Annotated in this window: 53 protein-coding genes (1 of these 53 cut by a window edge); 23 read left to right on the forward strand and 30 right to left on the reverse strand. The window is 68.0% G+C overall.

Annotated features, from left to right (window positions below):
- The 6 genes from ACYVN4_RS39435 to ACYVN4_RS39460 form a co-directional block, all read left to right on the forward strand.
- Nucleotides 1-9299, forward strand: a 9299-nt coding sequence (locus ACYVN4_RS39435; protein ID WP_460728391.1) for an amino acid adenylation domain-containing protein, incomplete at its 5' end; no start/stop codon positions are given.
- 155 nt (nucleotides 9300-9454) lie between these two features.
- Nucleotides 9455-10240 carry a MerR family transcriptional regulator gene (locus ACYVN4_RS39440; protein ID WP_460728393.1) on the forward strand — a complete coding sequence of 262 codons (786 nt, stop codon included), beginning with the start codon at nucleotides 9455-9457 and terminating at the stop codon, nucleotides 10238-10240.
- Nucleotides 10241-10472: 232 nt separating this feature from the next.
- Complete coding sequence (locus tag ACYVN4_RS39445) at nucleotides 10473-10943, forward strand: hypothetical protein (protein ID WP_460728395.1); 471 nt, start codon at nucleotides 10473-10475, stop codon at nucleotides 10941-10943.
- Between the two features lie 426 nt (nucleotides 10944-11369).
- Entirely contained in the window at nucleotides 11370-11858 is a 489-nt protein-coding gene (locus ACYVN4_RS39450) for a DUF6301 family protein (protein WP_460728397.1), read from the forward strand.
- Between the two features lie 120 nt (nucleotides 11859-11978).
- A complete protein-coding gene (locus tag ACYVN4_RS39455) occupies nucleotides 11979-12350 on the forward strand; it encodes a hypothetical protein (RefSeq protein ID WP_460728399.1) in 372 nt (123 codons plus the stop codon).
- Nucleotides 12351-12549: 199 nt separating this feature from the next.
- Nucleotides 12550-12828, forward strand: a complete 279-nt coding sequence (locus ACYVN4_RS39460) for a hypothetical protein (protein ID WP_460728401.1) — start codon at nucleotides 12550-12552, stop codon at nucleotides 12826-12828.
- 168 nt (nucleotides 12829-12996) lie between these two features.
- On the opposite strand, the gene ACYVN4_RS39465 is transcribed toward ACYVN4_RS39460, so the two are convergent.
- Nucleotides 12997-13215 carry a hypothetical protein gene (locus ACYVN4_RS39465; RefSeq protein WP_460728403.1) on the reverse strand — a complete coding sequence of 73 codons (219 nt, stop codon included), beginning with the start codon at nucleotides 13213-13215 and terminating at the stop codon, nucleotides 12997-12999.
- Between the two features lie 158 nt (nucleotides 13216-13373).
- Here ACYVN4_RS39465 and ACYVN4_RS39470 point away from each other — a divergent pair, with 158 nt between their 5' ends.
- Complete coding sequence (locus ACYVN4_RS39470; protein ID WP_460728405.1) at nucleotides 13374-13823, forward strand: nuclear transport factor 2 family protein; 450 nt, start codon at nucleotides 13374-13376, stop codon at nucleotides 13821-13823.
- Here the strand turns inward: ACYVN4_RS39470 and ACYVN4_RS39475 are convergent.
- Nucleotides 13820-14278, reverse strand: coding sequence for a winged helix-turn-helix transcriptional regulator (locus ACYVN4_RS39475; protein WP_460728407.1), 459 nt, complete (start codon nucleotides 14276-14278; stop codon nucleotides 13820-13822). The two genes, ACYVN4_RS39470 and ACYVN4_RS39475, sit on opposite strands and share 4 nt — an antisense overlap.
- A gap of 100 nt (nucleotides 14279-14378) precedes the next feature.
- On the opposite strand from ACYVN4_RS39475, the gene ACYVN4_RS39480 reads away from it, so the two are divergent.
- A complete protein-coding gene (locus ACYVN4_RS39480; RefSeq protein WP_460728409.1) occupies nucleotides 14379-15548 on the forward strand; it encodes an MFS transporter in 1170 nt (389 codons plus the stop codon).
- On the opposite strand, the gene ACYVN4_RS39485 is transcribed toward ACYVN4_RS39480, so the two are convergent.
- Together ACYVN4_RS39485 and ACYVN4_RS39490 are read right to left on the reverse strand one after the other, a co-directional pair.
- Entirely contained in the window at nucleotides 15536-17089 is a 1554-nt protein-coding gene (locus ACYVN4_RS39485) for an acyl-CoA carboxylase subunit beta (protein ID WP_460728411.1), read from the reverse strand. The genes ACYVN4_RS39480 and ACYVN4_RS39485 overlap by 13 nt on opposite strands.
- Nucleotides 17090-17183: 94 nt before the next feature.
- A complete protein-coding gene (locus ACYVN4_RS39490; RefSeq protein WP_460728413.1) occupies nucleotides 17184-18002 on the reverse strand; it encodes an enoyl-CoA hydratase/isomerase family protein in 819 nt (272 codons plus the stop codon).
- A gap of 111 nt (nucleotides 18003-18113) precedes the next feature.
- On the opposite strand from ACYVN4_RS39490, the gene ACYVN4_RS39495 reads away from it, so the two are divergent.
- From ACYVN4_RS39495 to ACYVN4_RS39510, 4 genes are all read left to right on the forward strand, one after another.
- A complete protein-coding gene (locus ACYVN4_RS39495) occupies nucleotides 18114-19124 on the forward strand; it encodes a TIGR03617 family F420-dependent LLM class oxidoreductase (RefSeq protein ID WP_460728415.1) in 1011 nt (336 codons plus the stop codon).
- 149 nt (nucleotides 19125-19273) lie between these two features.
- Nucleotides 19274-20041, forward strand: a complete 768-nt coding sequence (locus ACYVN4_RS39500) for an ABC transporter ATP-binding protein (protein WP_460728417.1) — start codon at nucleotides 19274-19276, stop codon at nucleotides 20039-20041.
- Nucleotides 20026-21594 (forward strand): hypothetical protein, encoded by a 1569-nt coding sequence (locus ACYVN4_RS39505; protein WP_460728419.1) that lies wholly within the window; start codon nucleotides 20026-20028, stop codon nucleotides 21592-21594. The genes ACYVN4_RS39500 and ACYVN4_RS39505 overlap by 16 nt, the downstream gene beginning before the upstream one ends.
- Nucleotides 21595-21767: 173 nt before the next feature.
- Entirely contained in the window at nucleotides 21768-23186 is a 1419-nt protein-coding gene (locus ACYVN4_RS39510) for a vanadium-dependent haloperoxidase (protein ID WP_460728421.1), read from the forward strand.
- 19 nt (nucleotides 23187-23205) lie between these two features.
- On the opposite strand, the gene ACYVN4_RS39515 is transcribed toward ACYVN4_RS39510, so the two are convergent.
- The gene (locus tag ACYVN4_RS39515) at nucleotides 23206-24354 is read right to left on the reverse strand and encodes a GDSL-type esterase/lipase family protein (RefSeq protein ID WP_460728423.1); all 1149 of its coding nucleotides are present in this window, start codon (nucleotides 24352-24354) and stop codon (nucleotides 23206-23208) included.
- Nucleotides 24355-24464: 110 nt separating this feature from the next.
- Between ACYVN4_RS39515 and ACYVN4_RS39520 the strand changes: the two genes are divergently transcribed.
- Together ACYVN4_RS39520 and ACYVN4_RS39525 are read left to right on the forward strand one after the other, a co-directional pair.
- The gene (locus ACYVN4_RS39520) at nucleotides 24465-24938 is read left to right on the forward strand and encodes a MarR family winged helix-turn-helix transcriptional regulator (protein ID WP_460728425.1); all 474 of its coding nucleotides are present in this window, start codon (nucleotides 24465-24467) and stop codon (nucleotides 24936-24938) included.
- Nucleotides 24939-25046: 108 nt separating this feature from the next.
- A complete protein-coding gene (locus ACYVN4_RS39525) occupies nucleotides 25047-25889 on the forward strand; it encodes a patatin-like phospholipase family protein (protein ID WP_460728427.1) in 843 nt (280 codons plus the stop codon).
- A 19-nt stretch (nucleotides 25890-25908) separates the two neighbouring features.
- Here the strand turns inward: ACYVN4_RS39525 and atzF are convergent, their stop codons facing one another.
- The 6 genes from atzF to ACYVN4_RS39555 form a co-directional block, all read right to left on the reverse strand.
- A complete protein-coding gene (gene atzF / locus ACYVN4_RS39530) occupies nucleotides 25909-27570 on the reverse strand; it encodes an allophanate hydrolase (RefSeq protein ID WP_460728429.1) in 1662 nt (553 codons plus the stop codon).
- Nucleotides 27571-27580: 10 nt separating this feature from the next.
- A complete protein-coding gene (locus ACYVN4_RS39535; RefSeq protein ID WP_460728678.1) occupies nucleotides 27581-29521 on the reverse strand; it encodes a 5-oxoprolinase/urea amidolyase family protein in 1941 nt (646 codons plus the stop codon).
- 74 nt (nucleotides 29522-29595) lie between these two features.
- A complete protein-coding gene (locus ACYVN4_RS39540) occupies nucleotides 29596-30210 on the reverse strand; it encodes an urea amidolyase associated protein UAAP2 (RefSeq protein WP_460728431.1) in 615 nt (204 codons plus the stop codon).
- Complete coding sequence (locus tag ACYVN4_RS39545) at nucleotides 30207-30953, reverse strand: DUF1989 domain-containing protein (RefSeq protein WP_460728433.1); 747 nt, start codon at nucleotides 30951-30953, stop codon at nucleotides 30207-30209. Before ACYVN4_RS39545 ends, ACYVN4_RS39540 begins: the two co-directional genes overlap by 4 nt.
- 2 nt (nucleotides 30954-30955) lie before the next feature.
- Nucleotides 30956-31114, reverse strand: a complete 159-nt coding sequence (locus tag ACYVN4_RS39550) for a hypothetical protein (protein ID WP_460728435.1) — start codon at nucleotides 31112-31114, stop codon at nucleotides 30956-30958.
- A 16-nt stretch (nucleotides 31115-31130) separates the two neighbouring features.
- Entirely contained in the window at nucleotides 31131-32699 is a 1569-nt protein-coding gene (locus ACYVN4_RS39555; RefSeq protein ID WP_460728437.1) for an amino acid permease, read from the reverse strand.
- Nucleotides 32700-32884: 185 nt separating this feature from the next.
- On the opposite strand from ACYVN4_RS39555, the gene ACYVN4_RS39560 reads away from it, so the two are divergent.
- Nucleotides 32885-33559: a TetR/AcrR family transcriptional regulator gene (locus ACYVN4_RS39560; RefSeq protein WP_460728439.1), complete on the forward strand. Its 675-nt coding sequence runs from the start codon at nucleotides 32885-32887 to the stop codon at nucleotides 33557-33559.
- 17 nt (nucleotides 33560-33576) lie between these two features.
- Here the strand turns inward: ACYVN4_RS39560 and ACYVN4_RS39565 are convergent, their stop codons facing one another.
- Nucleotides 33577-34842: a TerD family protein gene (locus tag ACYVN4_RS39565; protein ID WP_460728441.1), complete on the reverse strand. Its 1266-nt coding sequence runs from the start codon at nucleotides 34840-34842 to the stop codon at nucleotides 33577-33579.
- A gap of 172 nt (nucleotides 34843-35014) precedes the next feature.
- Between ACYVN4_RS39565 and ACYVN4_RS39570 the strand changes: the two genes are divergently transcribed.
- A complete protein-coding gene (locus ACYVN4_RS39570) occupies nucleotides 35015-36646 on the forward strand; it encodes an MFS transporter (RefSeq protein WP_460728443.1) in 1632 nt (543 codons plus the stop codon).
- Here ACYVN4_RS39570 and ACYVN4_RS39575 read toward each other — a convergent pair.
- The 5 genes from ACYVN4_RS39575 to ACYVN4_RS39595 form a co-directional block, all read right to left on the reverse strand.
- The gene (locus ACYVN4_RS39575) at nucleotides 36634-37128 is read right to left on the reverse strand and encodes a hypothetical protein (protein ID WP_460728444.1); all 495 of its coding nucleotides are present in this window, start codon (nucleotides 37126-37128) and stop codon (nucleotides 36634-36636) included. The two genes, ACYVN4_RS39570 and ACYVN4_RS39575, sit on opposite strands and share 13 nt — an antisense overlap.
- Nucleotides 37129-37243: 115 nt before the next feature.
- Nucleotides 37244-37639, reverse strand: coding sequence for an NUDIX hydrolase (locus tag ACYVN4_RS39580; protein ID WP_460728445.1), 396 nt, complete (start codon nucleotides 37637-37639; stop codon nucleotides 37244-37246).
- A 44-nt stretch (nucleotides 37640-37683) separates the two neighbouring features.
- Nucleotides 37684-38130 (reverse strand): hypothetical protein, encoded by a 447-nt coding sequence (locus ACYVN4_RS39585; RefSeq protein ID WP_460728447.1) that lies wholly within the window; start codon nucleotides 38128-38130, stop codon nucleotides 37684-37686.
- Between the two features lie 162 nt (nucleotides 38131-38292).
- A complete protein-coding gene (locus ACYVN4_RS39590) occupies nucleotides 38293-38817 on the reverse strand; it encodes a hypothetical protein (RefSeq protein ID WP_460728449.1) in 525 nt (174 codons plus the stop codon).
- 56 nt (nucleotides 38818-38873) lie between these two features.
- A complete protein-coding gene (locus tag ACYVN4_RS39595) occupies nucleotides 38874-39488 on the reverse strand; it encodes a TetR/AcrR family transcriptional regulator (RefSeq protein WP_460728451.1) in 615 nt (204 codons plus the stop codon).
- 111 nt (nucleotides 39489-39599) lie between these two features.
- Between ACYVN4_RS39595 and ACYVN4_RS39600 the strand changes: the two genes are divergently transcribed.
- Nucleotides 39600-40598, forward strand: coding sequence for an NADPH:quinone oxidoreductase family protein (locus tag ACYVN4_RS39600; RefSeq protein WP_460728453.1), 999 nt, complete (start codon nucleotides 39600-39602; stop codon nucleotides 40596-40598).
- A 4-nt stretch (nucleotides 40599-40602) separates the two neighbouring features.
- Here the strand turns inward: ACYVN4_RS39600 and ACYVN4_RS39605 are convergent, their stop codons facing one another.
- Nucleotides 40603-41094: a hypothetical protein gene (locus ACYVN4_RS39605; protein WP_460728455.1), complete on the reverse strand. Its 492-nt coding sequence runs from the start codon at nucleotides 41092-41094 to the stop codon at nucleotides 40603-40605.
- 156 nt (nucleotides 41095-41250) lie between these two features.
- Between ACYVN4_RS39605 and ACYVN4_RS39610 the strand changes: the two genes are divergently transcribed.
- A complete protein-coding gene (locus tag ACYVN4_RS39610) occupies nucleotides 41251-42636 on the forward strand; it encodes a serine hydrolase domain-containing protein (RefSeq protein WP_460728457.1) in 1386 nt (461 codons plus the stop codon).
- A 19-nt stretch (nucleotides 42637-42655) separates the two neighbouring features.
- Here the strand turns inward: ACYVN4_RS39610 and ACYVN4_RS39615 are convergent, their stop codons facing one another.
- On the reverse strand, nucleotides 42656-43246 hold the full coding sequence (locus tag ACYVN4_RS39615; protein WP_460728459.1) for an isochorismatase family protein: 591 nt from the start codon (nucleotides 43244-43246) through the stop codon (nucleotides 42656-42658).
- Between the two features lie 137 nt (nucleotides 43247-43383).
- On the opposite strand from ACYVN4_RS39615, the gene ACYVN4_RS39620 reads away from it, so the two are divergent.
- A complete protein-coding gene (locus ACYVN4_RS39620) occupies nucleotides 43384-44370 on the forward strand; it encodes a GlxA family transcriptional regulator (RefSeq protein ID WP_460728461.1) in 987 nt (328 codons plus the stop codon).
- Here ACYVN4_RS39620 and ACYVN4_RS39625 read toward each other — a convergent pair whose 3' ends face one another.
- The 5 genes from ACYVN4_RS39625 to ACYVN4_RS39645 all read right to left on the reverse strand — a co-directional run bounded on the left by ACYVN4_RS39625 (nucleotide 44371) and on the right by ACYVN4_RS39645 (nucleotide 47990).
- The gene (locus tag ACYVN4_RS39625) at nucleotides 44371-45168 is read right to left on the reverse strand and encodes a family 1 encapsulin nanocompartment shell protein (protein ID WP_460728463.1); all 798 of its coding nucleotides are present in this window, start codon (nucleotides 45166-45168) and stop codon (nucleotides 44371-44373) included.
- A gap of 18 nt (nucleotides 45169-45186) precedes the next feature.
- Nucleotides 45187-46197, reverse strand: coding sequence for a Dyp-type peroxidase (locus ACYVN4_RS39630; RefSeq protein ID WP_460728465.1), 1011 nt, complete (start codon nucleotides 46195-46197; stop codon nucleotides 45187-45189).
- Nucleotides 46198-46260: 63 nt separating this feature from the next.
- Complete coding sequence (locus ACYVN4_RS39635; protein WP_379360019.1) at nucleotides 46261-46587, reverse strand: cupin domain-containing protein; 327 nt, start codon at nucleotides 46585-46587, stop codon at nucleotides 46261-46263.
- Between the two features lie 114 nt (nucleotides 46588-46701).
- Nucleotides 46702-47187 carry a dihydrofolate reductase gene (locus ACYVN4_RS39640; protein ID WP_460728468.1) on the reverse strand — a complete coding sequence of 162 codons (486 nt, stop codon included), beginning with the start codon at nucleotides 47185-47187 and terminating at the stop codon, nucleotides 46702-46704.
- Nucleotides 47184-47990 (reverse strand): thymidylate synthase, encoded by an 807-nt coding sequence (locus tag ACYVN4_RS39645; protein WP_460728470.1) that lies wholly within the window; start codon nucleotides 47988-47990, stop codon nucleotides 47184-47186. The genes ACYVN4_RS39640 and ACYVN4_RS39645 overlap by 4 nt, the downstream gene beginning before the upstream one ends.
- Before the next feature lie 44 nt (nucleotides 47991-48034).
- Here ACYVN4_RS39645 and cobF point away from each other — a divergent pair, with 44 nt between their 5' ends.
- Together cobF and ACYVN4_RS39655 are read left to right on the forward strand one after the other, a co-directional pair.
- Nucleotides 48035-48799 carry a precorrin-6A synthase (deacetylating) gene (gene cobF / locus ACYVN4_RS39650; RefSeq protein ID WP_460728472.1) on the forward strand — a complete coding sequence of 255 codons (765 nt, stop codon included), beginning with the start codon at nucleotides 48035-48037 and terminating at the stop codon, nucleotides 48797-48799.
- A gap of 199 nt (nucleotides 48800-48998) precedes the next feature.
- Nucleotides 48999-50294: a lipase family protein gene (locus ACYVN4_RS39655; RefSeq protein WP_460728680.1), complete on the forward strand. Its 1296-nt coding sequence runs from the start codon at nucleotides 48999-49001 to the stop codon at nucleotides 50292-50294.
- A gap of 41 nt (nucleotides 50295-50335) precedes the next feature.
- Here ACYVN4_RS39655 and ACYVN4_RS39660 read toward each other — a convergent pair whose 3' ends face one another.
- Nucleotides 50336-50710: a winged helix-turn-helix transcriptional regulator gene (locus ACYVN4_RS39660; RefSeq protein WP_460728474.1), complete on the reverse strand. Its 375-nt coding sequence runs from the start codon at nucleotides 50708-50710 to the stop codon at nucleotides 50336-50338.
- Between the two features lie 69 nt (nucleotides 50711-50779).
- On the opposite strand from ACYVN4_RS39660, the gene ACYVN4_RS39665 reads away from it, so the two are divergent.
- Complete coding sequence (locus ACYVN4_RS39665) at nucleotides 50780-51442, forward strand: nitroreductase family protein (protein WP_460728476.1); 663 nt, start codon at nucleotides 50780-50782, stop codon at nucleotides 51440-51442.
- A 54-nt stretch (nucleotides 51443-51496) separates the two neighbouring features.
- Complete coding sequence (locus ACYVN4_RS39670) at nucleotides 51497-52363, forward strand: Fpg/Nei family DNA glycosylase (RefSeq protein WP_460728478.1); 867 nt, start codon at nucleotides 51497-51499, stop codon at nucleotides 52361-52363.
- A 1-nt stretch (nucleotide 52364) separates the two neighbouring features.
- Here the strand turns inward: ACYVN4_RS39670 and ACYVN4_RS39675 are convergent, their stop codons facing one another.
- From ACYVN4_RS39675 to ACYVN4_RS39695, 5 genes are all read right to left on the reverse strand, one after another.
- Nucleotides 52365-53978, reverse strand: a complete 1614-nt coding sequence (locus ACYVN4_RS39675; RefSeq protein ID WP_460728480.1) for a carboxylesterase/lipase family protein — start codon at nucleotides 53976-53978, stop codon at nucleotides 52365-52367.
- 82 nt (nucleotides 53979-54060) lie between these two features.
- Nucleotides 54061-54306, reverse strand: coding sequence for a DUF2630 family protein (locus ACYVN4_RS39680; protein WP_460728482.1), 246 nt, complete (start codon nucleotides 54304-54306; stop codon nucleotides 54061-54063).
- The gene (gene pdxR / locus ACYVN4_RS39685) at nucleotides 54303-55703 is read right to left on the reverse strand and encodes a MocR-like pyridoxine biosynthesis transcription factor PdxR (RefSeq protein WP_460728484.1); all 1401 of its coding nucleotides are present in this window, start codon (nucleotides 55701-55703) and stop codon (nucleotides 54303-54305) included. The genes ACYVN4_RS39680 and pdxR overlap by 4 nt, the downstream gene beginning before the upstream one ends.
- 47 nt (nucleotides 55704-55750) lie before the next feature.
- Nucleotides 55751-56917: an alpha/beta hydrolase family protein gene (locus tag ACYVN4_RS39690; protein WP_460728486.1), complete on the reverse strand. Its 1167-nt coding sequence runs from the start codon at nucleotides 56915-56917 to the stop codon at nucleotides 55751-55753.
- On the reverse strand, nucleotides 56914-57415 hold the 3' portion of the coding sequence (locus ACYVN4_RS39695; protein ID WP_460728488.1) for a DUF4184 family protein. Its footprint extends 194 nt past the window's final position; only the last 502 of its 696 coding nucleotides appear in the window; the start codon falls outside the window, past its right edge; it ends in the stop codon at nucleotides 56914-56916. The genes ACYVN4_RS39690 and ACYVN4_RS39695 overlap by 4 nt, the downstream gene beginning before the upstream one ends.

Here is a 57415-nt window from a genome sequence, read left to right on the forward strand (position 1 = left end):
TCGAATTGGCGCGCGCCGAGGGCGCGACGCTGTTCATGGTCGTGCACACTGCGCTCGCGGTCCTGCTCTCGCGCCTGTCGGGCTCCGACGACATCGCCATCGGCACCCCGATGGCCGGTCGTGGCGAGGCCGTACTGGACGACCTGATCGGCATGTTCGTCAACACACTGGTGTTCCGCACCCAGGTCGACGGCGGGGAACCGTTCAACATTCTGCTGGCGCGCCAGCGCGAGACCGACATCCAGGCCTACGCCAACGCCGACGTGCCGTTCGAGCGCCTGGTCGAGGTGCTCAACCCGGCCCGCTCCACCGCGCGCCACCCGCTGTTCCAGGTGGGTCTGTCCTTCCAGAACCTGACCCGCTCCACCCTGGAACTGCCGGGGCTGAGCGTGTCCGGCCTGGACGTGGACACCGAGCTGTCGCAGTTCGACCTGCACCTCATCGTCTCCGACATCTACGGTGAAGACGGTGCGGCACAGGGCATCACGGGCATCCTGACCTACGCCACCGATATCTTCGACCGCGACACCGTGGACGGCTTCGCGCAACGATTCGTGCACCTGCTGCGCGCCATCGTCGCCGCACCGCGCACCACGGTCGGGGCGATCGAGCTACTGGCCCCGGCCGAGCGGACCGAGATCCTCGAGGCGCGCAATGCGACCGCGCACCAGGTGGATTCGAGCGCGACGCTGGTCTCGATGCTCAATGCGACCGTGGCGGCCAAGCCGACCGCGATCGCGCTCATCGGGCCCGACGGGCAGACGCTGACCTACGCCGAACTCGGCGCACGGGTCAACGGACTTGCCCGGCACCTGATCTCGCTGGGCGTGGGCCCGGAGGCACGGGTGGCGCTGGCGCTGCGGCGCTCGGTGGATCTGGTCGTGGCGATGTACGCGGTGTCGGTCGCCGGTGGTGCGTATGTGCCGGTGGATCCGGATCAGCCTGCCGAGCGGACCGGGTACATCCTGGAAACCGCCGCGCCGGTGTGTGTGCTGACCAATGCCGACGCCGAGTTCTCGACCGATGTCGCGCCGCTGGTGCGGATGGACGAGATCGCGGCCGGCGCCAACCTCGGCCCGGTCACCGATTTCGAGCGGGTCGCCCCGCTGCGGCCCGAGCACACGGCCTACGTCATCTTCACTTCCGGCTCGACCGGTCGGCCGAAGGGTGTGGCGCTGCCGCATGCGGCGATCGCCAACCAGTTGCAGTGGAAGACGTCGGAATTCGGGCTCGGCGCGGATGATGCGGTGCTGCTCAAGACGGCCGCGACGTTCGACTTGTCGGTGTGGGAGTTCTGGTCGGCCGCCGTGTCCGGTGGTCGTCTGGTCATCGCTTCCGCTGACGGACACCGTGATCCGGCGTACCTCAACGAGCTGATGGCTCGCGAACGGGTCACCACGCTGCACGTGGTGCCGTCCATGCTGGACTCGCTGCTCACCGAAGCCGAAGGGACGCTGACGGATTCGCTGCGTCGCGTGCTGGCCATCGGCGAGGCGTTGCCCGCATCCGTGGCGCAGCGCTTTCGCACCGGGAACCCGGACGCTGGGCTGTTCAACCTCTACGGTCCGACCGAAGCCGCAGTGTCCATCACCAGCCACCGGGTTACCGACGCCGACTCCGGCGCGGTGTCCATCGGTGTGCCGGAATGGAATTCGCAGGTCTACGTCCTCGATGCACGTCTGAACCTGGTGCCCGACGGTGTCGCCGGTGAGCTGTATCTTGCCGGTGCGCAGCTGGCACGCGGCTACTTCGCGCGTCCGGATCTGACGGCGGATCGGTTCGTGGCCAACCCGTTCGCGGTGGGCGAGCGCATGTACCGCACCGGCGACCTTGTCGCCTGGAATGACGGCGAGCTCGATTACCGGGGTCGTACCGACTTCCAGGTGAAGATCCGTGGCTTCCGTATCGAGCTGGGTGAGATCGAGGCTGCGCTGCTCGCGCTGCCGGAGATCGCGCAGACCGCCGTGATCGCCAAGCAGGATGCCCGCACGGGTGACCGTCTGGTCGCCTACCTGGTGCCGACCGGCTCGGGTGTGGATGTGCCGCTGGTGAAGTCGGCGCTGAGCTCGGCGCTGCCGTCCTACATGGTGCCGTCGGCGTTCGTGGTCCTCGAGGCGCTGCCGCTCAATGTGAACGGCAAGCTGGACCGCAAGGCACTGCCCGAGCCCGAGTTCGAGACCACGGCCTTCCGTGCCCCGTCCACGCCGATCGAAGAGATCGTGGCGGGCGTCATCGCGGACGTGCTCGGTGTCGAGCGGGTCGGTGCGGATGACGACTTCTTCGCCCTCGGCGGCAACTCGCTGCTCGCCACCCAGGTCGCCGCGCGTATCGGCGCGGCCCTGGATGCGCGGGTGCCGGTGCGTGCCGTGTTCGAGGCGTCGACCGTCTCCGGGCTGGCCGCCAAGGTCGAGCAGCATGCCGGAGCGGGAGATCGCAAGGCGCTGACCGCCGGACCGCGTCCGGAGAATGTGCCGCTGTCGCTGGCACAGCAGCGCATGTGGTTCCTCAACCAGTTCGACACCGCCTCGGCCGCGTACAACGTGCCCGTCGCGGTGCGGTTGACCGGTGCGCTGGATGTGGAGGCGCTGCAGCAGGCCGTCGCCGATGTGATCGGACGCCACGAGACGCTGCGCACCATCTACCCGCAGGTGAACGGTGCGGCGACGCAGGCGATCGTGCCTGCCGCGCAGGCGGTTCCGGATCTGACGCCGATCGTGGTGTCGGTGGACTCGGTGACCGAGCGGATCGCCGCGGTCATCGGTACCGGGTTCGACGTGACCGTCGAGGTTCCGGTGCACGCCAAGCTGTTCCGCGTCGACGGCAGCACGGAGTCCATGGGCGGCTCCGCCGCCGCGGTCGAGCACGTGCTCGTCTTCGTCACCCATCACATCGCCGCCGACGGCTGGTCCATGGGCCCGCTCACTCGCGACGTCATGGTGGCCTACGCCTCCCGCGCCGCCGGTGTCGCGCCCGCCTGGGCTCCGCTGCCGGTGCAGTACGCCGACTTCTCCATCTGGCAGCGCGAGCTGCTCGGTGCCGAGGACGACGCCACCAGTCTCATTGCCTCGCAGGCCGATTACTGGCGCACCGCGCTGGCCGACCTGCCCGACGAGCTGAACCTGCCCTCGGATCGGCCGCGCCCCAATGCGCAGTCCTTCCGCGGCGGCCGGGTGTTGTTCCCGATCGGCAACGATCTGCACCGCGGGCTGCAGCAGATCGCGCGCACCAATAACGCGACCATGTTCATGGTCGTGCACACGGCGCTCGCGGCCTTCCTGGCTCGACTGTCCGGTACCACCGACATCGCCATCGGCGCGCCCATCGCGGGCCGTGGCGAGGCCGAGCTGGACGACCTGATCGGCATGTTCGTCAACACCCTGGTGCTGCGCACCGAGGTGACGGGACGCGAGAGCTTCACCGAGCTGCTGGCGCGCGCCAAGGACAGTGACCTGCAGGCGTTCGCGCACGCCGACATTCCGTTCGAGCGGCTCGTCGAGCTGCTCAACCCGGAACGCTCCACCGCGCGGCACCCGCTGTTCCAGGTGGCGCTGTCGTTCGAGAACCTGCCCGACAGCTCCTTCGAGCTGCCCGCGCTGCGGGTCGCGGCGGTCGAGTTCGAGAACGAGGTCGCCAAGTTCGACCTGCAGCTCACGCTGACCGAGGCCGAGCCGGGTCAGGGCATGTATGCCGAATTCGGTTACGCCCGTGACCTGTTCGATCAGGAGACCGTGGAGGGCTTCGCGGAGCGGTTCACCCGACTGCTCGGCGAGATCGTCGCCGCGCCGCGCGTCCCGGTCGGCGACCTGTCGATCCTCGCCGAGGACGAGCGCGCGGATCTGATCTCGCGCACCGGCGGACCGGCCATCGCGCCGCGCACGCTGCCCGAGCTGCTGGCCGATGCTGTCGCCAACAACCCGGTCGGCGAGGCGGTCGTCTTCGACGGGCAGGGTCTCGGCTACGCCGAACTCGACGCGGCCTCCTCGCGCCTGGCGCGCGTGCTCATGGAGCGCGGGGCCGGGCCGGAAACCCGTGTGGCCGTGGCCATCCGGCGTTCGTTCGAATCGGTGCTGGCCATCTGGGCCGTCGCCAAGTCGGGTGCGGCGTTCGTGCCGGTCGATCCGTCCTACCCGGGCGATCGCATCGCGCACATGGTCGACGACTCCGGCGCGGTGCTGGGTCTGACCGTCGACGCCGAGCTCGAGGGGCTGCCGCCGGTCAAGAGCCTGGCGGGCTGGATCTCGCTCGACGATCCGATGGTGCAGGCCGAAATCGCCTCGCACTCGGCCGAACCCGTCACCGACACCGAGCGGTGGGCTCCGGTCCGGCCGGAACATGTTGCCTACGTGATCTACACGTCGGGCACCACGGGTGTGCCGAAGGGCGTCGTGGTCACCCACGCCGGTCTGGCCAACTTCGCGGTCGAGCAGGTGGTCCGCTACGGGCTCGACTCCGGTTCGCGGACACTGCATTTCGCGTCGCCGTCGTTCGACGCTTCCATCCTGGAATTCCTGCTCGCCGTGGGCGCGGGCGGCACCATGGTGGTCGTCGCGCCGGGCGTCTTCGGTGGTGCGGAACTGTCGGAGCTGATGCAGCGCGAGCGGGTCACGCACGCGTTCATCACCCCGGCGGCGCTGTCGACCTTCGATCCCAAGGGGCTGGATTCGCTGCGGGTGCTGGTCGCCGGTGGTGAAGCGGTGTCGCCGGATGTGGTCGCCAAGTGGGCGGTTCCGATTCCCGACGGGACCCTGCGGGACGGCGCGACCCGCGCGTTCCACAATGCCTACGGCCCGACCGAGGCCACCGTCGCCACCAATATCAGTGGCGCGCTGGCGGCGGGTGAGCCGGTCACCATCGGTGGACCGATTCGCGGCATGCGGGCCATGGTGCTGGATGCGCGGTTGCGTCCGGTGCCGGTCGGCGTCGCGGGTGAGCTGTACGTGGCTGGTATTCAGCTGGCGCGTGGCTACCACGAGCGGCCCGGCTTGAGTGCCGAGCGGTTCGTCGCCGACCCGTACGCGGCCGGTGAGCGCATGTACCGCACCGGTGACGTCGTGCGGTGGACCGCAGACGGCACCGTGGAGTACGTGGGCCGCAATGACTTCCAGGTCAAGGTGCGTGGTTTCCGCATCGAACTGGGGGAGATCGACGCGGCGCTGGTCTCGCACGAGTCCGTGGACTTCGCGGTCACCGTGGGACACAAGACTGCTGCCGGTGCGACCGTGCTCGCGGCCTATGTGTTGCCGGTGCCGGGTCAGACCATCGACACCGCTGCTCTGACCGAGCATGTCGCCGGTCGACTGCCGGAATACATGGTGCCGACGGCGATCACGGTTCTCGACGCGATCCCGTTGACCCCCGCGGGCAAGCTCGATCGCCGGGCGCTGCCCGAACCGGTGTTCACCGCGCGCGACTTCCGCGCTCCGGTCACCGAAATGGAAGCGGCCATCGCGGAGGTCTTCGCGGAGCTGCTCGGGGCCGAGCAGGTCGGCGCGGACGACTCGTTCTTCGCGCTCGGCGGTGACTCGATCCTGTCGATTCAGCTGGTCTCGGCGGCCAAGGCGCGCGGCATCGTGTTCTCGCCGCGCGACGTATTCGACAAGCGGACCCCGGCCGGGCTGGCCGAGGTCGCGACGCTGCGCGGGGAGACCGAGCAGGTCAAGCTGGCCGAGCTGCCGGGCGGCGGGGTCGGCGAGATTCCGCTGACGCCGATCATGCACGCGACGCTGTCGAGTGGGTCGTCGTTCGAACGGTTCTCGCAGACCATGCCGCTGCGACTGCCCGACGGCATCGACCGGCAGACGCTGGTCGGGGCGCTGTCCGCGGTGTTCGATCACCACGATGTGCTGCGGTCGCGACTGCGCGGGAACGCCACGGACGGCTTCGAATTCGAGGTGCTGCCGCGGGGTGACGTCGATGTCGACGCGCTGGTGCATCGAGTCGAGCTGGCCGGGGATGTCTCCGACGAGGAGCTGACCCGGGTCGGCAGCATCGAATTCGATGCCGCGCTCGGCCGCCTGGATCCGGCGAATGCCGTGATGGCGCAGTTCGTTTGGTTCGCCTTCGGCGGCCCCGACGAGACGCGCGTGCGTCGCGATGTGCTGCTGATCATCGCCCACCACCTGGTGGTCGACGGTGTCTCCTGGCGCATCCTGATTCCGGACCTGGGTCTGGCGTGGTCGCAGATCGCGTTCGATCAGCCGCTGGCGCTGCCCGAGACCGGGACGTCGCTGCGGCGCTGGGCGCACGCCCTCGTCGAGGAGTCGCGCAATCCGGAGCGGGTCGCGGAAATGCCGTTCTGGCAGCGGGTTACCGAGACGCCGGATCCGCTGCTGGGTTCACGGGCGTTCGATCCGAAGGTCGACACGTTCTCGACGCTCGAGCGCATCGAGGTCAGCGTGCCGGCCTCGGTCACCGAAGCTGTTTTGACCGCTGTCCCGGGCCTGTACCGCGGTGGCGTCAACGACGGTCTGCTGACGGCGCTGGCCATGGCGGTCACCCGCTGGCGTGGCCAGACCGCGGGCGGCTCCGCGCTGATCAAGCTCGAAGGCCACGGCCGCGAAGAGGAAATCGTTGCGGGCGCGGATCTTTCGCGCACGGTCGGCTGGTTCACCGCCGCCTTCCCGGTGCGACTGGATCTGCACGACGCCGACCTCACCGAAGCGTTCGCGGGCGGAAAAGCCCTGGGCGACATCGTGAAATCGGTCAAGGAACAGTTGCTGGCGCTGCCCGACAAGGGTCTGGGCTGGGGTCTGCTGCGCTACCTCAACCCCGAAACCGGCTCGCAGCTGCGGGATGTCGGCCAGATCAGCTTCAACTACCTGGGCCGCATGTCGGCGGGCGAGGTGCCCGAGGGCATGGCCGAACTCGGCTGGGTGCCCGTCGACGACCTGGGTCGCCTCGACGGCGACATGGACGCCGACATGCCCGCCAACGCCACCCTCGACATCAATGCCATCGTCACCGACGGTGAGGACGGCCCGCAGTTGGGTGCCGCCTTCTCCTTCCCGCGCGGGCTGCTCGAGCGGGAACGGGTGCAGGAGTTCGCGGACCTGTTCGTGGCGGCGCTGACCGCGCTGGCCACGCACACCAAGCGGCCCGAGGCCGGTGGCTTCACGCCGTCGGATCTGCCGCTGGTGCGGGTCGGCCAGTCCGATATCGAGGTGTGGGAGAAGTCCTACCCGGCGCTGTCGGACGTGTGGCCGCTCTCGCCGCTGCAGTCGGGTCTGCTGTTCCACGCGATGCTCACCCAGAACACGGTGGACGTCTACACCATTCAGACCGTGCTCGACCTGAGCGGTGTGGTGGACATCGACCGGCTGAAGGTGGCCGCGCAGGCCATTCTCGACCGGTACCCGAGCCTGCGGACCGCGTTCGTCACCGACTCCGACGGTCAAGCCCACCAGGTGGTGCTGGACCGGGTCGAGGCCCCGTTCAAGGTCATCGATCTCACGGATCTGCCGGAGGCCGAACGCAATCCGCGCATGCGGGAGCTGATCGCCGTCGAGCAGGCCGAGCACTTCGACCTGTCCGCCGCGCCGCTCATGCGGTTCACCGTGTTCCGCATCAACGACGAGCTGGTGCACCTCGTGATCACCACCCACCACATCCTGGTGGACGGCTGGTCCATGCCGCTGCTCATGCGCGACCTGCTGGTGCTGTACGCGGTGCGCGGGGACCTGTCGGCGCTGCCGCGGGTGGCGTCGTTCCGCAACTACCTGGCCTGGCTGGCCGGGCGGGACCGCAACGAATCCCTCGGGGCGTGGCGTCGCGCCCTGGCCGGGGTCAGCGAGCCGACCGCGCTCGCACCCGCCCCGACCCGGGACGAGAACTACGAAATCGGCCGCCACACCCTGGATATCGATGCCGAACGCACCCGCGCGCTCGCCAAGCGCGCCGGGGAACTCAACGTCACGCTCAACACGCTGATCCAGACCTCCTGGGCAGTGCTGGTCGGCCGCCTCACCGGGCGCAGCGACGTGGTGTTCGGCGCGACCGTGTCCGGCCGCCCCGGCGACCTGCCGGGCGTGGAATCCATGGTGGGTCTGTTCATCAACACGGTGCCGGTGCGCATCCGCGTCGATGACCGGTTGAGCATCGCGGGCCTGCTGCAGCGGGTCCAGAGCGATCAGGCCGAACTGCTCGAGCACCACCACATCGGACTGCCGGAGATTCAGCGGTTGGCCGGTGCCGGAGCGGAATTCGACACCATGATGGCGTTCGAGTCCTACCCGGTCGACAAGGACGCCATCGCGGCGGCCAGCTCCATCGACGGCATGTCGGTCAGTGGTGTCGGCATCAACGACAACACCCACTACCCGATGAGCCTGGTCGTGATGGCGGGCGAGAGCATCGACATCTCGATGCGCTACCTCGCCAGCCGCTTCAGCGCCGACGAGGTGGCCACCCTGGCCGCGCGGTTCAACCGCATCCTCGAGGCACTGCTCGGCGACCCGGAGGGCCTGGTCGGCGACATCGACATCCTCGATGCCGGTGAACGTGCCCGCATCCTCGCGGAAAGCACCGTCACCCCTGCGGATTCGGCCGTCGACGCCGCCCGCGTCGGCACCGCCACCGTGGCCAACGTGCTCGCCGAAGTAGTCGAAGAGGACCCGCAGGCCCCCGCCCTGCTCTCCGACGGCCAGGAAATCGCCTACCACGTCCTGGACCGCCGCAGCTCCCAGCTCGCCCGCCTCCTCATCGACCGCGGCGCAGGCCCCGGCGACATCGTCGCCGTAGCCCTCCCGCACACCGTCGACGCGGTAGTGGCGGTCTGGGCCATCCACAAGGCGGGCGCGGCGGTGTTGTACGCCAACGGCCTCTCCTTCGGCGAAATCCTCGCCGCCGGAGCCGGTTTCGGCATCGCCCAAGAGCCCGCAGCAAGCTCCGTCCGCTGGCTCGTCCCCTCCGACCCGAAGGTCCAGGCGGACCTCGCCACCCGCCCGGCCCACCCGGTCTCCTACACCGACCGAGTCCGCCCCCTCTCCGAATCCGACCCCGCCTTCATCTACCGCCACGCCGAAACCTGGGCCACCCTCACCCAGTCCGAGGCCCTGGACCGCGCAGCCACCCTCCGCGCAGACAACGAAATCGACTACGAATCAACCACCTTCACGTTGTCCTCCACCGGCCTCCCCGCCATCGGAGAATTCCTAGCCTCGGCCACCGCCGGTGCCCTCTCCGTCCTCCCCTCCGGCGACCTAGCCGCCGACCTGGAAGACGGCGAAGTAACCCACTGGTTCACCGTCGAAGGCGACCCCACCGACGAAGCCGGCGAAGAAATCCGCACCATCTCCAGCTAGCCCCGCGCCAGCCGGTGACGAACCCACAGCGGTTCGTCACCGGCGAGCCACCACACCAACACATCTCGGGCTTCGGCTTGCTCCTGACGTAACGTCAGGTCCTACCGTCGGCGCTACCAGCGCGAGGTGCGCCGGTGGAAGTGAGATGAAAGCGGATGGGCGAGACGGGAATCGAGCAGGTGTGGAAGGTCGGTGAGCTCGCGGCCGAGGCCGGACTCACGGTTCGAACGCTGCATCACTACGACCGCATCGGATTGGTCCGCCCAGCCGGGCGCACCAACACCGGTCACCGGCTCTACACCGAATCCGATGTCCAGCGCCTATATCAAGTTCTGGCCCTACGCCAGCTAGGTCTGGGATTGGACCAGATCGCCAACGTCCTCGCGGGCACCGTGCCCATGGCGAGGGTATTGGCCGCACATCGCGATTATCTGGCCGCTCAGCTGATTGCGACACAGGACCTGTACACCCTCGTTGCGGCACTGGCGACAACAGCGGAAAACCGCCCCGACATCTCTTCGGATCACTTCCTGGGTTTGATCAGGAGGACCGTCATGACCGACAACACCGCCAAGCAATATTTCACCCAAGAAGTTGCCAACGCATTCACCACCCTCTACTTCGCGCAACTCGCAGCCCAGCAAGGCGCACTGGAGTTTTGGTATGCCGACAATGCGCAACTCAAAGTCGGAGACACTCCGTACACGGGCCCAACAGCGATCATCGAGCAGCTCACCCAATTCCCGCACGCCGCATACAACGTCAACGCGATCGACGTCCAGTCGGACACCAATGTCTCTGCGCAACTCCGGGTCACCGGAAATCTCACACGGAGCGAAGCCCCAGACTCTCGCCCTTTCGAGACATCCTTCACCCTGAACCGATCCTCGCCCACCGCCGCCTACCTGATCGCCACCCAAACCTTCCGAGTCGTCATCTAGACCGAGGCCCACGACCCACCCACACCCCGCCCCGATTTCCGGTCACCAACCCTCCATACCGACCAGTTCGGCCAGTGCGTTCAGCGGCAAGGCAGGGCGTTCGAAGTGCAGGCATGGAGCCGGTGCCTTGTGGGCGCCCGAGTGGCGGGGCCGAGAACGAGATTCCTTCGCCTGACCACGAATTCGGGCTGCGCTTCGATGCGCTGGTTGGCAGCATGTCGGGATCCCGGATTTGCAGTGGTGTGATGTCGAGGAGCTATTCGACCCCGACATGATGGGTTCCCTACCGGATGTGTACGTCCAGGAGGCATCGGTCGAAGACTGGCAAGCGGTGTTCGACCTGATTCGTTCGCAGGGGTGGGCCTGGGAGTACCGCGAGGGTGATCGCAAGCAGGAGTTGCCCGCTGCCGCGGAGGTGTTGTCCCGACCGGACGATGCCGAGTGCGTGACACTGCAGGTCTGGCCAGTGCCGAACGTGCAAATCATCTTTCGTCCTCGGCCCGGCGAGATCGATTTCGACCTTCGCGAGTTGCAGAGCCAAGCCGGGGTGGACATTCTGTGCGACTTCCTGCACGCGATCGGGCGGCGGCTGGGCAAACCTGTGCTCATGTGCTCAGAGTTCGACTCTTTCAGCTCCCGATTCCTGGTCCTGGGATTCGACCCCGGCGCCGACCGTGTGGTGCTGCTGGCCGACCGACTCTAAGCCTTCAGCGGGGCCTGGTGTGCGGTCTGGGATCCCATTCACGACGCCGTGATCATCTCCGCAATTCGTCAGGGCCTGTGCCGCACCGGGTGCCCTTCGAACCGAGCGATCAGCGGCAGTTCCGGATCCTCGGGCGCTCGCCGACCGCCGCCGATCCCACACCTTCCCAGCAATACCGAGGTCGTAATCATCAGCACCAGAAGATATCTCATCGCCGAGTGGCACATCCTGGAGATGTTCGGCTGGTTTGTCCTCCATTTTGTGCCACTCGACATTCGGCATGCGAGGACGTTCTCGCCGCCGACAGCTTGCGCTGGCCACGATCAGCGCCGTATGCGGCATTACAGGACGGCAATTGCGATCAGCCATGGGCAACGACTGTCGGTAGGATTTGCCCGTCATAGAACTACAGAGGGCGACTCGAACATGCATGTGGAGATCGATGGCGCGGTGGAAATCGCGCGGACCGCAGCGAGTTTCAACTGGAGTTGGACGGACGCCGACCTTGTGAGGTTCTGTCAGGCCCTCGATTGGCAGGTGACCCGTCGGCGTCCGAAGGGCGCCCGTTTGGCGACCAACCTCGGCGTCAACCGACCTCGAGCAGATGTGTCCATCACCGATGGCAGCGTTCGGGAAATCATGGTGTGGGTGTCGGATATCCCAGACACGGTGGACGATGCGGTGAGTGCTGCGATCGGTGATGGGTACGAAGAAATCCATGCTCGCATTGAAGGGGAGTTCGGCCCGCCCACCAGAACGGTGTTCGGCGAGGCACCGAGGGCGGGTTGGTATCTCCCGGATGTCGTGATTTTCCTCGGTGTGATGGAGCGGTCGTTGGACCTCTGTCTCGTGAACCCGGAATCTCAACGGCTTCGCGACGTGCCAGAGCAGGTCCCTCGAATCTGGAAGTTCTAGACCGAACTCCACATTGCGCGCTCGTCGGCATGGTGGTGCGATCCGCGGGCCGAGATGATCTCGGCTCGTTGATCTTCGGCCTTGGTGAATGTGTCGGTGCCGAAGGGCATAGTGCGTCTCGTGGGCTATGACGTGGTGGTGTGGGAAGGCGACCGGCCGCGGGATGACGACGATCTGGGCGTCATCCTCAGTGGCATCGCAACGTGCTATTTGGATGTGCGGGTCGGAAGACTGCAACCACCGAGCGAGACCATTGCTGGCTTCGTCGAAGCGCTGCTGCAGCGTTGGCCAGATATCGAGAACGAAGGCAGCCCTTGGGCGGCGACAGTGACCGGAAGCGCGAACGGCCCGGTGCTGAGTCTCGCAATCGACTGGTCTCGAGCAGCCGAGGTGGCTGCGGGCGTCGCTGAACTGGCGGCCGAATACGGCCTGCAATGCTTCGGCGATCCTGCAACCGGGATTCCGCCAATATTTGCTCGGGTTACTCGCTAGCGAGTGTCGACGTCGAATCGACACGGCCAGTCGATCTTCCAAGGCGCGGCGCACACCCTGGACGGGATTTGCTCGATCTGGCTTCCAATATGCGCCGCTCGACGAGCATTGCCCATTGAAGTGGGGGCATGTGATGTGAAATATACGCTATTCGGAATCGCTAGGGTTGGGGCGTTATCTCTTCGGGATGGGGGGACTCATGGTGTCCAAGAACGACAATCGAACACTGCTTCGCGGATCGCTCGCCGCGGCTGCGCTTTTCGCCGGACTGGCCGTGGTCAAGGGCGCGGCCGTTGCCACACCCCTCACCGCCGCATCGGTCGCGGCGACCACGACGGCCACGCCGGGGACATCAACAGGATCGGGAACCGGGTCGGCGACCTTCTGGCTCACCAACCTATTGCACGGCTGCACCGGAAATATGTACTGGGACCCGACCTACAACGCGTGCAACATGCACGGATCCGGCACAGGATAGTACGACCACAAGACAGTGCGTCTGGCTGTCCGAACTTCCCGCAACCCAACACCCAAGCGCGACCCCGATCCTCGCAGTACCTCCCCGTTCCACGTCGGCTTCGATCCGGCTGTCCTGCAGCACCTGTGGGCTGAGGTCAGTGACTCGTTCTCGGGACCGGCGATTCTGCTACATGCCGACCTCTGGTGGGACCCCGGCGGGGCCTTTGAATTCGTCGATCGGGTACTCCGGAACCTTCAGGCGGCGCAATGCTTCTCGTCGGGCGCGGCGCTCCTTCGGGAGTCTGCGGAGTGCTAGGCGGAACTCGATCTCGAAGTAGATCAGTGCGCCGAGCACGATCACGACGACTACACCGCCGATGATCGTGAGTGCTATGCCTAGCCACATGTCATCAGTGTGCGTCAGAAACTGGTGCTGGGTCCTGGCGTAGGCACTCCGCCCTCGCTGGAAATGTCTGGGGTGCCGCAGATTTCGGTGGCGGCGGGTGGATGACCTTGGCGGTTTTCCGCCAGCTTGTGGGGGGTTGCGGTCATAGCGTGGTGGGCATGACTGTTGACAACAGAAGCGTTGTGCAGGGGGCTTGGCGGGCGTTCGCGGGGCATGATGCCGCGGAGATCGCGGCGTTCTTCACTGCTGATGCGGAGTGGCTTGCGCCGGCGGGCAATGCGACGGCGGTGGCGTTGAACGGGCCCAGCCATATGGTCGGGCGCGAGGTGATTACGCAGTTCATTGCCAATGATTTTCGGCGGTTGTTCGTGAGCGATGTTGTGGTGGACTTTCATGGTTTCTACGCCGATGGGGATCGGGTGATCGTGGAGGAGACGATGAGTGCCACGCTGGCGAACGGGGGTCGGTATCGCAACGACTACTGCTTCGTGTTCGAGTTGCGCGACGGGCTGATTCACCGAGTCCGGGAGTACATGGACACTGCCCGCGGTCACCGTGACATCTTCGGCGATCCGTCCACTGTCGACAGTCGAGACCTGGTGGTTTAGCGGAGCTTTTGGACGTGAGTGGTTTCGGCGGTGAGGGGGGTGCCGTCGGCGCCGGTGGGGGTGAGGTCGGGGACCGGGGTGCCGTGTTGGTCGAGCAGGAGGGAGTGGGGTTCGCCGGGGGTGAAGGCGTGGCGTTGGCCCCATTGGCGGAGGGTGAGGATTACGGGGAAGAGGTCGTGGCCGGAGGGGGTCAGGACGTATTCCTGGCGGCGGCCGGAGGGGGCCGGCTGTTGGGTTAGGAGGCCGTGGTCGGTTAGTTTGCGGAGGCGGTCGGTGAGGATGTTGCGGGCTATGCCGGTGCGGCGTTGGAATTCGGTGAACGAGCGGGCGCCGTCTATCGCGTCTCGGATGATCAGCAGGGTCCACTTGTCGCCGACCAGGTCGAGGGTGCGGGCGGCGGGGCATTCGGGGTCGGTCCAGGCGGGGTTCGGTGGGTGAACGGTGTTGCGCGACATGGCACCTCCCGATCGGTTGCGAATTGAGACCATTATGCCTTACGGTCGAAATGGTTTCAATTTGCTACTGATTGGGGTTGGGATGAATGCGTGGAGGCGCTTGCTACTCGCTACCGTCGGCGGGGTCGCGGTGGCGAGTATCTATGCGGCACAACCTGTTCTGGCGCCGATGGGGGACGATCTCGACGTATCGGCCGGACTGACGGGGTGGTTCGTCTCGATCGCCCAGTTCGGCTATCTCATCGGGCTGGTGCTGCTGGTGCCGCTCGGCGATGTGGTGCTCGACAGGCGGCGACTCATCGCCGTGCACCTGACGCTCACCGCGGCGGGATTGCTGCTGACGGCGTCGGCATCGACAGGAGGCGTGGCACTGGCCGGGCTCGCCATGGCGGGGTTGTTCGCGGTCGTCGTGCAAACCACGGTGGCCTACGCCGCCTCGATCTCCTCGCCCGCCGAACGAGGTCGCACCATCGGCGTCGTGACCTCGGGCGTTGTCACGGGAATCCTGGGCGCACGGGTGGTCACCGGCGTGCTTGCCGACCTATGGGGTTGGCGCAGTGTCTATTTCGTGCTGGCGGCGCTGCTGCTCGCGTTCGCCGCCCTCGTGCCCGCCGTGCTGCCGCGGGAGGAGCGCCCGCTCCGGCTCGGCGGATATCGCCCGGCCCTGATCTCGCTCGGCGCATTGTTCACGCAGCGCGCCTTCCTCACGCGCGGCCTGATCGCGTTCTTCTTGTTCGCCTCGTTCGGAACCCTGTGGAGCGGACTGTCTTTGCCGCTGTCCGCCGCCCCGTGGCACCTGAGCGAAACCCAGATCGGACTGTTCGGCCTTGCGGGCCTGGCCGGAACCCTCGGCGCGGCCCGCGCGGGCCGCTGGGCCGACGCCGGACGGACGCGCCTGGTCTCCGGCCTCGCACTGGCCCTGCTGATCGCCTCCTGGGCGGCGACCGGTCAACTGTCGCGGTCGCTCTGGATCCTGACGATCGGAATCGTATTGCTGGACTTCGCGGTTCAGGTCGTCCACGTGAGCAACCAGCACGTCCTCACCACGACCTACCCGGAACGCCTCAGCAACGTCCTGGGCGGATACATGATCTTCTACTCCCTGGGCTCAGCGGTCGGCGCAGCCACAACCACCACCCTGACCACTGCTCACGGCTGGCCCGCTGCCACCCTCGCCGGAGCCGCCTTCGCGACCTGCGCACTGCTTGTCTGGGCAGTCGCCAGACAAGCTCGCACCACTCGAACGTTATTGGTGGATCACATCGGGTAGATGGCGTGTTTGCGCGGGTTGAATTCGGGCTTCGCCGTGGGCTTGGTGCGAAGCAGTCGGAGGGCCTGGCGGATTTCGAGGCGGGTGCGGGAGGGTTCGATGACTGCGTCGATGTAGCCGCGTTCCGCCGCGATCCATGGGGTGGCGACGGTTTCGTTGTACTGGTTGATCAGGTAGTCGCGGGCGGCGGCTCGCTGGTCTTCGGGGAGGGCGGCCAGTTGGCGCTTGCCGAGCAGATCGACCGCGCTCTCCGCGCCGATGACCGCGATTCGAGCGGTGGGCCAAGCGAAGCTGATATCCGCGCCCACCTGGCGGGCGGCCATCATGCCGTACGCGCCGCCATAGGACTTGCGGACCACCAGATTGATGATGGGAACGGTGGCCTCGATGATGGCGCGCGGGACGCGGCCGCCTCGGATGATCACGCCCGCGGCCTCTTCCGAGAGACCCGGCAATACGCCCGGGGTGTCGGCGACGAACACCAGCGGGATGTTGAAGGCGTCGCAGAGGCGGATGAAGTAGGTGGATTTGTCGGAGCAGGCCGCGTCGATCGAACCACCCAGGACCAAGGGCTGATTGGCGATCACGCCGACGGGATAGCCGTCGACGCGGGCGAAGCCGGTGATCAGATTCGGGGCGAAAGCGGCTCGGATCTCATGGAATTCGCCGTCGTCGAACAGCCGCAGCAGGATCTCGTGCATGTCGTAACCGGTGCGATCGGAGTCCGGAATGATCGTGTCGAGTTCCAGGTCGTAAGCCGTAATCTCCGGCTCCAGACCGGGATTCACGATCGGCGGCTGCTCCAGGCAACTCGTCGGCATGTAGCTGAGGTAGTTGCGGGCCCACTCGTAGGCGTCCTGCTCGGTCTCGGCCACGTGGTGCAGGGTGCCGCGCTCGGCCTGCACCTTCGCGCCGCCGAGATCCTCGGCACTGACATCCTCACCGTTGACGGCCTTGATCACGTCCGGCCCGGTGACAAACATGTACGAGTCCTTGGTGCCGATCAGCACATCGGTATTGATCGGCCCGTACACCGAACCGGCCGCGCATTTGCCGAGAATGATCGACACCTGCGGCACATAGCCCGACAGTTTCTCCAGCACCCGCGAGATATCGCCGAACGAGGCGATGGAACCCACCGCGTCCTGGATTCGCGCACCACCCGAATCATTGATCGTCACCACCGGGCAGGCATTGTCGAACGCGAATTGCAGTGCCCGCATGAACTTCTGCGCCGACGTGACACCGACCGACCCGCCGTACACGGTCTGATCGTGAGAGATCACGACCACCGGACGCCCGCCGATCAAGCCGCGGCCGGTGACCAGTCCGTCACCGTAGAGCGCATCGGGCTGCCCGGGCTGCCGCGCCAAAGCGCCGGTCTCGATGAATGTTCCGGGATCGAGCAGCATGTTCACCCGCTGCCGAACACTCGGAATGCCCTTCTTCTCCCGCTTGGCGACGCCGGCCTCACCAGCCGGTTCCGCCGCCATCTCCAGGATCTTGGCTAGTTCATCGAGCTTCGCCCGCGTACCGATCACGCTCTGTGCCACCTTCTCAGCTAACAGTTGTGCACCAGCGAGGTTAAGCGGTGTCGACGCGATGTGGGGCAGCGAATGCGTCAAACGTGATAAATCACAGCTCACGGGGGTCGGGGATGCCCCTCCAATTGGGGGCACGGTGATCGAGGTAGGCGCGGACACCCTCTTTGGCATCGGGGTGAGCCATGAGGGTTCGGTGCAGATCGGTCTCCGCAATGCCGATTCGCGCCGCGTCGTTTTCGAAGCTGGACCACAGCAGCTGTTTGGACATCGCGACCGAGAGCGGCGCGGTGTTCACCGCGATATCGCGGGCCAGCGCCAGAGCAGCGGGCAGCACCTCCTCGGCCGGTACCGATTCGATTGCCAAACCCCAGTCCCGGGCCTGGCGGCCGTCGAATGTGGCCCCGGTCAACAGCAATTGCGCCGCCCGCGAGATACCGACGAGCCGGGGGAGCGTCCAATGCGAATAGGCGTCACCGATCATCGCGCGCCGGACTTGCGGGATGGCATATTTCGCATCCTCGGCCATGATGCGGATATCGCATTGCAGGGCAAGCGTCAGGCCGATCCCGATGGCATGACCGTTCACCGCCGCGATAACGGGCTTGCGCAGCCGCCAGGCGGGCGGATTCACCCCTGCGGCACTGAAATCCGCGCCCGGCTCGGTGAAAGTCGCGTCCCCCGAACTCAAATCCGCGCCCGCGCAGAAGGCGGGCGGCTGCCCGGTGAGGATGACGACCCGGATGTCATCGTCGGCGTCGCAGCTGCGAAAGGCGTGCGAGAGTTCCGCGCCCATCTCACGGTTGAAGGCATTGCGTTGCCGGGGCCGATCCAGCGTGATCGTCGCGATGCGTTCGTGCACAACGACATTCAGCGTCCGATATTCGTTCGCCGCGCTCCCATTGCTGTTCATGACATACCTCCGCACCCCAGCCAACCCGCCACACCCGCATGCCCGATAGCCCCGATTCCGGTGATCGGAACCACCGCCACCGACGGCCCTACCCGGTGATAAGGCTGAATCATGCTCCTCGACGTGCAACTCGATGCCCGGCCGGACCAACTCGCCGCCCGCGCCGCGGAATTCACCGCGCTCGGCGTCGACGGGCTGTTCACCTTCGAGGGCGCGCACGACGTCTTCGTTCCGCTGGCCGCCGTCGCGCCCACCACCGACCTGGACCTGATGACCAATGTCGCGGTGGCGCTGCCGCGCAGCCCCTTGCACGCCGCCCACGCCGCCTACGATCTGCAGTTGCTCAGCCGCGGCCGATTCCGGCTCGGCCTCGGCTCGCAGATCCGGCCGCACATCGAGCATCGCTACGGCGCGCAGTGGTCGCGCCCGGCCGCGCGCATGGGCGAATTCGTCTCCGCAGTCAAGACGATCCTGCAGGCCTGGCAGACCGGCGAACGCCTGAACTTCCGTGGCGAATTCACCCGCCACACCCTGATGCCGCCCGCTTTCGACCCCGGACCCAATCCGTACGGCGTGCCCCCGGTGCTGCTGGGCGCACTCGGCCCGCTCATGACCCGGACCGCCGCCGCCACCGCCGACGGACTGCTGGTCATGCCCTTCAACAGCGCCCGCCATTTTCGTGACCGCACCATGCCCGCCGTCCTCGACGGCCTCGAACGTGCGGGCCGCGACCTCGCCGATTTCACCGTCATCCCGCAGGTGATGGCGGCGGTCGGCCGTACCGGGGCCGAACTCGACAGGGCCCGAGCCGGAGTCCGCAAACTCATCGCCTTCTACGCCTCGACCCCGGCCTACCTGCCCGTCCTCGAGGTCGAGGGCCGCCCCGACCTGCAACCCCTCCTCGACACCTTGGCCAAACGTGCCGCCTTCGAGGAAATGGCCGAACTGATCGACGACGACCTGGTCTCGACCTTCGCGGTCGTCGGTACCCCCGAGGAATGCGCGACCGAGATCGCGGTCCGCTTCGGCCCGGTCGACCGGGTGTGCGTCTATTTCCCCGGCTACACCCCGGCCCCGGAACACCTCGCGGACCTGGCGCGCGCCCTGCACGCAGTGTCCTGACCCGAGCCACGCAGTGCTTTGATCCGCGCCACGCAGTGTCCTGACCGCCCCCACACGTTGCGATGCCGCCGCACGCTGCGATAAGCCGGTGAACGTGCGGTTCGCCCGTATCGTTCTCAGCGGGTGGGCCACCGGCGCGAGGAGGGGCAATGACGACCAATGGACAGATGGCGCTCGAACTGAACGGCTTGTTCAAGCGGTTCGGCGGACCCTGGGTGGTCGACGGGGTCAGCCTGCAGGTCCCGCCCGGATCCTTCTTCGGCCTGGTCGGCCCCAATGGCGCGGGCAAGACCACCACCCTCTCGATGGCGGTCGGCCTGCTGCGCCCCGATCAAGGCACCGCGCGCATCTTCGGCAACGACGTCTGGATGGACCCGGTGCGGGCCAAGACCGTCGTGGGCGTACTGCCCGACGGACTGGCCCTGCCGGAACGGCTCACCGGCCGAGAGTTGTTGAACTACACCGGATTACTGCGCGGCATGGACAAGGCGACCGTGGTCGGCCGAGCCGACGAGCTGCTGCACGTCCTGGAGCTGACCGGCGCGGAAAACACTGTGGTCGTGGACTATTCGGCCGGTATGCGCAAGAAGATCGGCCTCGCCACCGCCCTGCTGCACGCGCCGAAACTGCTCGTCCTCGACGAGCCGTTCGAGGCGGTGGACCCGGTGTCGGCGGGCACGATCCGCACCATCCTGCAGCGCTTCGTGGCCGCGGGCGGCTCGGTGGTGCTGTCCAGCCATGTGATGGCGCTGGTGGAGAGCATGTGCGACCGCGTCGCCATCATCAATCACGGCCGCATGGTGGCGGGCGGCACGCTCGCCGAAGTGCGCGGCGAAGGCACCCTCGAAGAGGCGTTCGTGCGCTTCGTCGGCGGCCGCCTCGGTGGCGAGGAGGGGCTGTCGTGGTTGGCGTCCTGATCCGCATGCGGCTCACGCTCATGCGCCGCAGCATGCGCGAAGGCCGTGCGGCCCTGAACTTCTGGATGGGCAGTTTCGTCGGTGTGGTCGTCGCGGGCATCACCGCGCTGCTGATCGCCACGGAGCACAACACCGTGCACGGCGGCGTCACCATCGCGGCCGCACTGTTCGCCGCCTGGACCCTGGGCTGGATCTGCGGTCCGGTGCTCACCGGCAGCAGCGATGAGACCCTGCAGCCCGAGCAATTCCGGTTGCTGCCGTTGACGACTCGGCAACTGGCGTACGGACTGGCCGCGGCCGCGTTCGTCGGCCCCGCCCCGATCGTCAATCTGATCGCGTTCGGCGGGCTGGTGCTGCTGGCCGCGCAGATCGGTGCGGGAGCCGTGGCGGTCGCGGTGCCGGGCGCGATCCTCCAGCTGGTGTTCGTGGTGCTGCTGTCACGGGTGGTGGTTGGCTGGCTGGGCGCGGCCATGCGCTCGCGGCGCGGCAAGGACCTCGGCGTGCTCTTCGCGGCCTTCATCGGATTGTCGTATTACCCACTGAACCTGCTGGTTTCGGCGATCGGGCCGAAACTCGACGGCGACCACAGCGCCCTGTCGGTGGTGTTGCGCGCCGTGCCGTCGGGCTGGGCCCCGTACGCCGTCGAGGCCGCCGCGCGCGGCGATTACCTGTTCGCGCTCCTGCCGTTGCTCGGTCTGGCGCTGCTGTCGCTGGTGCTGTGGCAGGCGTGGGCCGCGCTGCTGGAACGCCGTCTGACCACCCCGCCCGCCCCGGCGGGTCAGGTGGTCGACACCGACGACGGATTGCTGGAACGTTTCGTCCCCGCCACCCCGGTCGGTGCGGTGTTCACCAAGGAACTGCGCACCTGGTGGCGTGACGGCCGCCGCCGCGCCGCACTGTTGCCGCTGCTGCTGATCGGATTCGTGCTGCCGATCTTCCTGTCCATCCAATCGCACGGTAGCGGGACCGTCGTATTCTCGGGCGCATTCGTGGTCGGGCTGGCCAGCATGTCCGGCACCAACCTGTACGGATACGACGGCACCGCGGTCTGGCAAACCCTGGTGACCCCGGGTGCGGCTCGCGCGGATGTGCGCGGGCGGGCCTACGCCTGGCTGCTGCTGGTCGCGCCGCTGGCGGTGCTGGCGACGCTCATCCTGCCGGGCGTGATGGGCCGCGCCAACCTGTATCCGTGGGCGCTGGCGACACTTCCGGTGCTGCTCGGCGTGGGTGTCGGCGGGGTGGTGTTCATGTCCACGCACGCGGCGTTCGCCCTGCCGCCGCAGCGCGGCAACGCCTTCGCGGGTCAGGGGAATCCGGGCTGTATGAAGGCGCTCATGCAGTTCGGCGTGCTCGGGGTGCAGTTGCTGGCGGCGGCCCCGGTCCTGGTGCTGCTGGGAGTCGGTGCGGGCCTGCATATCCCACTACTGCAATGGGCGGCGCTACCGATCGGTCTGGTTATCGGCGGGTTTGCCGCGACACTCGGAATCCGCTGGGCCACCACCCGCTTGGAGAACAAGGGTCCCGAGCTGCTGGCGGACGTCAAACCGCGCTGATCTGCTCTTTCGCCACTGTCCGAGAGTATTCGGACACTCCCGGAGCCCGACGCGCCGCTACTCGGATCACGGTCGATCTCGTGTCCGAATTCGGGTAGCGCACTACTGCGGAAATCTCCCCGTGCAGGACTCATTCTGAAATGAGCCCTCGAACCCTCTGGGAGACAGTGAAAGTGGATCAAATCCTGTATTGGAACGCGGTGGCGCTGGAGTCGGATCGCATGGCGCACACCGAGATCAAACCCGTGGAACGCGGGTCCCGCGGTCCGGCCGGCAGTTCCCGCGCCCTGGCCATAGTGCACCTGGCCATGCACGATGCCATCTTCAGTATTTTCGGTGCACCGCACGGCACCTGGCTGACCACCCCACCGGTGGCCGCCAATGGCGCGGCACCCGATGCCGCCATCGCCGTGGCCGCGCACACCACCCTCTCGGCGCTCTACCCCGCCCAGACCGCCCGACTGGACAAGGCCCTGCGCGAGGCCGGTCTGCGTGGACCGGGCACCGGCCGCGGCAGCACGCACGGGCAAGCGGTCGCCCGCGCGGTCCTCAAGTCCCGCGCGGGCGATCCCACACTCGCCGACACCGACTATGTCCCCGATATCGCCCCACCCAATCACCGCCCCGACCCGGCCAACCCGAAACAGGGTTACTACGCACCGCATTACGGAGCCCGCTCGCGCTGCTTCGCGGTGACCAGCCGCTACACCCTCGATCCGCCGCCCAAGGGCAACGACCCCCGCTATCTGGCCGCCCTGCGTGAGGTCCGCGCCAAAGGCATTGCCGCCGAGGCGATCGCGGGACTCCCTGCCGGATTCCCCGCCCGCACCGCCGACGAGACCCTGCGCGGGGTGTTCTGGGCCTACGACGGTGCGAAGCAACTGGGCAGCCCACCGCGGCTCTACAACCGGCTGACCCGCGAGATCGCCACCGCCCGCGGCAATGACATCGAACAGAATGCCCGGCTGTTCGCGCTGGTCAATACGGCGCTCGCGGATGCGGCCATCCTCTGCTGGGACGACAAGTACCGGCACAACCTGTGGCGGCCGATCCTCGGCATCCGCGAATTCGATCCGACCCTGGGGCCGGAAGCCATGCCGGGCAACGGCCTCGACGGCGACTGCGATCCGGGCTGGTTGCCGCTGGGCGCACCCCGCAGCAATGAGCAGGCCGCTCCGGTGACCCCGGCGTACCCGGCCTACCCGTCCGCGCACGCCACCTTCGGCGGCGCGGTCTGCCAGACCATCCGCCGCTACTACGACGTGGCCGCCGACGGTCCCGACATCCTGGCCGACGGACTGGGTTTCGTCTCCGAGGAGTTCGACGGTGTCACCACCGACCCGCACGGGGTGGTGCGGCCGCGGCATGTCCGGCGCTTCACCGGCGGGCTGTGGCAGATGATGGAGGAGAATGCGCGCAGTCGCGTATTCCTCGGTGTGGCTTGGCCTTTCGATGCCTTCGGCGCCGATCTGGCCGGGCACATGGATCTGTCGCAGAACACCGGCGGCGTCCGCCTGGGCCGCGATATCGCCGACGACCTGTGGGCGAGCGGAGTGCGGCAGGATCAGGCGGCAGGACCGCGCCTACCCTGATCCCGTCGCGGCCCCGCGGTCAGTGGAACACGGCCGGCAGCACGGTGAGATCCACCGTCTCCGCCATGGCCCGGGCGCCCGCGTCATTGAGGTGCATGCCGTCGCCGCTGTCGAGGTCGGGCCGGATGAAGTCCCGATCCGCCGGGTTCTCCACCGCCGCGGCCACATCGAAGACGGCGTCGAACACGTCGGTGTCGCGCAGCCATTCGTTGACCGCTCGCCGCACCGGAATGCCCTCGGCGACAGCCAGACCCGGGTAGATCGCCCCGCCGAACGGGCCGATGGTGTTGGCATAGATCGGCAGACCCGCCGCGTGCGCCTTCGCCGCCAGCTCGGTGTAACCGGCGATCAGCGCCTCGGCGGTGGCGGTTCCGGCCAGGATCAGGTCGTTGATGCCGAAGTTGGCCCACACGGCCGTGACCCCCGGCACCGACAGCACGTCCCGCTCGAACCGGGCCAGGCCGTGCTCGCCGATCTCATCGGTCAGCAGTCGGTTGCCGCCGATGCCCTGGTTGACCGCCCACCCGGTGGCCAACCGCTCGTTCAGCACATCCACCGAACGCCGGTTCGCGCCGTGGGTGGAGCCGAAGCCCTCGAACCACGAGTCGCCGAAGGCCACCAGCACGGGAGCCGCCCGGTTCGCCGGGGAAGCTCCGGCATCGACAGCGACGTCGATCCCGGTGAGGAGGTAGCGCGCCGCGACCTCCTCGGCATCGGACGGTGCAGCGTCGCCCGTCCGATCGCCGGCGGTGATCCAGCTGGTCTCGACCGGGAACTGGGCGAAGGCGGGCAGCGCGGGTTCGGGCAGGTAGAGGCTGAGCGCCAGTTCGGCGCCCGCCGCGACCGCGAATTCGACCGGGTCGCTGACGATGTCGGCTCCGGCCGGAACGCGCACCGACGTCGCGCCGTCGAACCGCACGAGCTGTTCGGTCTCGGGCACGATCTCGCCGCCGGTCTTGCGGACCGCGATCCGGGCCGCGCCGATCGCCAGCTCGCCGCTGCCGTATCGATTGGTCAGCCGCACCCGCAGCCGGGACCCGCCTCCAGCCACCCGCACCACCTGCCGGACCGTCTCGTCGTCGAAGGCGCGCGGCTCGGCCAGCTTGATCACTTCTGCCGGATTCACCAGCGGTGCACGGTAACCCGCGATCCAGTGCGATGTCGTCATCGGAACCTCCATTTAGTTGCACTGCGGAATATTGCGCTGACAACAAGATATCCCAAATGTTCCGCGTGTCAACTATCCGCACTGAAAACTTCTGGTCTAGGCTGGTCGGCGTGGATCCCAAGCATCTGTTCGACGACCCCCGGCTGACCGCGATGGGGCTGTTCTACGAGGCACACGAGGGGGTGGTGGCCCGGCTCGAACCGGTCTGGAAGGACAACGGGCTCTCCGGCCTCGACATGAATGCCCTGCTGCGCCTGAGCCGTTCACCCGGTCGCAAGCTCCGCATGACCGACCTGGCCACCCAGACCGGCCTGTCCACCAGCGGCGTCACCCGGCTGGTGGATCGCCTGGAGCGCAATGGATTCGTGCGTCGCGAGGCCGATCCGGGCGACCGCCGCAGCTTCTACGCCGTGCTCTCCGCCGCCGGGGCGACCCGGGTCGCCCGGGTGCTGCCGGTCTACCTCGACGGCATCGAACGCTGGTTCACCAGCCTGCTCGGCCCCGAACAACTCGACGCGTTCACCGCGAGCCTGCGCGTCATCCGCGACGCCACCAATCCCGACGCCACCCACCTCTCGGAATGATCGGGACCGACCCGGGTTGTCACCGGCGTCTGCGGCAGGACGGCCGCAGGTCCAGGCGGTAGTTTCAAACCGCAGGGTGTTCTTTGGCGGCAGGAAGTGGGAACGGGTATGACGACCGAACGCGCGTTGGTCATCGGCGGCGGTGGGGTGGCCGGAATCGCCTGGGCCACCGGAATAGTCGCCGGACTGGCGGATGCGGGCGTGGATCTGACGGAGGCCGACCTGCTGCAGGGCACCTCCGCCGGATCCAATGTGACCGCTCAGCTGGGCAGCGGCCTCGAGATCGCGGAACTGGTACGGCGGCAGGTGGATCCGGCGGTGGCGAGCCGCGAGATCGTGCCGTCCATGGAGAAGTTCGCGGGACTGTGGGAGACGCTCTCGGCGACCATCGAAGCGATGCCGACCGACTCGGTCGAACGTCGGCAGAAGATCGGCGCGCTGGCGCTGACCGCCGACTCGGTGCCCGAGCCGGAGCGGCGGGCCGTCATCGAAAGCCGCCTGCCCGTGCACGAATGGCCCGAGCGGGCGCTGCGCATCGTGGCGGTCGACGCCGCGACCGGTGAACTGCGCATCTTCGACAAGGACTCCGGTGTCGCACTCGTCGACGCCGTGACGGCCAGCTCGGCGGTGCCCATGGTGTGGCCGTGTGCCACCGTCGACGGCGCCCGCTACACCGACGGCGGCGTGCGGACCTCGGTGAACGCCGACCTCGCCACCGGCTACCCGCGGGTGGTGGTGATCGCGCCCATGCCGGACGCGGAACTCGAGGCCCAGGTGGCGAGCCTGGTCGAGGCCGGCGCCCGGGTCGAGGTGATCGCGCCCGACGAGGCGGCCATCGCCGCCTTCGGACTCAACCCCCTCGACTCCGCCACCCGCGTCCCGTCGCTGGAAGCCGGTCGCGCGCAAGGCAAGGCAGACGCGGACCGCATCGCGGCGCTCTGGCAGAACTGACCGCGTCGAAGGGCTCGGGCTAGCCGACGGCCCCGGCCGCGAGTGCCGCGGGCCAGCTGCCGTATTCGCTGATGTCCTTGGCGGATTCGGCGGCGGCCCCGCTACAGCCGAAACCGGTGCGCAAGCTCCCGTCGGCGAGTTCGACCGCGCCCAGCTGCATCGGGGCGGGCAGGTTCGCCAGGAAGCGGCCGAGCGCGGCGGGGGAGAGCAGCCAGCGCTCGCCGGCGACGGCGACACCGGATTCGGTTGCGGGGACCCGGGTTACGGCCGGCTTGGGCGGCACCGTGTCCAGCGCCGCCAGCCGGTACCGCGGGGCGGTCTCGACGACGCCACCCCAGCGCGCGCCGAGCTCGGTCAACTGATGTTCGAGCGGCTGCCCGCGCAGGTGCGCACCGAACACGATCAACTCCTGGACCGGCGCGGCAGCCATCGGCCACACCGACTCCCCGAGTTCGGTTCCGGTGATCAGCGCGGCAACATCCAGCGCGACCGCGTCCTCGAAAGCGCGGGCCAGCACGGTAACCCCGAAGAAAGGTTCGTCCGTCGGCACCGCGACCGCACAGAGGTCGAAGAGGTTGCAGAAGTTCGTGTAGGTGCCCAGCCGGGAGTTGACCCCGATGGGATCGGCGGCCACCTCCGCGATCGTCGGATGCATCGGCGCGGTGGGGACCAGCAGCGCATCCGCCCCCGCCAGGCTCGCCATGGCGTCGGCGCGCAGGCGTTCCAACTCCGCCAGATCGGTGACCAGCTGGTGAGCGGGCATGTCGCGGGCCGCCCGGATGATGGAACCGACTGTGGGATCTACAGATTCAGGGTGCGCATCGACGAACTCGCCCACGGCCGCATAGCGTTCAGCGACCAGGGCGCCGTCATAGAGGAGCCTGGCGGCCGCCAGGAACGGGGCCGGGTCGACCTCGACAATGGTCGCGCCCTGGTCGCGCAGCGCCGCCACGGCTCGCTCGAAGGCCTTGCGCCACTTCGGATCCAGGTCGGCCAGCGCAGCGAACACCGCGACCACCGGCTGTGGCGGGGCGGCCAGCCGCACATCCGAGGGCCACGCGCGGGTCTCCGGAGCGGCCATTACTCCCATCGCGCGGTTGGCCGTGGCCAGATCCTTGGCGAGGATGGTCACGCAGTCGTAGGAGCGGCAGGCGGGAACCACGCCCGCGGTCGAGATCGCGCCGACCGTCGGCTTGATGCCGACCAAGCCGTGAAACGCCGCGGGAATGCGCCCGGACCCGGCGGTATCGGTGCCGATCGCGATATCCGCCTCGCCCACCGCCACCGCCGCAGCCGACCCGGAACTCGAACCGCCGCTGACATATCCGGGCCGCAGCGCGTTCTCGACCACGCCGAAGGGCGAACGAGTCCCGACCAGCCCGGTCGCGAACTGATCGAGATTGGTCTTGCCGACCACCACGGCCCCCGCCGCACGCAGGGCGGCGACAGCGGGCGCGTCCTGTTCGGGGAGATAGCTGTAGCCGGGGCAAGCTGCTGTGGTTGGCAGCCCCGCGACATCCACGTTGTCCTTGACGGCCAACCGCCATCCGGCCAAAGGTCCAGCGGCGGTTGCGATGTCGTCGTCCACCTCGAACGCGGGGCGGCGATGGATCCACACGGTCATGTGACAACTCCTCGTCGAGAAAGTCTGGGCGCAAGCGGATAGGGGGAAGAGCGGCAAGGAAGCACCCTCACGGGTTGGCGGTTTCGGCGAGTTCGCCTGCGGCGCGCCAGGAATGGCGTTCGGCGGTGAAGGCGGCGGATTGGCGGGTGCGGAAGTCGGTGATGGAGGTGGCGTTGTCGGAGAGGAACTTTCGGTAGTCGAGGAGGCGGAATTCGCCGTCTTCGGCGTCGAGGGTGCCGCGTCCGGCGGCGGTGTCGGCGCGGAGGTCGAGGAGTTCCTCGGCGCTCACGGGGTACCAGCTGATGCGGTCGAAATAGCGCAGCAGCCAAGGGTCTTCGCCGAGGCCGGTGGAGCGGTGGTTCCAGACCTGGGTGGTGCGGCCGACGAACTGGTAGCCGCCGGGACCTTCCATGCCGTAGATGCACAGGTAGGCGCCGCCGATGCCGACGGCGTTCTCCGGGGTCCAGGTACGGGCCGGGTTGTACTTGGTGGTGACCAGGCGGTGGCGGGGGTCGGTGGGGGTGGCGACGGGTGCGCCGAGGTAAACGTCGCCGAGTCCGAGGACCAGGTATTCGGCGGCGAAGACGGTGTCGAAAACCTCGTCCACGGACGACAATCCGTTCATCCGGCGGATGAACTCGATATTCCACGGACACCATGGGGCGTCGGCGCGGACGCCGTGCATATAGCGAGTGATGGCCTCCCGGGTGGACGGGTCGTCCCAGGACAGCGGCAGCCGGACCGTGCGGCTGGGCACCACCAGTTCGTCGGCGGACGGCAGCTCGGCCTCCACCTCGCCGAGCAGGTCCAGCAGCTTGCGGGTGGGGAGGCGGTCGGGATCATTGCGCACCTGCAGCGACCGTACCCCCGGCGTCAGCTCGGTGATGCCGGGCTCTCGACGCTCCAACAGCGCCTGGTGCAGCGCGTGCACGCGGGCGCGCAACTCCAGATCCAGTGTCATATCGCCGTATTCGACGAGCAGCCCGTCATTGCCCGCACGCCGATAGGTGACGGTCGAGTCCGCGCCGTCGCGGCGGGCCAGCACCCCGTCGTCCCCGTCGCCGCCGGTGGACAGCACCACCGGCCAGGCGGCGCGACGCTCGGCGCCCAGCTCGCGCAGCGACGCCGCGTGATCCGCGCGCACTGGGACGAAGCGGACGCGATCGCCGGGGGTGAGCTGGCCCAGCTTCCAGCGGTCGGCCGCCACCACCGTGACCGGGCAGACGAATCCGCCCAGGCTGGGGCCGTCGGGGCCGAGCAAGATCGGGGTGTCACCCGTGAAGTCCAGCGCGCCAACGGAATATGCGGTGTCGTGGATGTTCGATGGATGCAGGCCCGCTTCGCCACCGTCCTCCCGCGCCCACTGCGGCTTCGGGCCGATCAGCCGCACCCCGGTGCGGTCGGAGTTGAAATGCACCTCGTAATCGGTGCCGAGGATGGTGTCGAAGTCATTGCGGGTGAAGAACTCCGGCGCACCGTGCGGTCCCTCGGTGACCGCAAGCTCCCACCGGCGGGTCAGCACCGGCTGGTCGTCGCCGGTGACTCCGGCGCTCACGTGCCCGGGTGTCCCGAGTGTGAAGACGTCGTCGGCCGCCAGCGCCCGGCCGGTGCCGCCGCCGAACTTACCCAGGGTGAAAGTCGAACGGCTGCCGAGGTATTCGGGCACCTCGAGACCGCCCGCGACGAGGATGTAGCAGCGCATCCCCGGTCCGCGCACCATGCCGACATCGAGCAAGCCGCCCGCGGGCACCAGCACACTGGCCCACTGCCCGACGGCCTTACCGTTGACCGTGACGGGTGTGGGCGCGCCCGTGACACACACCCAGGTGTCGGCGTCGAACCGCAGGGCCGGGCCGCCGAGCGTGCACTCCAGTCCCGCCGCGCCCTCCGGATTCCCGAGCGCCCGATTGCCCAGCCGGAACGACAGATCGTCCATCGGCCCGGACGGCGGCACGCCCACATGCCAATAGCCGATCCGGCCCGGCCAATCCTGCACGGTGGTCTGCATTCCCGGTCGGATCACCCGGAAAGACGGTGTGGAACGTGCCTTCTCGGTCACGGCGAGCTCCGGCAAGACGGCCGTCATCGGGTCACCACCATGCGCACCGGGGTCGGGTCGAAGCCATTGCAGGGGTTGTTGATCTGCGGGCAGTTCGACACCAGCACCAGGGTGTCGGTCTCGGCGCGCAGGGTGATCTTCTTGCCCGGCGCGGACAGCCCGTCCACGATGCCGAGCGTCCCGTCGGCCTCGACCGGAACGTTCATGAACCAGTTGATGTTCGACACCAGATCCCGCTTGCCCAGCCCCCACTTCAGCCCCTCGGCCAGGAAGTTCTCCACGCAGGCGTGCTGGTGGCGGGTGTGATGGCCGTAGCGGAGGGTATTGGATTCCTGCGAGCAGGCACCGGCCACCGTGTCGTGATTGCCGACCTCGTCGGCGGCCACCGTCATGAGCTGGGTGCCGTTCTCGGTCAGCAGCACGCTGCCCGTGGTCAGGAAGATATTGCGCTGGGCGACGATGGTGGCCTGTGCGCTGTAGCGATCAGCGTGGTCGGCGGCGTTGTAGAGCAGGCAGTCCACCGCTTGATTGCCGTGCAGGTCGATGATCTCCAGCTGCTCCCCGGCCCGCACCAGCGCCGACCACGGGGCGCGGGCGGGGACGGTCTCGTCCAGCACGACGGTACGGGTGTCGATCATGCCTGAACCTCCAGAGTGCGTGCGTGCCAGTCGCGTTCGGTGTTCTCCACCGCGCGCAGGTATTCCGGATCGGAGCCGTGCGCGACTGCCAGCTCCTCGGGCGCGGCCCACGCCACGACGTCGAGCTCGGTCGGGGGAGTGGGATCCAGCGGGTGCTCGGCATTGGCCAGCAGCAGTGTCACCGGCAGGTGCACCAGCAGCTCGACCGCAGCGCCCGCGCCCGTCCCGCCGGTAACCCGCAGCGCGCCATCGGATTCCACGCGCACACCCCGGAAGAACGACACCGTCGGCCCTATATCCCGCGGTTGCAGCCCCTGCTTGACCCCCGCCAGCCGCAACCCATGCCGCGCGGCCGGTGAAGGCCCGCACAGGGTGTCGTGGTGCCCGGACGAGTCACTGACGATCGTGGCCAGCACCCGCCCCTGATCCGAGAGCAGCGGATGTCCAGTACCCAGATACGCCTGCCACGGCACCTTCACCGTGTCCGCGACATTCAGCCGCTCCCACGGTGATTCGGCCCGCACCAGCAGCACGTGCGCGCACGCCGCGCCGAACGGATCCGACAGCCGCAATCGGGTACCGCGCCCGAGCACCACATTCGCGTACCCGCCCGCCGGAATGCGTTGGGCGAAGGTGATCGCGGCCGGGTCGACCGCCGTGGGCATTTCGGGTCCGGCTACGGCGGCGGCCGCCGCTTGTGCGCGGGCGTGTGCCCGTGCCCCCGTGGTATCCGCTGTGGTCATGGCTACTCCGTTCCTGAGATGCCGCCGGAATTACGGACGGCGGGCGGGGTGTCGGTGGCTCGGGCCCGCCACCGCCGGTAGGCGCGACGCACCAGGTCGTCGAGCAGCAGGGCCAGTTCGGGCCGACCGTGCAGGCGGGGGTCGGGGGCGGGCTCGAGCATCGGATTCTCCTGTGGGTCAGGCGATCTGGGGTGTGGCTTCCGTGGCCACCGTGGCCCGGGGCGGGGTGACGATGCGGTGCACCACCGCGCCGACCGCCACCGTGAGCAGCACGAAAAGCGGTGCGGCCCAGAGCATCCACCAGCCGCCGCCGGTCGGGGTGTAGACGGCGCTGCGCGGCCAGGCCAGGTTCACCGCCATGGCGATGCCCCACACCACGGCCAGCGCATTGATGGCGATGCCGTAGCGGCCGAGGGCGAACAGCTTGGTTCCGGCGGCGTCACCGGCCACGTCGGCGGGCCAGCCCTTGATCCGGCGCACCAGCAGCGGCACCGTGACCAGCAGGTAGGCGAGGTAGAGCATGACGATGCAGACGCTGGCCAGGGTCGCGAAGACCGCGGCATTGCCCAGATTCAGCAGCAGCAGACCGATACCAGCCACCCCGATCACCACGGCAGGCCACACCGGCGTTCCGAAGCGCGGGTGCACCGACGCGAGCGGCTTGGCGAAGGGCAGCCGCCCGTCGCGGGCCATCGAGAACAGCAGGCGCGAACCCGCCGTCTGGATCGCCAACGTGCACACCGTGATCGCGCAGGCGACGCAGGCCAGGATGATTTTGCCGGGCACGGTACTGAGCTTGGCCTCGATCACGTACGCCAGTCCGCCGCTGGCCAGCGAGCCGTCGGTGAGGCTCGGCGCGGCCATCAGGGCGCCCAGCAGGATCAGCCCGCCGCCCAGCGCGGAGACCGCGAGCGCGGACAGGATGGTGCGCGGTGCGACGTGCCGCGGATTCTTGGTCTCCTCGGAAAGCTCACCGGCGGAATCGAATCCGACCATGACGTAGGCGGCCATCAGTCCCGAGGCCAGGAACGCGGCCCAGTAGGCGCCGGGCGCGGCCTGATCGGTGTGGGTGACCACCCCGGGCCCGCGATCGGTGTGGGTGAAGAAGACCGCGATCACCGCGCACACGCCGATGATCTCGATGGTGACGCCGAGCGAGTTGATGCGCGCCATCCAGTCGATGCCGACCACATTGATGATCGTGGTCACGATCAGCAGGATGCTGCCCAGCAGCACGGCATTCGAGGCCCCGTCGTGTGAGGTGAGATCGCTGTCGGTGCCGATGAGCTGGAAGCCGGTCCAGATGCTCGGCAGCACCACCTGCAGCGCGATGGCGGCCGCGGCGGCGGTGACGATCTGCGCGATGATCATCATCCAGCCCGCGAACCAGCCCACCACCTCCCCGGCCAGGCGCCGCGACCACTGGTAGATGCAGCCCGAGATCGGGTAGCGCGCGGCCAGTTCCGCGAAGTTCAGCGCCACCAGGAACTGACCGGCGAACACGATCGGCCAGGTCCAGAAGAAGGCCGCGCCGCCGAAGGCGTAACCGAAGCCGAAGAACTGGAAGATCGTGGTCAGGATGGAGACGAAGGAGAACCCGGCCGCGAACGAGGCGTAGCGGCCGAGCTTGCGGTGCAGGACGGGCTGATAGCCGAAGCGGGCCAGATCGGCGCTGTCGGCGCTGGTAGCGCTGTCGGGGAGGCTCGGCGGGTGGTCGGGGACGATGGCGTCGGCGGGGGCAACCATGGCGGCGATCTTTCGCGGAGGGGAATATCTATCGATTGAAAGTTTTATGGAATCGATCGCGTGGCCGGTGACGCCGATGTATCGGTCGGATGGCCCGCCGTAAACCCTGGATTGCGGGTATTTCTGTCAAATGACAGGAAACTCACCTCGCAGGTCGCCACCCCGGGTAGGACAGAATGAAGACCGTGACCCAACTCGGACCCGGCCGTCCCCGACTCGAACCCCGCCGCCGCGCAGGCCAGACCCCGCGCGCGGAGATCCTCGACGCCGCCGCCGAGCTGTTCACCAATCATGGTTACGGCACCACCTCGACCCGCGCGGTCGCCGACGCCGTCGGCATCCGGCAGGCCTCGCTCTACCACCACTTCGCCAGCAAGGACGACATCCTCGACGCGCTGCTCGGCGAAACCGTCAGCACGCCACTGGAACTCGCGGGCAAGCTGGCCGACCGGCCCGAACCCGCCGCGGTCCGGCTCTACGCGTTGGCCTGGTTCGACGTCAGCCAGCTGTGCGCCAGCCGCTGGAACCTCGGCGCGCTGTATCTCCTACCCGAGCTGCGCAGCGACCGCTTCGCCAGATTCCGGGAGCGCCGCGACGAACTGCGCGGGCATTACGAGACCCTGGCGGCGGCCGTCATCGCGGAGGCGGGTGCCGCCGCGGTGGCCGGGGCCGAACTGCTGCCGTTCCGGCTCGTCGAATCCGTCATCGATATGCGCTCCGACGAGGGCGCGGCGCCTGAATATGCCGAGCAGCTGATCCCCGACGCCATCCTGCGGCTGCTGTGCTGGTCCGGGTCGCTGTCGGAAACCCGCACGGCCGCACTGGAACTGGCCGAGCAGTTCCCGCCCGACGAGGTCTGAGGCAGTTCCGGAGCAGGTCAGGACTTGCCCTTCGAGGTGCCCCACTTCAGGCCCCACTCGTAGGTCTGATCCACCGCCAGCTTCCCCCAGAACCGGCGGCCCTCCGGCGGCCGGATGAACCGCCCCTCGCGGCGGACCACCAGCTCACCCCCGACGTTCTCGATCAGCGCCAGCACCATCTCGCGCGAATCATCCTGGCAGCCGGAGACTTCCATCTCGATCGGCGGCGAATTGCGCGGGTACAGGGTCGCGGTGGCATGCACGCCCCGGAAATCCTGCGCACCCTCGTAGAGCGACGCGAACACCAGGATGCGGCGGAAATCCGCGGTGTGATCGAGATTGATCGACAGGTTCTCACCGGCCGCGCTGCCACCGGTCCGATCGTCCTGGTCCAGGGCGATGAACGGCGGCTTGTGCAGGTTGCCCATGGTGTCCAGGGCGCTCACGCAGCCCTTCGTCCCGTCGGCCAGCTCCCAGAACGCGCACAGATCCAGGTCCAGCCCGCCGCTCCCGGCGCGCTTGCGGCTGAACAGGCCACCCGAACTCGGCACTGACCAGTTCAGGTTCACCCGCATGATGCCGCCGGTCGCGCCCTGCTTGGTCAGCGAGACAGCAGGAGCGTCCTTGGTCAAAGAGATCTTGCCCAGATTGACTCGCGGGTCGGATGGGGGCGGCGCGATCGTCGGCTGCGGTGCAGTGAGCGGCTGGGGCTGGGGCGGTGCGGCGAATGGCTGGGGTGCGGGGGGTGCGGGATCAGGCTGGGGTGCAGGCGCTTCGTTGACCGAGATGCCGAAATCTGTTGCCAACCCCGCCAATCCGGATTCGTAGCCCTGGCCGACCGCGCGGAACTTCCACGTCCCGTCGCGCCGATACAGCTCGCCGAGCACGAACGCGGTCTCCGACGTGGCGTCCGAGCTGTCGAACCGGGCCAGTTCACCGCCCTGCGCATCCACCAAACGCACATGCAGCCCGTGGAATTGGGCGAAGGTGCCGCCGTCCGCCGAGGCCGCCAGCACGATGGCGTCGATCTGCGGCTCGACCCGGGTCAACTCCACCGAGAGCACATCGACGACCTGCGCGCCCGGCTGCTTGCCGTGGTGACGGACCGCGCCGGAGGCGTGCAGCGGCTGGTTGTAGAAGACGAAATCGGCATCCGAACGGACCCGGCCATTCGAGAGCAGCAGTGCCGAGGCATCGGCGTCGGGTACCCCGGGTCCCGACTGCCACCCCAGCTCGATCCGCACCTCGGAGACCGGCACCGCAACGTTGGAACCCTTCACCATCGACACTCATCCAACGTATCCGATTCGGACATTCGCCGTTCCGGGGTAACCGGTCTGCAAATGTTCAGCTGTCCAGGCACCTCGACTTACACTGTTCAACGGCCATACCGCACATTGCTGGCCAACGCGACATTCCGATCTTCGAACAGCTGTACGGCGGCGGGAGCGATGGATGACGGAAACGCAGCTCGACCTGGGTCGTAAGAAATGGGTCACGCTCGGGGTACTGGCGTTGGGGCTGTCCATGGTGGTGCTCGACGGCACCATCGTCTCGGTCTCGCTGCCCGTCATCATCGACGACCTGCAGCTGAATTTCACTCAGGCGCAATGGATCAACAGCATCTACGCGGTGGTGCTGGCCGCGCTGCTGATCACCAGCGGCCGCCTCGGCGACCGGCTCGGGCGACGGTGGATGTTCGCCGTCGGCGTGGTGATCTTCCTGGTCGGCAGCGTGCTGGCCGCCCGCGCGCACAGTGCCTGGCCGTTGATCCTCGGGCGCATCGTGCAGGGCGTCGGTGCCGCCGGGGTCATGCCGGGCACGCTGGCCACCGTGAACGCCCTGTTCCGCGGGCGGGACCGCGCCATCGCCTTCGCGGTGTGGGGTTCGGTGATCTCCGGCGTCGCCGCCATCGGGCCGCTGCTGGGCGGCTGGCTCACCACCTACTACACCTGGCCGTGGATCTTCCTGGTGAACCTGCCGCTGGGTGCGCTGGTGCTGATCGGGCTGGTGCTGTTCGTGCCGGAGACCCGGATGGGCAAGACCGCGCCCGGCCTGGATGTTGACGGATTCCTGCTCAGCGCAGCGGGTTTCGCGCTGCTGGTGTTCGGGCTCATCGAGGGCCAGACCTACGGCTGGTGGAAGCCGCTGCGGGAATTCCCGCTCGCGGGCTGGAACTGGCCCGCCTCCGCGCCCATCTCACCCATCCCGGTACTGCTCGCGCTCGGCGCGCTGGCACTGGTGCTGTTCCTGCGCTGGGAACGCCACCGCGTGCTGATCGGGCGCTCGGCGCTGCTGAATCCGGCGCTGTTCTCCATCCCGAGCTTCCGGTGGGGCAATATCACCGCCTTCATGGTGGCGCTGGGTGAGTTCGGGCTGCTGTTCGTGCTGCCGCTGTTCATGGTCAATGTGCTCGGGTTCTCCACGCTGGGCGCGGGTTACGTGTTGGCCGCCATGGCCGTGGGCGCGTTCCTGGCGGCCGGTGTCGCGGAGGGACTGGTCCGCAAGTACGGACCGGTGCGGGTGGTGCAGCTCGGACTCGGCTTCGAGGCCGTGGCGGTGGCGCTGACCGCGCTGTTCGTCACCCCGCACATTTCGGGTTGGTGGCTGGCGGTGCTGCTGATCGGCTACGGCATCGGCCTGGGGATGGCGTCGGCACAGCTGACCGGGACGGTGCTGGCCGATGTGCCGCCGGAGAACTCCGGCCAGGGCTCGGCCACGCAATCGACTGTGCGCCAGGTCGGTTCGGCCTTCGGCACCGCCGTCGTCGGTGCGCTGCTGTCCGCGGCGCTGGCGCACGATCTGCCCCGGCGGCTCGGACAGGTGCCGGGGCTGAAATCCTCGGACGCCGACACCTTGGCCACCGCGACCCGGGAATCGGCGGGTGGCGCGATCACCGGGGTGCGCGAACACCACGGTGCCGCAGTCATTCTGGACGCGCTGACCCGCGCGTTCACCGACGCCACCCGCACCACGCTGCTGGCCGGGGCCCTGTTCCTGTTCATCGGACTGGCCGCCGCGACCCGCATCCCGAACCGGCCGTATACCGGGACGTCCGAGGACGAGGATCTCTCTCAGAGCAGCTGACCGTCGTGGCACAGCCCGACCGAGCGGGTCGACGACTTCGGTTGCACCACACCGGGATCGAAGGTCCATTGGTTGACCGATCCCGCCGACTTCCACAGCAGCCCGCCACTGGTCGGCACCGCCTCGAACACGTCCCCGACGCCCGGGATCAGCTGATCGCCCACGCAGTAGTCGTCGAAGTCGGTGCCCGGCTGCCGCGCGCCCGCGCTGAAGCCGCCCACATTCCGATCCGCGCCCGGGTTCGGCACCGTGCTCGCGCCTGCCGCGCCACCGCGGAACCAGTGCGGCCCCGCCCCATCCATGCCGCAGGTGTAGGCCGATCCGCCCGCGGCCACCTGGGAACCCTGCGGGTGCCCCTCACCGGCCCAGAGGCAGGCGGCGTCGAGACGGGTTTCGGAGACCCGGGTGTCGGACGCCGTGGAGAAGCCCAGTCCACCCGTGGCCAGGACGGCCGCGGCGAGCAGAGTAAGCGGTTTGATCACTGCAATCACCTTTGATTCGGTGCGATCCGGAATCCGGACCGATGCGCCCGCAGGCGTGGATCCGGTTGGCATTGATGCCATTCAGGGATAGCCGAGGTGGTTACAGGAGCAGGGCTCAGTCGATCAGGCCAAGTTTGTGTAAACGCTGGAAGACCAGCAGGGAACCGGGGGCGACCTCGGCCATGGTCGCGTACTCGTCGAGGGTGAACCAGCGCAGTTCGGCGATCTCGCCGGAGGGTCGGGGCTCGGCGGTCAGCTCGCCCAGGAAGCAGGTCATGTGCAACGGGGTGCCGGGCGCGTGGCCGTACGCCTCCGCCTCGAAGACGCCCAGCTCGCTGACGGCCGTGGTGCCCACGCCGAGCTCCTCGCGAATCTCGCGGTGCAGGGCCATCTCCGGGGTCTCACCCGGATCGATCTTGCCGCCCGCCATGTAGAAGACGGTCTTGTCGGTGGACCGGGTCTGCAACATGCGCCGATCCCGGATGTGTGCCAGCGCCGCGGTGCGAATCACCGCACCACCCTAGCCAGCCGGGGCGGCGCCGTTGCCCGGCGGTGTCAGCAGGCGACGGTGCGCAGCTGCGCCCGATCGCGGGCGGCGACCGCACGCACGGCCGCGCCGACGGCCACCACCGGCGGCAGCCAGCGCGCCTCGTTCGGCGCGATGCTCCAGGCGATCTGGTTGCTGGTGTGCGGCAGCGCGACCCGGGCGCCGTCGGTATGGACGATCGCGCCCGCGGCCCGCAGCGCCTCGATGGCCCGCGCGGCCTTGGCCGCGCCGGTGACCAGGTGGATTTCCCGGCGGTTGGCGCCCATGGTCTCGATGACCGGGCCGGACAGATTGTTGGCTCGGAGGTATCGGCGTACCCCGGCTGCGACGGACCCGGTGAGTTCGATGGCCGCGATCTGCTCGTCGGTGATCAATTCGACGCCGTCGCTCGTCGACTCGATCGTCCATCCGTACCGGCGGTAGTCCTCCGCCACAACGCTCAACGCCACGATCATCACCCTCACACCTGCTGCTGTGCGTCCCATCCGTCGTGGCTGTGAGGTTCCCGAGAGGACGCTGCGATCTCCAGCCACTCCAAGGATTTTGGAGGGTCGCGGCGGCGGGCGCATCGTCCTGTGGTCGTCGCCGTCTCGGGGTGATCCCCTAGGTGCCGCGGCTCAGCGGGACGGGGGAGCGATCTTCCAGTGCGACTGCAGCGCCTGCGCGATACCCGGCAGGATGGTCACCGGAATCCGCTTGTGCCGCAACATGGTTCGAATCTCGTTGACCTGTTCGCGCTTACGCATATCGTAGGCGTTGGAGACCGTCCTGGTGACCGGCGGAATCGACAGCAACACCAACTCCTGATGCGTCTCCGCGCCGCCGTTGAGATCCAGCGCCAAGGTCCATCGGCCGTTCTCGCCGAGCGCGAACCGGCCCGCCACCACCCGACCCCAGTCGACCGTCGAGGACCCCCACGGCGTCCGGCGCACGATCATGTCGTCGGTGAGCACCACGCCGTCGCGCCCGAACAGCACGAACAGCAATGCGATCGCCCCGGCCGCCCCGAAGAACAGCCCGGTGAAAATCCGATTCACCCCGAACGCCGCGACCGTCGCCGCACAGACGATGCCCACCACGAGCAACCCTGCGACCGCGTACACGGCTACTCGCCGCCCCGGCACCACGCCCGCCCGCACCATGTCCTTCGCCTCCCGCAACCGACTGCGGCACACCGTACCCGGCGGTGTGCCCGGCGTCAGCGCTCGGCGGTGGTGAGTGTGTCCCAGGCGGCCATCGCGCCGGTGACGACGGTTTCGAGATCGTCGCGGGTGGCGCCGTCGCGGGCTTGGATCGAGAGGCCCTGGACCACGGTCGTGTAGAAGCGGGCGATCGACTCGACCTGTTCGGGTGTGACGGTGAGATCGCCGTCGGCGCGGCCACGGCGCAACCGGTCGGCGATGGTGAGCTGCATGTCGCGGCGACGGTCGGCCAGAAACTCGCGCACGGAATGGTTTTCGATCGCGCCCGTCGGTGCGGCGATGATGAGCATGCAGCCGTGCGGGGCGTCCGGGCGGGTGATCTCGTCGGCGGTCGCGCGCAGCATGGCGTGGATCGCGGCGCGGGCGGTCGGCTGCTCGTGCAGGGCGCGGCGGGGTGGGGCGCCGGAGGTGGCGCCGTAGAGCGCCATGGTTTCTCGGAAGAGGGCTTCCTTGCTGGTGAAGGTGCCGTACAGGCTGGCCGAGGCGATGCCCATGGCCGCGGCCAGATCGCTGATCGAGGTGCCCTCGTAACCGTGCTCCCAGAACAGATCCAGCGCGGCACGCAACGCCGCGTCCCGATCGAACGAGCGTGGTCTGCCCCGAGCAGCCACCGGTACACCTCCGGAGAATTTTTTAGCGTTCGATCGACTATACCTTGACGCCGTTCGAACAGCGGTGACACTATTTTCTTGTCGTTCGATCAAAAAATAGGTGAGGTACCCGTGAACCCTTCCGCCACCATGCATGCGCTGATCCGGACATCCCTCGACGATTCCGGTGAACTACGGCCGATCACCGACGCGCCGGTCCCGGTCCCCGGGCCCGGGGAGATCCTGATCAGGGTCACCGCGGCGGGCGTCAACTACGCCGATGTCATGCAGGCGCGCGGCACCTATCCCGACGGTCCGCAGCCGCCCTACGTGGCGGGCATCGAGGCCGCCGGGGAGGTGGTGGCCGCGGGTGAGGGTGTCGAATTCCCTTCGGTCGGAATGCATGTCGCGGGCATCGACATGATGGGCGGCGCCTTCGCCGAGTACGCGACCCTGCCCGCCGCCGCGGTCATGCCGGTTCCGCCGGACTGGACCGACGAGCAGGTGCTGGGGTTGGGCATCAACTGGCCGACCGCGCTGGCCGCCTTGAAACCGCTGGGACGCATCACCTCCGGGGACACGGTGCTCATCCACGCGGCAGCCGGGGCGACCGGTCAGGCTGCGGTGCTGCTGGCCCGGCATTACGGCGCGACCGTGCTCGCCGCCGCATCGCCCGGCAAGCACGACGTGGTTCGTGCGCTGGGAGCAGACCACGTACTCGACTCGCGCAGCACTGATCTGACCGCCGAGGTCATGTGGCTGACCGATGGCGCGGGCGTGGATCTGGTGCTGGAATCGGTCGGCGGCACCACCTTCGAAACCAGCCTGGCCGTCGCCAAGCGAGTGACAGGCCGCGTCGTGGTCTACGGCACCTCGGCCGGCGATGCCTCGATCACCAACTGGGACTTGGTATTCAAGCATCAGGTGCAGTTGATCGGACTCAATATCGGTGTCCTCATCCGCTCCGCGCCCGGTGTCTTCGGCGAGCTCATGGGAGAGCTGTCCGGCCTGCTCGCCGCCGGCGTGATCCCGCCGGGCCGCCCGGCCGTCCATCCCCTGATGGACGGCCCGAAGGTCCTCGTCGAACTCGAGAACCGCTCCACCGTAGGCAAACTCGCCCTGATCCCCTGAAGGGTCAGCCGGGCATCGGCATGATGCCGCGCGGCACCACTCGGACGAACGCGGTGTGATCGCCGATCTTGCCGTCCACATCGGTGCAGCCGACGGTGAGCTTGTCGCCCGCCGGCGCGCCGATCGTGGAGAACGGCACCCAGGTGCCGCCGTGCGCGGCCTGCTCGGGCTGCGCGTCCGCTGGCGGCGGCAGCAATTCGAGTTGTTTGCCCGAAGCGTCGGTCACCGTGCACTTCAGCGCGCTGCGGTCCCACTCCGGGTTGCCCTTGATGTCGAGGACGGCATCGGCCGGGACATTGATCTCCCGGGTTTCGCCCAGCGGGATCCGCACGCCGCCGGTCTGCTCGCCCGGATCGTCGCTGCCGTCGACCTCCGCGCTGGCCGTGGTGGTCGTCGGGGCGGCATCGGACTTGGAATCGTTCTTGGAGCAGCCTGTCATCAGCACCACGACGGGCAACAATGAAGCAATCGCCCAGATCTTCTTGTTCTTCAGCATGGGAACCTCCGGATCGACGGGTTCGTGCAGGTGTGACTAGTAAACCGTTGGTAAAGCAATTGCTGTTACCCTTGGTGACGTTCACCTCTGAATTTGCTGAAATGCTGCCGAAATCACAGCCTGTTCCTCGCCACACTCCGGACCTAGGGTGCATCCATGAAGTGGGACGAGCGAACCATGCCGGACAGCGAACTTGCCCGGCGACTCGCCGAATTGATCGACAAGCACGAGGTGCCCGGGGCGCAGGTGGCGGTGCTGGCGGACGGTGAGATCACCGATGCGGCCGCCGGGTTGCTCAACACCGCGACCGGCGTTGCGGCAACCACGGATTCGGTGTTCCAGATCGGGTCGGTCACCAAGACGTGGACGTCGACGCTGGTCATGCAGCTCGTCGACGAGGGGCTGGTCGAGCTGGATGCGCCGTTGCGGCAGTACCTTCCGGATTTCCGGGTGCGGGATGAACAGGCTGCGGCGACCATCACCATTCGGCAATTGCTCGGCCACACCTCGGGGATCGAGGGAGATCTGTTTCTCGATACCGGGCGCGGCGACGACGCGGTGGAGAGGTTCGTGGCCGCCATCGCCGACGCCGAGCAGGTGCATCGGCCGGGAGAGCTGTTCTCCTACTGCAACAGTGGCTATGTCCTGCTCGGGCGGGTACTGGAAGTGTTGCGCGGCAAGCCCTTCGACGCCGTGCTGCGGGAACGGCTGGTGAGCCCGCTCGGCCTGACTCGGGTCGCCACCGACGCCGACGAGGCGATCCTGTTCCGCGCCGCGGTAGGGCATCTCGATGCCGGACCCGGCGGGGTCGCCCGGCCCACGCCTATCTGGGCGCTCGCGGCTTCCAACAGTCCCGCCGGGGCGCGGCTGGCCATGTCGGCGGCGGACCTGGCGCGATATGCCCGCATGCAATTGGCCGGAGGGGTCACGCCGGACGGGACCCGGCTGCTGCCCGAGGCGGCGATCACGATCATGACCACGCCGCACGTCGAGTTGCCGGACATCGGCTACGGCAGCCATTGGGGTTTGGGCTGGCAGCTTTTCGACACGGCGGGCAGCGGATTGTTCGGCCACGACGGCAGCACCTTCGGCCAGAGCGCGTACCTGCGGATCGCGCCGAGCGCCGGTGTCGCGATCGCCCTGTTGGTCAACGGCGGCAACGCGACCGCGCTGTTCCGGGACCTGGTGGGCGAACTGCTCGACGAACACGCGGGCATCAGCCTGCCCGCGCCTTTCGTACCGCCCGCCCGTCTCGAACCCGTGAATGCCGCGCGGGTCAGCGGCACCTACCGATCGGCGCTGGTCGAGCAGGTCATCGAGGTGGACGCCGACGGCCGTACGTGGCTGAACACGAGCCCGCGCACCGCCGATGCCGCCCTGGTCACACCCCCAACCCGAGTGGAACTGGTCCAGCTGCGCCCCGACCTCCTGATCACCGCCGCACCCGCGCGGGGCCGCCACGCTGTCTACGCCCTGCTCGGCGGCGACGGCGAGGCCGCCCGCTTCCTACACGCCAGCCGCGCTATGCCCCGATTGCCCTGATACTCGGACCTTTTCGGCCTTACGCCAGTTCGGCCGCCGAGCCGACGACGACTCCGTAGAGATCCGCGATGGTGGCGAGGGCGCTGTCGTGCAGTTGTGCGGCGGTGACCTCGCCGGCCGCGGACTTCAGGGGGCGGGTGGCGGAGGCGTCGGCGACGACGGTGGCGTGGTTGCCGCGCAGGAAGGCGCCCTCGGTGGTGAAGGTGACGCACATGTGGGTCATGAAACCGGCGATGACGAGGTTGGTGTTGCCCGCTGCGTCGACGTGGTCGGCGAGGTCGGTGTTCACGAATGCGTTCGGAACCGACTTGACCACAACGGGTTCGCCGTCGAGGGGAGCGACGCTCGGGTGGATCTGGCCGATCTCGGCGGTGATGTCGTAGGGGGTGCCGACACCGCCGTCGTTGACGATGTGGATGATCTTCGCGCCCGCTCGGCGGGCACGGGCGAGTAGGTCGGCGGCGGCGTCGAGGGCGGGCTGCCAGCCGGTCAGTTCCATGACGCCGCGGGTGTAGGTGTTCTGGTAGTCGACCAGGATCAGGGTGGACTCGGCCAGGGTGGCGGGGGTCTGGTCGAGGCCGCTGAGTTCCCGCAGGGTCTGGGATGACATGGGTTTTCCTCCGGAGTGCAGGCGTCCGAACCGCCCTGTGCGGTGGACGTTCTCCACGCTATGGGTCGGCGGGCGTGTCGGAAATGTCATGTAACCTGCAGATCCGGACATCGCTTTTCCAGACCGGACGGAGGACCGTGGGCACCCTCGAACGATTCGTCGTCATCGTGCTGTTCGATCGCGTCGACCTGCTCGACGTCACCGGCCCGCCGGAGGTCTTCGCGCTGCTGGCGCGAGAGATGAACGGGGAGACCGGATATCACGTGGTGCTCGCCGCCGAGACCCTCGATCCGGTGACCACGTCGGCGGGCGTGCGGGTCCTACCCGACGTCACCTTCGCCGAGATCGCCGAGCGTCCCATCGACACGCTCGTGGTGCCGGGTGCGGTCGAGATGGACGCCGACGGGCGGGTGCGGGCACTCAGTGATCCGGCCGTGGTCGAGTGGGTGCGCAGGCTCGCCGCGCATACGCGTCGGATCGCGTCGGTGTGCGTGGGCGCGCACCTGCTCGCGGACGCGGGACTGCTGGACGGCAAACGGGCCACCACGCACTGGTCCACGGCGCAGCAGCTGGCGGCCGAGCATCCGGCGATCGAGGTGGATGCCGATCCCATCTTCATCCGCGACGAAAACGTCTGGACCGGTGCGGGACTCACCGCCTGCCTGGACCTCGCGCTCGCGCTGGTGGCCGATGACTTCGGTGACGCGCTCGCGTTGCGGGTGGCGCGGCAGCTGGTCATGTTCCTCAAAAGGCCCAGCGGGCAGAGCCAATTCAGCGTGTCACTGGAACCGATTTCGACCACGCGCCGCATCGACGATCTGCGGCACTACATCACGCGCAATATCGCCCGGCAGCTCACCGTGGCCGACCTGGCCGAGCAGGCCCATGTCAGCGAACGGCAGCTGACTCGCATCTTCAAGACCGACCTCGGCACCACCCCGGCCGCCTATATCGAGTCCGCGCGAGTCGAATTCGCGCGCAATCAGCTCGAGACGACCCACAACACCCTGGAACGGGTGGCGACCCTGTGCGGTTTCAATACCACCGACACGCTCACGCGCGCCTTCCGGCGCACGCTGGACACCACGCCGACGGAGTATCGAAACCGCTTCCGGATCAACTGATCACGCCTCTAGCGCGACAGCTGCCTCCGCCGTGTACACCAGGAAGGTCAGCGACTCCTGGAAGTACAGCTGCACGCTCTCCGCGTCGTGCGACAGGTAGCCGATGGACAGATCCTGACCCAGCTGCAGATCGAAATCCCCACCGCGCGTCGACAAAACGAAGGCACCGTCGATGGCCGGGGCCCAGATGATCTCGCCGTCGATCATCCGCTCCAGATGTGTGCGGATCGGGTGGCCGTGATCGGAGGTCTCACTCACCGCCGTGTACAGATCCGCCGACAGCAGCACCGAATACGGCCCGTCCACACCGGCCAGCCGGAGCTTGCTCAACGCCTGCGCCACCGCCTCCGGGGCCAGGCGCGGATCACCCGGCAGTTTCACCGGCTCGCACGAGGTGGTGAGCCGGATGCCGGTGATCCCGGCCGCCGGATACCCCTCGAAGATCGCCCGATCCTCGGCGAACGCGATCTTCTTGGCGGCCGCCTTCACCGGATCCAGATCCGCGTCGTGCGAACCGCGCTCGATGTTGTCGAGCTCCTCGCGCGAGAGCGTGAACGGCACCCGCAATTCCACCAGCGGCGCGACCACGCGCCGGCGCGCCTGCACCCCGTCACCGGGCGAATCGATGGTGGTAGTGCGCCCCAGCCCGACGGCCGAATAGTCGGTCCCGTGCGGACCCGACAGATCCACCACGCGGCGACCGGCGATGTGCCGCTTGAAGGTTCGCGTCGCCTCTTCCTCGACCGCCGCCCAGGCCTCGGAGGTCAGGGGTGCGAGTTCGCGATGCAGGTTGTTCATGCGTCAGCTCCGTTCGTCTCAACGATTCCGTAGCGTGCCGATGCCTAGGGATCCGTCCCCGGACACAACGCCATTGGTGCCCGGGGATTCCCGGACCGCGACGGCCGCCGGCGCCGGAGCGTCCGGCAGCGCGTCGAAGAACCCCGCGGGCGGGGTGAAGAAGGAGGTGCCGGTGACGGCGGTGGAGAAATCCAGGATGCGGTCGTACGCGGCATCGGTGCTGCCCAGGAACATTCGGGTCAGCATGGTCTCGGTGACGGCCGGGTCGTCGGCGTAAGCGATGTAGTACGTACCGAATTCGCCGTCCTGGACCGAGCCGAACGGCATATTGGCGCGCACGATATTGCCGCTCACGGCCTGATCGTTCACGGCCACATGGGAATTGGCGGGCTGCTCGTCCTCGGAGAGCTCGAAGTCGTCGAGTTTGGTGCGCCCGATGACCTTCTCCTGCTCGGTGGTCGAGAGCGCTTTCCAGGAGTCCAGGTCGTGCAGGTACTTCTGCACGATCACGTAACTGCCACCGGTGAATTCAGGATCCTCGTCACCGACCAGCGCGGCGGTGGCGGCCAGCTGACCCTCCGGATTCTCGGTGCCGTCCACGAAGCCGAGCAGATCGCGCTGCTCGAAATAGCGGAAGCCCACCGTCTGATCCACGATGGTGGCGGCGCCCGAGAGTCGCTCGGCGATCTTCATCGCCAGTTCGAAGCAGGCGTCCTGGGCCTCGGCCTTGATGTGGAACAGTAGATCCCCGGGCGTGGCGGGGGCCTGATGCTTCGCGCCCAGGAAGCCCGGAAACTCGTGCAGCGCTGCGGGTTTCGGCCCGGAGAACAGACGGTCCCAGGCCTCGGATCCGATGCTGGTGAGGCAGGCCAGGCCGGAACCGGGCACGCGGAAGCCCACGGAACGCCGTAATCCGGGAAGGTCTGCGAGGAGATCCCGCGTCACCGCTTCGCCACCCTCGTCGATGGTGGCGACGAGGAAGATGGCGGCGGGTGTGAGCGGGTCGAGGATCGGCTGTGGCTCACCCATGGGCTCCACCATATGCCCTGACTCCGACAGCCCGCCCGCCCGGTTGCCCCGTGTCTGCCCGCGCTACTTGGCCACGGTCAGCAGGAAGGCCACGTCATCGATGGCTTTCACACTGTGGCGGGCATTGGGGATCACAATCAGGTCACCCGCCGAGCCCTTCCACTCGTTGGTGCCACTGATCAGCACCAGCACCCCGCTCAACACGATGAGCGTGGCCTCGCCGGGATTCTCGTGCTCGGCCAGGGTCTGTCCGGCCGTCAACGCGATGACCGTCTGCCGCAGGGTGTGCGTGTGGCCGCCGCAGATGGTCAGCGAACTGCGCCCGCTCGAAGCGGTGGCAGCCAGCTTGAGCTGCTGGCGAGCGACCGCGGTCAGCGATTTCTTGTCCATGGACTGCCTTTCGCCGGAGTATCGCTGAGTATGCCGGACGAGCCCATTCGGATCGGCTGTTTCGAGGCGGTGTTCGCAGGAATTGCCGTACGCGGGATATCCGCGTTATCGGCGTTACCGCGTATAACGACGGAAGCGGTACCGCAGACCCGACTTCGACTCGCGCCAATCCGCCTGCTCGGCGTGCCAGCGCGGATCGATGGGCGGCGCCAGCGTGTCGCCGTCGACGTCCGCGTCGATCTCGGTGACCATCAGCTCGGTGGCGAAAGGCATTGCGGTCCGGTAGATCTCACCGCCACCCGCGATCCACACCGACTTGTCGCCGGTCAGCTCCAGCGCCTCGCGCAGCGAACCGGCCCGCTCCGCACCCTCGGCCGACCACTCGGCCTGCCGGGTCACGACGATATTGCGGCGACCCTCCAGCGGCCGGAACCGCGGCGGCAGCGAATCCCAGGTCTTGCGACCCATCACCACCGGGTGCCCCCAGGTGACGTCCTTGAAGTGCGCCATGTCCTCGGGCACGCGCCACGGAATCGTGTTGTCCCGCCCGATGATTCCCTTCGGCGTCTGCGCCCAGATCAGCCCGATCGTCCGGCTCATACCGCGACGGGCGCCTTGATCGCCGGATGATGCTGGTACTGCTGGACTTCCACATCCTCGTACGCATAGTCGAACAGGGACGTGGTCGGCCGCAGGTGCAGCTTCGGGAACGGGTACGGCTCACGGGTCAACTGCTCGCGCACCTGCTCCACGTGATTGTCGTAGATGTGCACATCGCCGCCGGTCCAGATGAATTCGCCGGGCTGCAGCTCGGTCTGCTGCGCGACCATCAGCGTCAGCAGCGCGTAGCTGGCGATATTGAACGGCACGCCCAGGAACAGATCCGCGCTGCGCTGATACAGCTGGCACGACAGCTTGCCGTCGGCCACATAGAACTGGAAGAAGGCGTGGCAGGGGGCCAGCGCCATCCGGTCCAGATCGGCGACATTCCACGCCGAGACGATCATGCGCCGCGAATCCGGATCGGTGCGCAGCGTCTGCAGCACCTGCGAGATCTGATCGATGTGCATGCCGTCCGGGGTCGGCCACGAGCGCCACTGCACGCCGTAGACCGGGCCCAGTTCGCCGTTCGCATCGGCCCATTCGTCCCAGATGCTGACGCCGTGGTCCTGCAGCCACTTCACGTTGGAGTCGCCGCGCAGGAACCACAGCAACTCGTAGACGATCGACTTGAGATGCACCTTCTTGGTGGTGATCAGCGGAAAGCCCTGCGACAGGTCGTAACGCAGCTGATGTCCGAAGATGCTGCGGGTGCCGGTCCCGGTCCGATCCGCCTTGGGGGTGCCGGAGTCCAGCACCAGTCGGAGCAGATCCTCGTACTGGGTATCTCGGTCGCTCTCCACGCCTGGCAAGCTTACGCATCGGCTGGCTGGCTAAGTTATGCACTGTGCGGAAGCTGTTTGTAATCGGAATCGGAGCGGGTGACCCGGACCAGGTGACGGTGCAGGCCATCAAGGCGATGCGCCAGGTAAACGTGTTTTTTGTCATCGGCAAGGGCGATGCGAAACAGGAACTGGTGGACGTGCGGGCGACCATCCTCGCCGAACACGCGGACCAGCCGCACACGATCGTAGAGATCGCGGACCCGCCGCGCGACCGGAGCGTGCCCGCCAGCGGCGCCGACTCCGCCTATCAGGGTGCGGTGACCGACTGGCACGAGGCGCGGGCCGAACTGCTGGAACGGGCCTTCGCCGAAACCGACGGTGTGGGCGGCATTCTCGTGTGGGGCGACCCGTCGCTCTACGACAGCACCCTGCGCATCGTCGAACGGGTCCTGGCGCGCGGGCGAATCCACTTCGACTACACCGTGATTCCGGGCATCACCAGCGTGCAGGCCCTGGCGGCCGCGCACCGCATGGTGCTGCACGAAATCGGTGAGCCCCTGCACATCACCACCGGCCGCAAACTCCGCGAGGAGGGGCCCGCGGCCGGTGAGTCCACGCTGGTGATGCTCGACGGCGACTGCTCGTTCACCCAGGTGCCCGGCGACGACCTGCACATCTGGTGGGGTGCATACCTGGGCATGCCCGACGAGGTCGTCATCGAAGGCCCGCTGCGCGAAGTCGAGGACCAGATCACCCGCCGCCGCGCCGCCTTGCGCGAGGCCAAGGGCTGGATCATGGACATCTACCTGCTGCGCCACGGCCACTGAGCACTGAGTGTCCGAGACACTCGTGCATTTTCACAAACGAGGTGCCGCCGGGTTCGGGATAACGCCAATTGCGCTGGGGTTTCACGTCCTGTGAGCTGAGTCATGCCGGTTTGTTGTTGTGAACCGGCACATCCTCGGCAACGACGCTTCGGGAGTGACAGTGAAGAGATCCGCGCTGCGGCGGCTCACGGTGGTGGCGATGTCGGCCTGCCTGACGGCGGCGGCCGTGGGTGTGGCGGCGGCCGATCCGGGCTTCCCGCCGACCTTTCCGCCGGACCAGAACCAGCTGCCGCAGCTGCCCACCGAACCGCAGATCTACGACCTGCTGCCGATCCCGAGCCCGGATCAGGACCCCTGGTACGACGATCCCGCGGATATCGCCGATTACGCGCCGGGGCAGATCGTGCGCAGCCGCGAGGTGCAGACCCGGCTGGTCGGACTGCCGGTGCCGGTGTACACCAAGCAGCTGCTGTACCGGTCCAACGACGTGCACGACAATCCGATCGTCACCGCGACGACCGTGATCGTGCCGGGCATTCCGTGGTCGGGCAGCCCGCGGCCGGTGGTCTCCTTCCAGGAGGCCATCGACTCCACCGACTCGGCCTGCAATCCCTCGCACACGCTGCAGGTCGGGACCATGAAGGAATCCACGCTCGTCATGTACTGGCTGGCACAGGGATTCGCGATCAACGTCCCCGACTTCGACGGGAAGTTCAACACCTTCAACACCTATGCCGAAGGCAAGATGGTGCTCGACAGCCTGCGCGCGGTGAAGAACGACCCGGCGCTCGGGTTCACCGACTCCGGCTTCGCGCTCTACGGCTACTCCGGCGGCGGGTCCGGCTCGATCCGGGCCGCGGAACTACGTGAGTCCTATGCGCCGGATGTGCGGTTGCTGGGCACCAGCTTCGGCGGCGCGCCCGCCAACCTGCTCGGCGAGGCCGAATACGCCACCAAGGCCGAACCGGGCCTGACCGGCATCAGCAACTTCACCATGTGGCTCGGATTCGCCAGTCTCGCACGCGAATACCCGGACGTGTTCAAGCCCGAGGACATCCTCACCGAGGAGGGGCAGGGGCTGCTGAAGGACTTCGGCAGCCGCTGCTACGCCACCATCGCCGCGCAGGGCGCCTACCGGCCGATCAGCGCGTACTACCAGCCCGGGAAGTCGCTGGAGAGCTCGCCGGAGATCGTGAAGGTGTTGCAGGACAACAGCCTCGGCCACTACATCCCGGACAGCCCGATCCTCTGGTGGCACGGCATGTGGGATGAGCTGATCCCGCCGGAGGTGGTGCTGCCCACCGTGAATTCGTACTGGGATCGCGGCGCGGACCTGCGCTTCTACACGGTGCCCGTGCCCGAGCACGTCACCAATGCGGTCACCGGCTGGATTCCCGCCGTGGCCTGGATCAGCGCGGTGCTGCGCGGCCTGCCGCCCGGTCCGAAGTTCAACGCCCAGTTCACCCCGCTGCCGCCGGGTTTCCCCGGTAGCTGAGGTTCCTCGGTAGCCGAGGTTCCGCCAGGGCCGCCCGTGGTCTAACCGCGGGCGGCTCTGGCGTTCTCGATCTCGTTGATGTGCTCCTCGGTCCACTGCCGCAGGGCGGCAATGGGTTCGGCGAGACTGCGGCCGAGCGGGGTGAGTTCGTACTCCACGCGCGGCGGGATGGTGGGATGCACCGTGCGGGTGAGGAATCCGTCGGCTTCGAGGCTGCGCAGGGTCTGGGTGAGCATCTTCTGCGAGACCCCGCCTATGCGGCGCGCCAGGTCGGTGTAGCGCAGGGTGCCCTGCTGCAGGAGTGAATCGACCACCAGCACAGTCCATTTGCCCGCGATGTGGTCGAGCACCTGCCGGGTGGGACATTTGGCCGAGTAGACATCGGCGGGCAGTCCCGAGGATTCGACGATCGTCACCTTTTGGAGAGTAGCGCACTATTTAGTGCTGTCTTCCGAAAAGAGTGTCACTCTCCAATAGTTAGTGGCATGACGAACCTGAGCGTCGCCGACGCGATCCGCACCCGCCGCACCGTCCGCCACTACCGCCCCGACCCGGTCCCCGCGCCGATCCTCGACACCCTGCTGGAGCTGGCCATGGAGGCCCCCTCGAGCTGGAACCTGCAGGACCGATCGGTGGTCGTGGTCGCCGAACCGGCCGGGCGGGAGGGTCTGGTCTGGGCCACCGACGGCCAGCCGCAACCGCAGGAGGCCCCGGTTGTACTGGTCTTCGTCGCCGAACCCCACGCCTGGCGCGCCGACCGGACCGACATCTTCGACCTGGCCCGCCGCAACCAGGCCTGGAACGAGGACTTCATCGCGGGCTTCGCCGCCGCCTCGACCGAGTTCCAGCAGGGTCTGGCCGAACGAGACCTGCTGCGCGAGTACGCGGTCAAGGACGCCATGATCGCCGCGACATACCTCATGCTCGCGGCCACCGAACTCGGCCTGGCCACCTCCCCGATGAACGGCTGGGACGAGGCCAAGGTCAAGAAGGTGATCGGCATCGAGGACCGCGACGATCTGGCCATCGCCCTGCTCGTCTCGCTCGGCTACCCCGCCGAATCCCGCCGCCACCCGGGCCGCCGCCCGCACGGCCAGACGGTCTTCCGCGGCGCGTACACCAAACCCCGTGTGGAAGCGGCCCGCTGACTCGCCACGGTTCGTGGAAGGACAGTGTCGGTCCTGGTCGGTAGGCTGCGGGTTGTGCCCGAACTTCCGGAAATCGTGGCGCTCGAGCAGTTCCTGGCCGAGCATGCGGTGGGTGCGGTCGTGGGGCGGGTCGATGTGGCGGCGCTGAGCGTGCTGAAAACCTTCGATCCGCCGGCGACCGCACTGCAGGGGCGTGACGTGACCGGGGTGGGGCACTGGGGCAAGCATCTCGGAATGGACTGCGACGGGCTGTGGTTGATCACGCACCTGTCGCGGGGCGGGTGGCTGCGGTGGATCGACGAGCCGGGGGCCGCGCCGCCGAAGCCGGGCAAGGGGCCGCTGGCGCTGCGGGTGCATTTCTTCACCCCTGAAGGGGCCACGCCCGCCTTCGATCTCACCGAGGCGGGCACCAAGAAGCGGCTGGCGGTGTGGGTCACCGCCGACCCGCTCTCGATTCCGAGCATCGCCCGGCTGGGACCGGACGCGCTCGCGGTGAGCGAGCCGGAATTCGGGGAGATCCTGGCGAGCACCTCGCAACGGCTGAAGAACGCCCTCACCGATCAGACCCTGCTGGGCGGGATCGGCAATGCCTACTCCGACGAAATCCTGCACACCGCAAAGCTTTCCCCGTTCGCGAACTCCGGGAGCCTGGACGCGGTGCAGCTGGCCCGCCTCTACTCGGCCATGCGCGCCACCCTCTCGGATGCCGTGCAGCGTTCGGTGGGCCAGGACGCCGCCCGCCTGAAGGGCGAGAAGCGTTCCGGCTTCCAGGTGCACGCTCGCACCGGCCTGCCCTGCCCGGTGTGTGGCGACATCGTGCGCGAGGTCTCCTACGCCGACAAGTCCTTCCAGTACTGCGCGACCTGCCAGACCGGCGGCAAGATCCTCGCCGACCGCCGGATGTCCCGGTTACTCAAATAGCTCAGGTCAGGGCGGGGAGGCGAACCCCTTGCCAGGCCAGGCGTTTGGCCTGCTCCGGATCGTGCTCCACATGGGCCGGGGCGTCGATGATCATGGTGGCGCGCCGATCCTCGGTGTAGGCGGGCCAATTCGGCAGCGGACTGCCGGTGCGCGCGAACGCCAGCCAGTTGTCCTGGAACTGGTGCGAGACCGAACGGAAGGCGCGATACCCGCCCGCCACCGTCATGGCCCGGCCGACGACCGAATCGACCGCGCCGAACACCGGGACCAGATCCAGCGCGTGAGTCGCTCCGAAACCCGCCAATTGGATTGCGCGCGGGGCGAAGTCGTAGCGGTAGGCATAGGTGGGGGCGAACCGGCTGTGCGCCTCCATGACCCGGACCGACGGGCGCCAGAAGGTGAAATCACCGCCCATCCGGATCGTCGCCTTCTTGCCCGGGAACCCGGGATAGGCGGCGGAGACCCGGGATTCGATGGCGGTGCCGGAATCGGCGAGGGTCTCGTGCAGCCGCTCCTGCGAAGTAGGCAGGGACTGGCCGAATTTGGTGAAGATCGGGCTGTCGTCGCCCGTGTCGAGTGCCTGATCGACATGCCGCAGCAGCCAGCGCATGCGGTCGGGAGTGGTGGGCAGCGTGTCGTCGAGCCGCACGAAAAGCGTTGCCTCGTCACGATTGGTGCCGATGATGAGCGGCACCCGGTGCGCGGTGCCCGCGGTGAAGGCCGCGATGAGCGCGGCGGGCAGATAGTCGCCGTCCACCGTCGGGGCGATCGGGAACAGGCCGGGCTGCTCGTGCATCACCTTGGCGGCCGCGTGATCCACGGCGCGGCGGATGTCGTTCGCGCCCGCGGTGCGCAGGGCGGTCGCCGCGTCCGCCGGATCGACTCCGAGTTCGTCGAGGCAGCGGCGGGCGAACTTACGCGCCTCGGCCTGGGTCGGGGCCCAGTCGGCCGGAGCGCTCTGGGCGATGCCGCGATGGAACAGTCCCGCCGCGGCGGGAGTGCACATCAGCGAGAGCACCGCGTGCGCGCCCGCCGACTCGCCGAAGATGGTGACATTGTTCGGGTCGCCGCCGAACGCGCCGATATTGCGTTGCACCCACTCCAGGGCCGCCACCTGATCGCGCAGGCCCAGGTTGGAGTCGAATTGGCTTTCGGGCGTGGAGAATTCACCGAAATCGACGTAGCCGAAGGCGCCGAGCCGGTAGTTGATCGACACCACGATGACATCACCGCGCAGCGCCAGACGACCGCCGGAATACAGCCGCAGCGCCGAGGTGCCGATCATGTAGCCGCCGCCGTGGATGAACACCATCACCGGACGCGGGGTGATCGACGGCTCGTTGGGAGCGGTGACGTTCAGCGTCAGACAATCCTCGCCGGTCGGCTGCGCCTGCCGGGGGCCGATGCGCGCACCGTCGCGGTGTTGCATTGCGGCATAACCGAAGTCGGTGGCATCACGCACGCCGCTCCAGGGCTGCACCGGCTGTGGTGCGCGGAATCGGAATTCTCCTACCGGGGCCGCCGCAAAAGGAATGGACCGCCAGCGTGAAACGCGGCGGCCCCGGATGCCGCGGACCACTCCGTCCGCGGTTGTGATGTCTGTCGTTGCCACCATTGGAAAAGGGTAGACCGAACTCCCGGGAGCTCCCAGGGGCAAATGCCCACCGGGAACTCCCGAAACAAGCGCTGCGGGCTTGCTACTGCAGGTAGCCCTCGACCTGGCGGGCCGAGTTGACCTGCGCCTCGTCGGGGTTGCGGCCCTGGTCGAGCCGGGCGCGACGCTGACGCAGCAGATCCCAGCACTGGTCCAGCTGGACCTCGAGCTCGGCGAGCTGACGGCGCTCCTCCTCCGGGCTCAGCTCGCCGCCGGTGGTCTGGGAGCGCAGCTCGTGCTCGCGATCCACGAGTTCCTTGATGCGGGCGTGGATGTCCTTTTCGGTCATGCGGTCCACTCTACGACCCACTTCAGCGCATCCCCGGCCAACCGGACGGCCGTCGGTAGTTCCGCCGCCGACGCCGCGGCATAGCCGAGGGCCAAGCCGAAGGTGTGCCGGGGCCCGAGATGGTGGCGGGCGAGGCCGTCGAGATGGACCCCGGCCGCTCGAGCCGCGGCCACCGCGCGATCCTCCTGCTCGGCCGAGGCGAGCGGGACGAAGACGTGGGAGCCCGCGTCGTCGCCGCGCACCTCCAGGCCGCGACCACGCAATTCCTCCACCACCAGGGCGCGGCGCTGTGGCATGTCGCGGCGCAGCCGACGCAGGTGGCGGGCCAGATCGCCGTGCCGGGCCAGCTCGGCCACCACCTGCTGACCGGCCGGTGCGGCGCTGGTGCCGGTCAGTTCGCGGTAGGCCAGCACCGCCTCGGCGACGGCCGGGTCGGCCACCAGCCAGCCGATGCCCAGGGTGGGGGTCAGGATCTTGCTGGTGGTGCCGAGATGCACGACCGCGTCGGGGGCGAGGGTGGCCAGCAGCGGCAATGGCGCGGTGTCGTAGCGCAATTCGCCGTCGTAGTCGTCCTCGATGACGAGTGCGCCGGTGCGGCGGGCGAATTCGACCAGGGCCACCCGCCGCGCGGCGGGCATCCGCGCGCCGAGCGGAAACTGGTGCGCGGGCGTGCAATACACCATGCGGGCGGTGTCGGGCAGCAGATCCACCCGCAGGCCGTCGGCGTCGACGGGCACCGGAACCGGCCGCATGCCCGCCGCTCGGAAGGCACCCGCGGCCCGCCGATAGCCCGGATCCTCCATGGCCACCACGTCGCCGGGGCGCAGCAGGGCCGCCGCGAGTTCGCCTGCGGCCGAGCTGGTTCCGGCGGTGGCCAGCACCGCGCTGCCGCTGCCCGCGCCCAGCCCTCGATGCCGCAGCAGATGCTCCGCGACCGCCTCCAGATACTCCGGTTCACCGCGACGGTCCTTGCGGATCAAGGGCATTCGATCCGACGCTGCCCGCCAGGCTCGTCGCCACGCGGCAGCGTCGATGGCCTCGATGGAGGGCGCACCCGCCGCGAGGTCCAGCAGGCCCGTCAGCGGATCGACGCGTTCGGGTCCGATGCCCTGGATGCCGCCCGGCGCGGGTGCGGCGGTCAGGTAGGTGCCCGAACCGTGGCGGCCGTCGAGCCAGCCCTCGGCGTGCAACTGGTCGTAGGCGGCGGTGACTACCGTGCGGCTCACCCCGAGCCGGTTGGCCAGATCCCGGGAGGACGGCAGTCGATCCCCGCCGCGCAACACGCCGGTGGTGGCGGCGAGCCGCAGCCCGCTCGCCACCTGGACGGCCAGCGGTGTGCCGCTCTCGCGGTCGACGGTGAACGGCAGATCATCGTCGACCAGGCGATTTCCCCGCAAGTGGACTCCCGCTGTTGTGACAACCTGTCACCATCAGCATGCCACTCTCAGTGCACGACCGTCAGCTCCGGGTCAGTAGGCAGGTGATCGAGCGGGGTGTCGGTGCGCCCGCGCAGGAACTTGTCGAAGAGGGCGGCGACATAGCCGTGCACCAGGTTCGCGCCGCGCGCGGCCGGGATGGTGCCGATATCGCGACGGTCGGCGGCATGCGCGGCGTCGGGGATCAGCAGCGGCAGGTCGGTGAAGTCGTAATGGGCCGTATCACGCAGGGACAGTTGCTCTTTCCAGCCGGTACCGACGCCGAAGAAGGCATCCAGGGACGGCCGGGCGTCGCCGACCTCCTCGATCTGCTGACTGGTCAGCACCAGTACCGGCCGGTCAACACCCTCGACGGCCGCGCGCCCGAAGTCCGCGTCGACGCCGAGTTGCCCGTCCAGGTCCACGGCCGCGCCGATGCGGTGGTCGTCGTGCAGCGCCTCGACCGCGGTGTAGCCGCCGGAGGAATGACCGACCATGCCGACATGTCCCAGATCGAGGGCATGATCGAGTCCGGCGGGCAGGGCGCGCTGTTCGGCGTCGGGATTGTTGCCGTGTGCGAGCTGGGTCAGCGAATCCAGCACGAAGCCGATATCCGGCAGCCGTGCGTCGATGTAGCGCTTGCGGAGCTCCGGCGTGAATCCTCCGGGCTGCGACTCGAATTGGGCCAGGCGACCACCCGGGAATTCCACGGCCGGGCCGGTCTCGTAGGTGTGGTCGATGGTCACCACCACGTAGCCGCGGCTGGCGAGGTCCTCGGCCAGCCCGGTGCCCAGCAGCCGGGTGACGCCCGCGCCCGGCGAATACAGAATGACCGGATAGCTATCGCCCGCCGCAGGGGCGTCGGAGTACGAATTGGTCAGCAGCCCCGGCAGTTCCACGCCGATCTGCTGCTCGAGTTCCGGAACCAGCTGGCTGGAGACGTAGTGGGCCCGCAGGTAGTGCTCGACGTCGGCGGCCGGATAGAACACCGACACCATCAGCTCGCGTGGCCGTTCCGGATGGAACGGGTCGGGCCGGTTCTGGTCGACGAGGTGGAGAGTGGTGGTGCCGACCGCTATCTGACCGGTGGGGCGCGGTAGCACGGTGATGCCGATCGGCCCGGCGTATGCGGCGGAGGTGGACACGGTGAGCAGCGCGGCCGTGGTGGTGGCCGTGGCGATGAGTCGAGCGATCAACGATTTCCCCTGGAGGCCGAGGCTGCCCCGGACACGAGTGCGTACAACACGAAACCCGTACCGGCGCTGGTGATTGCGTAGATCAGCGTGTGCCGCACGCAATCGTAGAGGCTGATCTTCGCCACCGGATCGGTTCGGGCGATGAGACCGGCGAGTACCGCGACAGCCAGCAGCGACAGCAGCACCGGGATGCGCCGGGGGTCCGGCGCGATGGTGGCGGCCCGGCGATACCAGGCCACCAGATAGCACGCCAGCAGCAGCATTCCGCCGATCGAGGAGATGTAACCGATGACGTTGTAGACCCGGTGCGGCCCGATCACGGACTCCCGCATCGGTTCCCAGTTTTGGACCACCGCGCCGTCGGTATGGGTGAAGGCGTCCCAGGCCAGATGTGTCACCGCCCCGATGAGCAGCGCCGCGGCCGCGCCGAGCACGGTCGGCCGGGTCATGGTGATGGTCTTGCCGAGCATGCCGGATACGCTGCGCCGCAGCGCCCAC

It is taken from the genome of Nocardia heshunensis (assembly GCF_054782115.1).

Coding starts and splice junctions, on each gene's coding strand:
- ACYVN4_RS39440 (WP_460728393.1), top strand. CDS start 9,455: ATGGGCGAGACGGGAATCGAGCAGGTGTGGAAGGTCGGTGAGCTCGCG.
- ACYVN4_RS39450 (WP_460728397.1), top strand. CDS start 11,370: ATGCATGTGGAGATCGATGGCGCGGTGGAAATCGCGCGGACCGCAGCG.
- ACYVN4_RS39460 (WP_460728401.1), top strand. CDS start 12,550: ATGGTGTCCAAGAACGACAATCGAACACTGCTTCGCGGATCGCTCGCC.
- ACYVN4_RS39465 (WP_460728403.1), bottom strand. CDS start 13,215: ATGTGGCTAGGCATAGCACTCACGATCATCGGCGGTGTAGTCGTCGTG.
- ACYVN4_RS39470 (WP_460728405.1), top strand. CDS start 13,374: ATGACTGTTGACAACAGAAGCGTTGTGCAGGGGGCTTGGCGGGCGTTC.
- ACYVN4_RS39475 (WP_460728407.1), bottom strand. CDS start 14,278: ATGTCGCGCAACACCGTTCACCCACCGAACCCCGCCTGGACCGACCCC.
- ACYVN4_RS39490 (WP_460728413.1), bottom strand. CDS start 18,002: ATGAACAGCAATGGGAGCGCGGCGAACGAATATCGGACGCTGAATGTC.
- ACYVN4_RS39495 (WP_460728415.1), top strand. CDS start 18,114: ATGCTCCTCGACGTGCAACTCGATGCCCGGCCGGACCAACTCGCCGCC.
- ACYVN4_RS39500 (WP_460728417.1), top strand. CDS start 19,274: ATGACGACCAATGGACAGATGGCGCTCGAACTGAACGGCTTGTTCAAG.
- ACYVN4_RS39515 (WP_460728423.1), bottom strand. CDS start 24,354: ATGACGACATCGCACTGGATCGCGGGTTACCGTGCACCGCTGGTGAAT.
- ACYVN4_RS39525 (WP_460728427.1), top strand. CDS start 25,047: ATGACGACCGAACGCGCGTTGGTCATCGGCGGCGGTGGGGTGGCCGGA.
- ACYVN4_RS39535 (WP_460728678.1), bottom strand. CDS start 29,521: ATGCAGACCACCGTGCAGGATTGGCCGGGCCGGATCGGCTATTGGCAT.
- ACYVN4_RS39540 (WP_460728431.1), bottom strand. CDS start 30,210: ATGATCGACACCCGTACCGTCGTGCTGGACGAGACCGTCCCCGCCCGC.
- ACYVN4_RS39545 (WP_460728433.1), bottom strand. CDS start 30,953: ATGACCACAGCGGATACCACGGGGGCACGGGCACACGCCCGCGCACAA.
- ACYVN4_RS39550 (WP_460728435.1), bottom strand. CDS start 31,114: ATGCTCGAGCCCGCCCCCGACCCCCGCCTGCACGGTCGGCCCGAACTG.
- ACYVN4_RS39555 (WP_460728437.1), bottom strand. CDS start 32,699: ATGGTTGCCCCCGCCGACGCCATCGTCCCCGACCACCCGCCGAGCCTC.
- ACYVN4_RS39565 (WP_460728441.1), bottom strand. CDS start 34,842: ATGGTGAAGGGTTCCAACGTTGCGGTGCCGGTCTCCGAGGTGCGGATC.
- ACYVN4_RS39570 (WP_460728443.1), top strand. CDS start 35,015: ATGACGGAAACGCAGCTCGACCTGGGTCGTAAGAAATGGGTCACGCTC.
- ACYVN4_RS39585 (WP_460728447.1), bottom strand. CDS start 38,130: ATGATCGTGGCGTTGAGCGTTGTGGCGGAGGACTACCGCCGGTACGGA.
- ACYVN4_RS39590 (WP_460728449.1), bottom strand. CDS start 38,817: ATGGTGCGGGCGGGCGTGGTGCCGGGGCGGCGAGTAGCCGTGTACGCG.
- ACYVN4_RS39605 (WP_460728455.1), bottom strand. CDS start 41,094: ATGCTGAAGAACAAGAAGATCTGGGCGATTGCTTCATTGTTGCCCGTC.
- ACYVN4_RS39610 (WP_460728457.1), top strand. CDS start 41,251: ATGAAGTGGGACGAGCGAACCATGCCGGACAGCGAACTTGCCCGGCGA.
- ACYVN4_RS39615 (WP_460728459.1), bottom strand. CDS start 43,246: ATGTCATCCCAGACCCTGCGGGAACTCAGCGGCCTCGACCAGACCCCC.
- ACYVN4_RS39625 (WP_460728463.1), bottom strand. CDS start 45,168: ATGAACAACCTGCATCGCGAACTCGCACCCCTGACCTCCGAGGCCTGG.
- ACYVN4_RS39630 (WP_460728465.1), bottom strand. CDS start 46,197: ATGGGTGAGCCACAGCCGATCCTCGACCCGCTCACACCCGCCGCCATC.
- ACYVN4_RS39635 (WP_379360019.1), bottom strand. CDS start 46,587: ATGGACAAGAAATCGCTGACCGCGGTCGCTCGCCAGCAGCTCAAGCTG.
- ACYVN4_RS39640 (WP_460728468.1), bottom strand. CDS start 47,187: ATGAGCCGGACGATCGGGCTGATCTGGGCGCAGACGCCGAAGGGAATC.
- ACYVN4_RS39655 (WP_460728680.1), top strand. CDS start 48,999: ATGTCGGCCTGCCTGACGGCGGCGGCCGTGGGTGTGGCGGCGGCCGAT.
- ACYVN4_RS39665 (WP_460728476.1), top strand. CDS start 50,780: ATGACGAACCTGAGCGTCGCCGACGCGATCCGCACCCGCCGCACCGTC.
- ACYVN4_RS39675 (WP_460728480.1), bottom strand. CDS start 53,978: ATGGTGGCAACGACAGACATCACAACCGCGGACGGAGTGGTCCGCGGC.
- ACYVN4_RS39680 (WP_460728482.1), bottom strand. CDS start 54,306: ATGACCGAAAAGGACATCCACGCCCGCATCAAGGAACTCGTGGATCGC.